52 protein-coding genes, 1 tRNA gene and 2 riboswitches (1 of these 55 running past the window's edge) are annotated in these 56324 nt (G+C 71.0%); of the genes, 25 read left to right on the top strand and 28 right to left on the bottom strand.

The genetic code is table 11. From position 1 onward, the window contains the following. Positions 1-77: 77 nt before the first annotated feature. Positions 78-2570, top strand: a complete 2493-nt coding sequence (locus AB0M43_RS15185; RefSeq protein ID WP_363724890.1) for a transglycosylase domain-containing protein — start codon at positions 78-80, stop codon at positions 2568-2570. Positions 2571-2822: 252 nt separating this feature from the next. Here AB0M43_RS15185 and AB0M43_RS15180 read toward each other — a convergent pair whose 3' ends face one another. Next, positions 2823-3275, bottom strand: a complete 453-nt coding sequence (locus AB0M43_RS15180; protein ID WP_363724888.1) for a GatB/YqeY domain-containing protein — start codon at positions 3273-3275, stop codon at positions 2823-2825. Positions 3276-3299: 24 nt separating this feature from the next. Between AB0M43_RS15180 and AB0M43_RS15175 the strand changes: the two genes are divergently transcribed. Beyond that, positions 3300-4199, top strand: a complete 900-nt coding sequence (locus AB0M43_RS15175; RefSeq protein ID WP_363724886.1) for a metallophosphoesterase — start codon at positions 3300-3302, stop codon at positions 4197-4199. A 167-nt stretch (positions 4200-4366) separates the two neighbouring features. Next, positions 4367-4440: transfer RNA gene (locus AB0M43_RS15170), tRNA-Pro, on the top strand. Positions 4441-4562: 122 nt separating this feature from the next. Here AB0M43_RS15170 and AB0M43_RS15165 read toward each other — a convergent pair. Continuing rightward, positions 4563-5534, bottom strand: a complete 972-nt coding sequence (locus AB0M43_RS15165) for an ankyrin repeat domain-containing protein (RefSeq protein WP_363724884.1) — start codon at positions 5532-5534, stop codon at positions 4563-4565. An 87-nt stretch (positions 5535-5621) separates the two neighbouring features. Further along, positions 5622-5813, bottom strand: a complete 192-nt coding sequence (locus AB0M43_RS15160) for a hypothetical protein (protein ID WP_363724883.1) — start codon at positions 5811-5813, stop codon at positions 5622-5624. A 135-nt stretch (positions 5814-5948) separates the two neighbouring features. On the opposite strand from AB0M43_RS15160, the gene AB0M43_RS15155 reads away from it, so the two are divergent. Further along, a complete protein-coding gene (locus AB0M43_RS15155; protein ID WP_363724881.1) occupies positions 5949-6692 on the top strand; it encodes a hypothetical protein in 744 nt (247 codons plus the stop codon). Between the two features lie 107 nt (positions 6693-6799). Here AB0M43_RS15155 and AB0M43_RS15150 read toward each other — a convergent pair whose 3' ends face one another. Next, on the bottom strand, positions 6800-6979 hold the full coding sequence (locus AB0M43_RS15150; RefSeq protein WP_363724879.1) for a CsbD family protein: 180 nt from the start codon (positions 6977-6979) through the stop codon (positions 6800-6802). Positions 6980-7101: 122 nt separating this feature from the next. Between AB0M43_RS15150 and AB0M43_RS15145 the strand changes: the two genes are divergently transcribed. Beyond that, positions 7102-8265, top strand: a complete 1164-nt coding sequence (locus AB0M43_RS15145; protein WP_363724877.1) for a multidrug effflux MFS transporter — start codon at positions 7102-7104, stop codon at positions 8263-8265. 153 nt (positions 8266-8418) lie between these two features. Here AB0M43_RS15145 and AB0M43_RS15140 read toward each other — a convergent pair whose 3' ends face one another. Next, positions 8419-9177 (bottom strand): hypothetical protein, encoded by a 759-nt coding sequence (locus tag AB0M43_RS15140; RefSeq protein WP_363724875.1) that lies wholly within the window; start codon positions 9175-9177, stop codon positions 8419-8421. A 104-nt stretch (positions 9178-9281) separates the two neighbouring features. Between AB0M43_RS15140 and AB0M43_RS15135 the strand changes: the two genes are divergently transcribed. From AB0M43_RS15135 to leuA, 3 genes are all read left to right on the top strand, one after another. Continuing rightward, positions 9282-10547: an aspartate kinase gene (locus tag AB0M43_RS15135; protein ID WP_363724873.1), complete on the top strand. Its 1266-nt coding sequence runs from the start codon at positions 9282-9284 to the stop codon at positions 10545-10547. A 2-nt stretch (positions 10548-10549) separates the two neighbouring features. After that, positions 10550-11605, top strand: coding sequence for an aspartate-semialdehyde dehydrogenase (locus AB0M43_RS15130; RefSeq protein WP_363724871.1), 1056 nt, complete (start codon positions 10550-10552; stop codon positions 11603-11605). A 357-nt stretch (positions 11606-11962) separates the two neighbouring features. Then, the gene (gene leuA, locus AB0M43_RS15125) at positions 11963-13621 is read left to right on the top strand and encodes a 2-isopropylmalate synthase (protein ID WP_363724869.1); all 1659 of its coding nucleotides are present in this window, start codon (positions 11963-11965) and stop codon (positions 13619-13621) included. Positions 13622-13852: 231 nt separating this feature from the next. On the opposite strand, the gene AB0M43_RS15120 is transcribed toward leuA, so the two are convergent. After that, complete coding sequence (locus tag AB0M43_RS15120) at positions 13853-14566, bottom strand: DUF4190 domain-containing protein (protein ID WP_363724867.1); 714 nt, start codon at positions 14564-14566, stop codon at positions 13853-13855. A 347-nt stretch (positions 14567-14913) separates the two neighbouring features. Beyond that, the gene (locus tag AB0M43_RS15115) at positions 14914-16287 is read right to left on the bottom strand and encodes an MFS transporter (protein ID WP_363724865.1); all 1374 of its coding nucleotides are present in this window, start codon (positions 16285-16287) and stop codon (positions 14914-14916) included. Between the two features lie 82 nt (positions 16288-16369). Between AB0M43_RS15115 and AB0M43_RS15110 the strand changes: the two genes are divergently transcribed. Both AB0M43_RS15110 and AB0M43_RS15105 read left to right on the top strand, forming a co-directional pair. After that, a complete protein-coding gene (locus AB0M43_RS15110; RefSeq protein ID WP_363724863.1) occupies positions 16370-17017 on the top strand; it encodes an HNH endonuclease family protein in 648 nt (215 codons plus the stop codon). Positions 17018-17283: 266 nt separating this feature from the next. Next, positions 17284-17487, top strand: a complete 204-nt coding sequence (locus tag AB0M43_RS15105) for a hypothetical protein (RefSeq protein ID WP_363724861.1) — start codon at positions 17284-17286, stop codon at positions 17485-17487. 104 nt (positions 17488-17591) lie between these two features. Here AB0M43_RS15105 and AB0M43_RS15100 read toward each other — a convergent pair whose 3' ends face one another. From AB0M43_RS15100 to AB0M43_RS15080, 5 genes are all read right to left on the bottom strand, one after another. Further along, positions 17592-18617, bottom strand: a complete 1026-nt coding sequence (locus AB0M43_RS15100) for an oligopeptide/dipeptide ABC transporter ATP-binding protein (RefSeq protein WP_363724859.1) — start codon at positions 18615-18617, stop codon at positions 17592-17594. After that, positions 18614-19597 (bottom strand): ABC transporter ATP-binding protein, encoded by a 984-nt coding sequence (locus AB0M43_RS15095; RefSeq protein WP_363725759.1) that lies wholly within the window; start codon positions 19595-19597, stop codon positions 18614-18616. The genes AB0M43_RS15100 and AB0M43_RS15095 overlap by 4 nt, the downstream gene beginning before the upstream one ends. Positions 19598-19599: 2 nt before the next feature. Further along, positions 19600-20550, bottom strand: a complete 951-nt coding sequence (locus AB0M43_RS15090) for an ABC transporter permease (RefSeq protein WP_363724857.1) — start codon at positions 20548-20550, stop codon at positions 19600-19602. Continuing rightward, a complete protein-coding gene (locus tag AB0M43_RS15085; RefSeq protein ID WP_363724855.1) occupies positions 20547-21551 on the bottom strand; it encodes an ABC transporter permease in 1005 nt (334 codons plus the stop codon). Before AB0M43_RS15085 ends, AB0M43_RS15090 begins: the two co-directional genes overlap by 4 nt. A 61-nt stretch (positions 21552-21612) precedes the next feature. After that, positions 21613-23268 (bottom strand): ABC transporter substrate-binding protein, encoded by a 1656-nt coding sequence (locus tag AB0M43_RS15080; RefSeq protein WP_363724853.1) that lies wholly within the window; start codon positions 23266-23268, stop codon positions 21613-21615. Between the two features lie 149 nt (positions 23269-23417). Here AB0M43_RS15080 and AB0M43_RS15075 point away from each other — a divergent pair, with 149 nt between their 5' ends. Beyond that, a complete protein-coding gene (locus tag AB0M43_RS15075; RefSeq protein ID WP_363724851.1) occupies positions 23418-24260 on the top strand; it encodes an alkaline phosphatase family protein in 843 nt (280 codons plus the stop codon). Between the two features lie 215 nt (positions 24261-24475). Here AB0M43_RS15075 and recR read toward each other — a convergent pair whose 3' ends face one another. The 4 genes from recR to AB0M43_RS15055 all read right to left on the bottom strand — a co-directional run bounded on the left by recR (position 24476) and on the right by AB0M43_RS15055 (position 28182). After that, positions 24476-25069, bottom strand: coding sequence for a recombination mediator RecR (gene recR / locus AB0M43_RS15070; RefSeq protein WP_363724849.1), 594 nt, complete (start codon positions 25067-25069; stop codon positions 24476-24478). 3 nt (positions 25070-25072) lie between these two features. Continuing rightward, positions 25073-25381, bottom strand: coding sequence for a YbaB/EbfC family nucleoid-associated protein (locus AB0M43_RS15065; RefSeq protein ID WP_363725757.1), 309 nt, complete (start codon positions 25379-25381; stop codon positions 25073-25075). Between the two features lie 81 nt (positions 25382-25462). After that, positions 25463-25885, bottom strand: a complete 423-nt coding sequence (locus AB0M43_RS15060) for an RDD family protein (protein WP_363724847.1) — start codon at positions 25883-25885, stop codon at positions 25463-25465. 44 nt (positions 25886-25929) lie between these two features. Continuing rightward, positions 25930-28182, bottom strand: a complete 2253-nt coding sequence (locus tag AB0M43_RS15055; RefSeq protein WP_363724845.1) for a DNA polymerase III subunit gamma and tau — start codon at positions 28180-28182, stop codon at positions 25930-25932. Positions 28183-28391: 209 nt separating this feature from the next. Here AB0M43_RS15055 and AB0M43_RS15050 point away from each other — a divergent pair, with 209 nt between their 5' ends. The 3 genes from AB0M43_RS15050 (at position 28392) to AB0M43_RS15040 (ending at position 31366) form a co-directional block, all read left to right on the top strand. Then, complete coding sequence (locus AB0M43_RS15050; protein ID WP_363724844.1) at positions 28392-28901, top strand: hypothetical protein; 510 nt, start codon at positions 28392-28394, stop codon at positions 28899-28901. Positions 28902-28945: 44 nt separating this feature from the next. Beyond that, positions 28946-29245: a DUF3817 domain-containing protein gene (locus tag AB0M43_RS15045; protein WP_363725755.1), complete on the top strand. Its 300-nt coding sequence runs from the start codon at positions 28946-28948 to the stop codon at positions 29243-29245. A gap of 246 nt (positions 29246-29491) precedes the next feature. Then, complete coding sequence (locus AB0M43_RS15040) at positions 29492-31366, top strand: ATP-dependent DNA helicase (RefSeq protein WP_363725753.1); 1875 nt, start codon at positions 29492-29494, stop codon at positions 31364-31366. 71 nt (positions 31367-31437) lie between these two features. On the opposite strand, the gene AB0M43_RS15035 is transcribed toward AB0M43_RS15040, so the two are convergent. Beyond that, positions 31438-31773 carry a co-chaperone GroES gene (locus tag AB0M43_RS15035; protein ID WP_363724843.1) on the bottom strand — a complete coding sequence of 112 codons (336 nt, stop codon included), beginning with the start codon at positions 31771-31773 and terminating at the stop codon, positions 31438-31440. Positions 31774-31900: 127 nt separating this feature from the next. Between AB0M43_RS15035 and AB0M43_RS15030 the strand changes: the two genes are divergently transcribed. Together AB0M43_RS15030 and AB0M43_RS15025 are read left to right on the top strand one after the other, a co-directional pair. Continuing rightward, positions 31901-33076 (top strand): AI-2E family transporter, encoded by a 1176-nt coding sequence (locus AB0M43_RS15030; RefSeq protein ID WP_363724841.1) that lies wholly within the window; start codon positions 31901-31903, stop codon positions 33074-33076. Between the two features lie 62 nt (positions 33077-33138). After that, positions 33139-33882 (top strand): alpha/beta hydrolase, encoded by a 744-nt coding sequence (locus AB0M43_RS15025; protein WP_363724839.1) that lies wholly within the window; start codon positions 33139-33141, stop codon positions 33880-33882. Between the two features lie 72 nt (positions 33883-33954). Here the strand turns inward: AB0M43_RS15025 and AB0M43_RS15020 are convergent, their stop codons facing one another. Together AB0M43_RS15020 and AB0M43_RS15015 are read right to left on the bottom strand one after the other, a co-directional pair. Then, complete coding sequence (locus tag AB0M43_RS15020; RefSeq protein WP_363724837.1) at positions 33955-34896, bottom strand: YafY family protein; 942 nt, start codon at positions 34894-34896, stop codon at positions 33955-33957. Beyond that, positions 34896-36257, bottom strand: a complete 1362-nt coding sequence (locus AB0M43_RS15015) for a PrsW family intramembrane metalloprotease (RefSeq protein ID WP_363724835.1) — start codon at positions 36255-36257, stop codon at positions 34896-34898. Before AB0M43_RS15015 ends, AB0M43_RS15020 begins: the two co-directional genes overlap by 1 nt. 30 nt (positions 36258-36287) lie before the next feature. After that, positions 36288-36402, top strand: a riboswitch (SAM riboswitch). Between the two features lie 43 nt (positions 36403-36445). Here AB0M43_RS15015 and AB0M43_RS15010 point away from each other — a divergent pair. From AB0M43_RS15010 to AB0M43_RS15000, 3 genes are all read left to right on the top strand, one after another. Continuing rightward, positions 36446-37738, top strand: coding sequence for an aminotransferase class V-fold PLP-dependent enzyme (locus tag AB0M43_RS15010; RefSeq protein WP_363724833.1), 1293 nt, complete (start codon positions 36446-36448; stop codon positions 37736-37738). 5 nt (positions 37739-37743) lie between these two features. Continuing rightward, positions 37744-38682 (top strand): aldo/keto reductase, encoded by a 939-nt coding sequence (locus tag AB0M43_RS15005; protein ID WP_363725751.1) that lies wholly within the window; start codon positions 37744-37746, stop codon positions 38680-38682. A 63-nt stretch (positions 38683-38745) separates the two neighbouring features. Then, complete coding sequence (locus AB0M43_RS15000; protein ID WP_363724831.1) at positions 38746-39069, top strand: STAS domain-containing protein; 324 nt, start codon at positions 38746-38748, stop codon at positions 39067-39069. A 40-nt stretch (positions 39070-39109) separates the two neighbouring features. Here the strand turns inward: AB0M43_RS15000 and AB0M43_RS14995 are convergent, their stop codons facing one another. Both AB0M43_RS14995 and AB0M43_RS14990 read right to left on the bottom strand, forming a co-directional pair. After that, the gene (locus tag AB0M43_RS14995; protein ID WP_363724829.1) at positions 39110-39637 is read right to left on the bottom strand and encodes a response regulator; all 528 of its coding nucleotides are present in this window, start codon (positions 39635-39637) and stop codon (positions 39110-39112) included. After that, complete coding sequence (locus AB0M43_RS14990) at positions 39634-42585, bottom strand: ATP-binding protein (protein WP_363724827.1); 2952 nt, start codon at positions 42583-42585, stop codon at positions 39634-39636. The genes AB0M43_RS14995 and AB0M43_RS14990 overlap by 4 nt, the downstream gene beginning before the upstream one ends. 107 nt (positions 42586-42692) lie before the next feature. On the opposite strand from AB0M43_RS14990, the gene AB0M43_RS14985 reads away from it, so the two are divergent. Continuing rightward, on the top strand, positions 42693-44303 hold the full coding sequence (locus tag AB0M43_RS14985) for a SpoIIE family protein phosphatase (protein WP_363724825.1): 1611 nt from the start codon (positions 42693-42695) through the stop codon (positions 44301-44303). A gap of 21 nt (positions 44304-44324) precedes the next feature. Next, on the top strand, positions 44325-46397 hold the full coding sequence (locus AB0M43_RS14980; protein WP_363724823.1) for a S9 family peptidase: 2073 nt from the start codon (positions 44325-44327) through the stop codon (positions 46395-46397). A gap of 144 nt (positions 46398-46541) precedes the next feature. On the opposite strand, the gene AB0M43_RS14975 is transcribed toward AB0M43_RS14980, so the two are convergent. Further along, entirely contained in the window at positions 46542-47477 is a 936-nt protein-coding gene (locus tag AB0M43_RS14975) for a threonine/serine dehydratase (RefSeq protein ID WP_363724821.1), read from the bottom strand. A 152-nt stretch (positions 47478-47629) separates the two neighbouring features. Then, positions 47630-47774, top strand: a riboswitch (cyclic di-AMP (ydaO/yuaA leader). Positions 47775-47788: 14 nt separating this feature from the next. Here AB0M43_RS14975 and AB0M43_RS14970 point away from each other — a divergent pair. Beyond that, complete coding sequence (locus AB0M43_RS14970) at positions 47789-48763, top strand: NlpC/P60 family protein (RefSeq protein ID WP_363724819.1); 975 nt, start codon at positions 47789-47791, stop codon at positions 48761-48763. Between the two features lie 127 nt (positions 48764-48890). Here AB0M43_RS14970 and AB0M43_RS14965 read toward each other — a convergent pair whose 3' ends face one another. Continuing rightward, complete coding sequence (locus tag AB0M43_RS14965; protein WP_363724817.1) at positions 48891-49844, bottom strand: aldo/keto reductase; 954 nt, start codon at positions 49842-49844, stop codon at positions 48891-48893. A gap of 74 nt (positions 49845-49918) precedes the next feature. On the opposite strand from AB0M43_RS14965, the gene AB0M43_RS14960 reads away from it, so the two are divergent. Then, a complete protein-coding gene (locus AB0M43_RS14960; protein WP_363724815.1) occupies positions 49919-50356 on the top strand; it encodes a MarR family transcriptional regulator in 438 nt (145 codons plus the stop codon). Between the two features lie 40 nt (positions 50357-50396). Here AB0M43_RS14960 and AB0M43_RS14955 read toward each other — a convergent pair whose 3' ends face one another. From AB0M43_RS14955 to AB0M43_RS14935, 5 genes are all read right to left on the bottom strand, one after another. Continuing rightward, a complete protein-coding gene (locus tag AB0M43_RS14955) occupies positions 50397-50918 on the bottom strand; it encodes a DUF4352 domain-containing protein (protein WP_363724813.1) in 522 nt (173 codons plus the stop codon). 255 nt (positions 50919-51173) lie between these two features. Next, entirely contained in the window at positions 51174-51560 is a 387-nt protein-coding gene (locus AB0M43_RS14950; RefSeq protein WP_363724811.1) for an NUDIX domain-containing protein, read from the bottom strand. 221 nt (positions 51561-51781) lie between these two features. Beyond that, positions 51782-52660, bottom strand: coding sequence for a GEVED domain-containing protein (locus AB0M43_RS14945; RefSeq protein ID WP_363724809.1), 879 nt, complete (start codon positions 52658-52660; stop codon positions 51782-51784). A 68-nt stretch (positions 52661-52728) separates the two neighbouring features. Beyond that, a complete protein-coding gene (locus AB0M43_RS14940; protein ID WP_363724807.1) occupies positions 52729-53595 on the bottom strand; it encodes an N-acetylmuramoyl-L-alanine amidase in 867 nt (288 codons plus the stop codon). A gap of 106 nt (positions 53596-53701) precedes the next feature. Then, a complete protein-coding gene (locus AB0M43_RS14935; RefSeq protein WP_363724805.1) occupies positions 53702-55585 on the bottom strand; it encodes a Xaa-Pro dipeptidyl-peptidase in 1884 nt (627 codons plus the stop codon). Positions 55586-55785: 200 nt separating this feature from the next. On the opposite strand from AB0M43_RS14935, the gene AB0M43_RS14930 reads away from it, so the two are divergent. Continuing rightward, positions 55786-56163 carry a hypothetical protein gene (locus tag AB0M43_RS14930; RefSeq protein WP_363724803.1) on the top strand — a complete coding sequence of 126 codons (378 nt, stop codon included), beginning with the start codon at positions 55786-55788 and terminating at the stop codon, positions 56161-56163. Next, on the top strand, positions 56164-56324 hold the start of the coding sequence (locus tag AB0M43_RS14925) for an ADAM 12 protein (RefSeq protein ID WP_363724801.1). It continues 649 nt past the right edge of the window; only the first 161 of its 810 coding nucleotides appear in the window; its start codon is at positions 56164-56166; its stop codon lies beyond the right edge, outside the window.

The raw sequence follows: 56324 nt of genomic DNA, 5'->3' as shown, positions 1-56324 counted from the left end.
TCTCTTGACATGTCAGGTCGGGCCCGCACGGGTGCCGGCCATATCGGCGCGTCACGTACTCTGAGGCGGTGCACTGGATGCGAGACCGTGACCGGACCCTGCTCTCCAACGCCGCTTCGCTGCTGGTCTGCGGCATCCTTGCCGGCGTAGTCGTCGCCGCCGCGGCCTTCCCGGCGGTAGCGGTCTCGGGCCTTGCGGCGAAGTCGGGCGCGGAGGCCTTCGAGAACCTGCCGAGCGAGCTGAAGACCCCGCCCGCCCCGCAGATCACCTACGTCAACGCCAGCGACAGCAAGACCCTGCTGGCGATGCTCTACGACGAGAACCGGCGGGACGTCCCGCTGACCGGCGTCGCCGAGATCATGCAGAAGGCCATGATCGCGGCCGAGGACACCCGGTTCTACGAGCACAAGGGCGTCGACCCCAAGGGCGTCGTCCGGGCGTTCGTCGCGAACAACGGCAGCGACGGGGGCGACACCCAGCAGGGCGCGTCCACGCTGACGATGCAGTACGTGCGGCAGTCGTTGCAGTACAACGCGACCACGCCGCAGGAGGTGCTCGCGGCGACCGCGCAGACCCCGGCCCGCAAGCTCAAGGAGATGCGGTACGCCCTCGCCCTGGAGAAGAAGCTCACCAAGGACCAGATCCTCGAGCGGTACCTGAACATCTCCTACTTCGGCCACCAGGCGTACGGGATCCACGCCGCCGCCCAGGTCTACTTCAACAAGACGCCCGACAAGCTGACCCTCGCCGAGGCGTCGCTGATCGCGGGCCTGGTGAAGTCCCCCAGCGAGTACGACCCGACGCTCAAGGACGGCAAGCAGCTCGCCCTCGACCGGCGCACCTACGTGCTGGAGCAGATGGTCAAGCTCAAGATGGTCACCAAGGCCGAGGCCGACGAGGCCGCGAAGGCCCCGATGAACATCACCGCCCACGACCTGCCCAACGGCTGCGTCAACGTCCAGCCGAACAACGCCGGGTTCTTCTGCGACTTCCTGATCGCCTGGTGGAAGGAGCAGCCGGCGTTCGGCGGCAGCGCCGGAGAGCGCGAGGACCGGCTCAAGCGCGGCGGCTACACCATCACCAGCACCCTCGACCTGGCCGTGCAGAACGCCACCGTCGGCCACCTCAACAGCCAGATCTCCAACAACAACTCGGTCGCGATCACCACGGCCGCCGTCGAACCCGGCACCGGCCGGGTGCAGGCGATGGCCGCGAACCGCAACTACAGCCTCGACCAGTCCGGCAACGGGGCGAGTACGGACCCGTTGAAGCAGGGCAAGAAGGGCACCTGGCCGAACACCACGAACCCGCTGGTCAGCGGGGGCGGGGACATCACCGGGTACCAGGCCGGCTCGACGTTCAAGATCTTCACCCTGATCGCGGCGCTGGACGCGGGCTACCCGCTGGCGTACACGATCAACGCGAAGAGCCCGTACACCTCGACGAAGTACTTCAACGGCTCGACCCGGGAACCCGGCGGCGCACAGTGCGACTTCGACACCAACTCCGGGCAGTGGCGCTACTGCCCGAAGAACGACGCCCCCGGCTGGATGAACGGTAATCGTTCGATGTGGACCGGTTTCGGCCGTTCCGTCAACACGTTCTTCATCCCGCTCGAGGAGCGCGTCGGCGCCTCCAAGGTGGTCAAGGCCGCCCAGGACGCCGGGATCAAGTTCCGGGCCAAGACCGAGGCCGCCAAGGCCGCCGACCCGAAGGACGCCGACACCTGGGGCGCCTTCACCCTCGGCGTCACCGCGACCACCCCGCTCGACCTGGCCAACGCCTACGCCACCCTGGCCGCAGGTGGCAACCGGTGCGAGCCCATCCCTGTGATGGAGATCAAGGACCTGGCCGGCAACAAGGTCGACGGCGCCACCCCGAAGTGCAGCCAGACCATCCGGGCCGAGGTCGCCAACGCGGCCATCGACGCCGCGCGCTGCCCGCTCGACGACCAGTCCGCGGCCCGCAAGTGCGACGGGGCCACGGCCAACGGCTTCAAGAACACCGTGGGCCGGCCGGTGGCGGGCAAGACCGGTACCTCGGACGAGACCTCCTCCACGGTCGTCGCCACCACCCCCCAGCTGAGCATGGCCGCCATCGCCGCCGACCCGGACAACCCGCAGCGCGGCGCGACGAACAAGCACAGCGAGGTCAACAACCTGGTCTCCCGGGCCCTGCGCGACGGCCTGAAGGGCAAAGAGGTCAAGAACTTCACCCCACCGACCCAGCTGATGGCGTACGGGGACCAGAAGCCCGTCCCGTCCGTGAAGTGCCAGACCGTCGGCGCCGCCCAGTCCGCCATCAAGCGGGCCGGGTTCGAGGTCGAGGTCAGCAGCGGCAAGATCGCGTCCACCTGCCCCGAGGGCACGGTCGCCGAGTCCAGCCCCGAGGGCCAGGCACCGAAGGGCTCCACGATCACCCTGACGCTGAGCAGCGGCAAGGGCGCGGCGAGCACCACCCCGATCGCGAACGGCGGGGGCGGTAACCGTGGCGGCGGAGGAGGGGGTGGCGGCGGAGGTGGCGGCAACCCGTTCCCGCCGCTGCCGAACTGGCCGCCACCGAGGCGATAAGTGAAATGGGGCACCCCGTGATCGGGGTGCCCCATTTTCATGCGTGAAGCCGGGCTTGGCTGGGCCAGGCGGCGCCGAGCGAGCATCGGGCTGCGTGGCACCTGGGCCACGGTGCGAACTGGCCGCCGGTCGCGTGGATTGTGACGCCCCAGGCCCGCCGGTCGAGTGGACTATGTCATCCCCTAGCCCGGGCATGGGCCCGGCGGCCTGCCGGTCTGGCGCGGGCCAGGCGGCCCGCCGGCAGGGCGTGGGTCAGGCGAGCTGCTTGCGGACCTCCGCCGCGACCCGACCACCCTCGGCGCGCCCCGCGACCGCGGCCTGAGCCGCCTTCATCGCCTGGCCGAGCGCCTTCGGCCCCTCGAAACCACCCGCCGCCAGCGCCCCGGCCACCAGCTCGGTGAGCTCGGCGTCGGAGAGCTGCTTCGGCAGGTACGCCCCGAGGATCTCCTCCTCTGCCCGCTCCTTGGCCGCCAGCTCGGTCCGCCCCGCGTCGGCGAAGGCCACCGCGGACTCCCGCCGCTTCTTGGCCTCCTTCGTCACGACGGCGAGCACCTCGTCATCGCTCAGCTCACGGGCCTCCTTGCCCGCCACCTCGGCACTCTTGACGGCGGTCAGCACCATCTTGAGCGTGGAGGTCGTGAGCTCGTTGCGGGCCTTCATCGCGGTACGCATATCGGTTTCGAGCCGGTCCTTGAGAGTCGCCATACCGGGAAAACTACGCTAGGGGGCATGCGGACACGCAATGTAATACGGTTGGCCGGCGCGGTGGGTGTGCTCGGGGCGGCTTGCGTCGCGTACGGCACGTTCGTGGAGAGGACCCGGTACACGCTCAGACGCGTCGACGTCCCCGTCCTCGCGGCCGACGCCGAACCCCTCCGGGTGCTGCACGTCACCGACCTGCACATGACCCCGAACCAGCGCGGCAAGCAGGAGTGGGTGGCGGCCCTCGCGGCCCTCGACCCCGACCTCGTGCTGCTCACCGGCGACAACATGGCGCACCCCGAGTCGCTGCCGGGCGTCCTGCGCGCCGTCGAGCCCCTCCTGGCGTTCCCCGGCGCGTTCGTGTTCGGCTCGAACGACTATCTGGGCCCGGTACCCAAAAATCCTTTCATGTATTTCAATCCCAATCGGGTGTACACCCAGGGCGTGCCCCTGCCCAGCGAGGAACTGCGCGCCGCGCTCACCTCGGCGGGCTGGGCCGACCTGAACAACGCCAAGGCGACCGTGAAGGCCGGCGGCCAGCGGATCGACTTCGCGGGCGTCGACGACCCGCACGTCGACCGCGACGACTACGACTCCGTCGCCGGGCCCGTCGACCCCGGCGCGGACATCCGGATCGGGGTGACCCATTCCCCCGCCTCGCGGGTGCTGAACCGGATGGTCGCCGATGGGTACGACCTGATGGTGGCGGGGCACACGCACGGTGGGCAGGTGTGCATCCCCGGGATCGGGGCGCTCGTGACGAACTGTGACCTGCCTCGGTCGATGGCGAAGGGGTTGCACTGGTACTCGCGGGGGGATCATGCCGCCTGGCTGCATGTTTCGGCCGGGTTGGGGACCAATCCGTATACGCCGTTCCGGTTCGCTTGTCCGCCTGAGGCTACGGTTCTGACGTTGATTCCTCGGTAGGGAGGACTTCGGGGGCGCCCCGGTCCACGGTCGTTCGGGTCGGCGCTGGGCGGCCCGGCCCGAGGGCCGGGTGGGGCTCCGCTGAGGGGTCTTCGGGGGTGTCGGCGGGTCGGTGATACCCAGTTGGCTTGGGGGGTAGGGGCTGCGCTACTATTTGGCGGCACGATCGGGGTATGGCGCAGTTTGGTAGCGCGCTACGTTCGGGACGTAGAGGCCGTCGGTTCAAATCCGGCTACCCCGACAGACAGAAGAGCCAGGTCAGAGATATCTGACCTGGCTTTCTCGTTGTCCGGGCTCCATCGAAGCCTCGTCGCCAGGGCTCCGCCCAAACCCCGTTGCCCGGGCTCCGCCGAAACGGACCGATTACTCGGCCGGCCAGGTCCAGTAGTCGCGGGCCGGGAGGCGGAGCCACAGGTCGGGTGGGCCGGCGAAGGGACGCGCGTCGGTCGGGCGGATCCCCACGTGGGCGGCGCAGTGGGCAACGGGGTTGTTCGCGTAGAGGTAGGAGGCGAGGATCTCCTCCGCCGGGTACCCGGCTGTCGGGAGGCCGCCCGGGGACAGATCCCACCCGACACTCCTCCCGTCGCGGGTGATGCTGCCCTGGTTCCCGCTCTTCGGGTTGGCGTACATCCCGTAGCAGACGGTGCCGGCGGACAGGCGGCTGAGAATGCCCGGACTGTCCACCAGGTAGCCCTGTTGCTGGAGGACGACACACCCGCCGGGTACGTCGGTGATGCCGACGTACCTGATGACCTCGTCCTCGATGTCGTTCCAGTCGGCCACCGACCAGGCCTCCCAGAGCGTGTCCATCTCCGCCGGTTCGACAGGTGTGCCCCCGAGCCTTCGGGCCGCCTCCGCCGCGTCCACGCCCGCGACGCAGGCCAGGCTGTCGCCCTCGGAGTGCAGGTCGCCGATCGCCGTGGTCAGCCGGTGGCCCTCCTCGGCGGCGGCGGTCTCGGCCGGGGTCAGGCCGGGGTGCCGGGCCGGGGCGGCGAGCGGGGTCGGGCCGGCCAGGCTGAGCCGGCCCGGGGACCAGCCTGACATCATCGGGCGCCACGGGTCGGCCCCGGCGGCGACCAGGGCGCGGACGTTGTCGGGGCGGCGCGCGTAGACGGCGTCCCAGAGCGCGGTACGGCCGTCGGACTCGGCGTCCACATCGTCGACCCGGCTGGCGAGCAGGGAAACGACGTCCGGTGGGCAGTACGCGGCGGCGGTGTGCAGTGGACGGGCGCGGTGCGCCAGGTGCGGGTCGGCGCCCGCGTCGAGTCGGGCGCGGACCTCCTCGACATCGATGTGGCCGTGCCACCGGAGACCGGACCAGTTGCCCTCGACCATGCGCGAACTCCCCGTGACGTGGTTCGCGTCCAGCCTGTCAGAGAAACGGCGTCCCCGCTGACCCGACCGTGGGCCCACGAAGCGTGGCTACGGTCGGACGGGCTGCCTGGCCGGGCGGTCCGCCGTCGGGGACGAACCGCGGTCGAAGCCAATCACGGCCGCGTAGGCGTCGGCCAGGTGGTGGATGGTCGAGGGGTCGCGCGTCCCGGCCGCCATGTCCGCGATCTTGTTCAGGAGTGCGATCTTCGCCGCGTCCGAGGCTTCATCCAAATTCGCCATGCACACAGCGTAACCGGAATGGAACTCGCTCGTGGTGGCCATTGTGCACCCCGCGCGGGGTCCGGCCCTCGCATTGACGTGGTTCAGCGGGATCCGTAGTGTTCGCTCGCTGAAGCGGGGGTGCGAATGCGTCGGGTGACGATCGTCGTGGGTGCGGCGCTGGTGTGGGTGTTGGCCGGTTGTGGTGGGCCGGCGACCCGCGTTCCACCCTCAGTGGTCAGTCCCTCGGCGGCCCCGGGTGCGACCCAGAGCGCGACCCCGACGCCGAGCCCGTCGCCGCAGCTGGGGTCGACGGAGAAGTTCGCGGTCGCCCAGCGGGTGGCACTCGCGACGGACGCGCTCGGTGTCCTGGATCTGCGGCCGGCGCACCGGGACACGCAGTCGACCCAGCGCCTGTCGAGCGAGTTGTGCCCCGGGCCTGGCGGCTACAACGCGTTGATCCTGACGGGGCGGTACCGCATGTGGCACAACGGCGACGGCCATGACGGGTACGCCTGGGCGGCGAACCACGCGGCGGTCTACGACGGTACGTCCGCGGCGCAGGTCATCGACGAGCTGCGCCGGGAGCTGCCCGGCCGGTGCGAACGGTACAAGGCCGATCCGGCGTCGGACGACACGTTCGTCGTCCACACGGTCCGCGAGCTGGCGTTGCCGGCGGCGCCCGGAGTCACCTCGCAGTACGCGTACTGTGCCGCGATGTCCTACGACAGTGGGTACCAGGGGCACTATTGCACCCTGTACCTGGGGCGGGAGTACTCCGGGGTGGGCGTCGTCTCGACGTTCACGTACTCGGCCGACGGGCGCGGGACGTGTGAGGCCGCCGGTCGCCGGGTCGCGGCGATGATCGCCGGGCAGCTCGCGGCGCTGGGGCCGGCGTAGGACAAACCCCACGACCAGAGGGGTACGGATGACACGCGGAAGCCGCCGGGGCACGCGAAGGCCGTCGTACCCCCCGTCTTCGCGGAAGGCACGACGGCCCGTGACGGCTACTTGAACTTGTTCTTGAGGTCCTCGACCTTGTCCTTGATCGCGTCCCCCGCCTGCTCGAGCTTGCCCTTGCCCTGGTCAGCGAGACCCTCGGCCTCGAGCTCCTTGTTGCCGGTGGCCTCACCGAGCTTCTCCTTGGCCTTGCCGACCAGCTCGTCCTTCTTGCCCTCGAAACCCATGACTTGCTCCCTTCGCAGCGTGACCATGAGTTACCCGAGGTGCCCGGCCGCCAAACCCGGTGTGGTCCAGCCAACACTGTCTGACGGGTCAGATTCCTAGTCTTGAGAGATAGCTTGACCAGGTGCCCCGCCGTTATTTCGTGCTGCTCGGATGGCTGTCCGCCTTCGCGCCGCTGTCCATGGACATGTACCTCCCGGCCCTGCCCGCGCTCGGCCGGGAGTTCGGCGCGTCCGCCGCGGACGTGCAACTGACCCTCACCGCGTGTCTGATCGGACTCGCCGTCGGGCAGCTCGTCGCCGGGCCGCTCAGCGACCGGCTCGGGCGGAAGATCCCGCTGCTGACGGGCCTCACCGTCTACGCGCTGGCGTCGCTCGCGTGCGCCTTCACGAACAGCGTCGAGGTACTGATCGGCATGCGGCTCCTCCAGGGGCTCGCCGGGGCGGCCGGGATCGTGATCGCGCGCGCCATCGTCCGGGACCTGTACGAGGGCGTCACCGCCGTCCGGGTGCTCACCACGCTCATGATGATCAACGGGCTGGCTCCGATCCTCGCCCCGCTGATCGGCGGCGAACTGCTGCGGTTCGGTACCTGGCGGCTCGCGTTCTTCGTACTCTCCGCGATCGGGATCGGGCTGCTCGCCGCCACCTGGAAGTTCCCGGAGAGCCTGCCCGTGGAGCGCCGCCGGGCCAGCGCGTTCGCCAACTTCGGCCTCGTCCTCCGCGACCGGGTCTTCCTCGGTTACACCCTGGCGTGCGCGCTCGCGTTCGCCGCGCTGTTCGGGTACATCTCCGCGTCTCCGTTCGTGCTCCAGAACGTGTACGGCCTCAGTGCCCAGCAGTTCAGCTACGCCTTCGCGGGCAACGCGCTGACGCTCGTCGTGTTCGGGCAGCTCAACAGCATGCTGGTCAAGCGGGTCCGGCCCGTGGTCCTGCTGCGCGCCGGGCTCGGCCTCACCCTGCTCGGCGGCCTGCTGCTGCTCGGCGCGGTCCTCGGCGGGCTCGGGCTGGTGGCCGTCCTGCCCGCGCTGGCCCTCGTCGTGGGCAGCATGGGCATCATCTTCCCGAACCTGACGGCCCTCGCGATGGCCGACCACGGCGAGACGGCGGGTACGGCCTCGGCGGTGCTCGGCACGGTGCAGTACATCGTCGGGTCGGCCGTGGTGCCGCTGGTCGGGCTGGCCGGGGATCACACGGCGGTGCCGATGGCGATCGTGGTTGCTTCGCTGGCGGCGCTGGCGATCGGCGCGTACACCCTGACGCTGCGCCCCAGGGTGTCCCCCGCCTGATCCGGCGGCACCTGCCGCGAGCGGGCACCACCACGGCGGCCCGTGTGACGGCCCCGCGCCGACGCGACCCGCGTGACGCAGCGCGGGGCCCGGATGACGCAGCGCGGGCCCCCGGATGGACGCAGCGCGGCGCCCGCGCGGCGCCGAAGCGAGCTAGGGCTTCTTCGTCGGTGTCGGCGAAGGCGCGGGCGGCAGGGCCGCGAGTTGCAACGGCGGCCCGCCCGACACCGGCCCCGGCAACGCCACCGACACCGGCGGCGAGGCCACCGCCCCCGTCTGCACCAGCGTCCCCGCCCCGATCCGGGCCCCGGTCAGCACCCCGTCGGCCTGGAAACAGTAGGTCCCCGGATCGACCGGTGCCGCGATCGACGCCGACGTCGACTCCACCGAGAAGCAGGACCCGGGCGCCTCGAACTTCGCCGCCGCCACGGACAGGGCCGCCGACCGGCTGGTCAGGGGCGGCAGCCAGTCGGTGAACAGGTGCTGGATCCGGATGTCGTACTTCGCCGGTACCGGGGAGGCCAGCTTCACGCAGGTCGCCGGGCCGGGGGTCGCGGGCGCGGTGACGAGGGCGACCCCGCACTGGAACGTGCCGTCCTTGGTGCCCACCACCGAGATGTTGGCCGTGTTGCCGAGCGCCCCGTTCGGGATGTCGATCTTCCACGTGCCGTCCACGCCGAGCGTCACGTCGATCTTCCGCGCCGGCCCGCCCTTCGGCGTGTACGTGTACGAGGTCACGTACCGCCGGTCCAGCGCCGCCGCGACCAGCCCCGCGAGCTGCGCCCGGGGCTCCTGGGGCGCCACCGACCTCGTGGGCGCGGGGTCGCCCTGCTTCGGGGGCGGACCGTCCGAACAGCCGGACAGGGGCACGGTGAGGACGCTCAGGGCCAGTAGGGCACGGACGGGACGCATTCGATGATTGTGCCCGATCCCACAGCCACACTCTGGGACGCTCTCGGGCGCACGTCCCATCCACCGGTAAGGTGCAGGAAGTTACCGCCAGCGTTAGGAGCATCGTGGCACTCGTCGTGCAGAAATATGGTGGCTCCTCGGTCGGTGACGCCGAGCGCATCAAGCGTGTGGCCGAGCGGATCGTCGCCACGCGCAAGGCCGGCAACGACGTCGTCGTTGTGGTCTCCGCGATGGGCGACACGACCGACGAGCTTCTCGACCTCGCCAACCAGGTGAGTCCGCTGCCGCCCGGCCGCGAGCTGGACATGCTGCTCACCTCGGGGGAGCGGATCTCGATGGCCCTGCTGGCCATGGCGATCCACAACCTGGGGTACGAGGCGCGGTCCTACACCGGTTCCCAGGCCGGCGTGATCACCACGTCCGTGCACGGCAAGGCGCGGATCATCGACGTCACGCCGGGCCGACTGAAGACGGCCCTGGACGAGGGCGCGGTCGCGATCGTCGCCGGGTTCCAGGGCGTGTCCCAGGACACCAAGGACATCACGACGTTGGGCCGGGGCGGCTCGGACACCACGGCCGTGGCCCTGGCCGCCGCGCTGCACGCCGACGTGTGCGAGATCTACACCGACGTGGACGGCGTGTTCAGCGCGGACCCGCGGATCGTGCCGGACGCGAAGAAGCTCGACACGATCACGTACGAGGAAATGCTCGAGATGGCGGCTACGGGCGCGAAGGTGCTCATGCTGCGGTGCGTGGAGTACGCGCGGCGGTTCAACATGCCGATCCACGTCCGTTCGTCTTACACCAACAAGCCCGGGACCATGGTCTCCGGTTCGATGGAGGATCTTCCCGTGGAGCAGGCACTCATCACCGGCGTCGCGCACGACCGGAGCGAAGCGAAGATCACGATCGTCGGCGCCCCCGACGAGCCGGGCACGTCCGCTGCCATCTTCCGCGCCGTCGCCGACGCCGAGATGAACATCGACATGATCGTGCAGAACAACTCCACGGAGGGTACGGGCCGCACGGACATCTCCTTCACCCTGCCGAAGGAGGACGGCGCCGCCGCGATGACCGCCCTCCAGCGGATCCAGGAGAAGGTCGGCTTCAAGGGCCTGCTGTTCGACGACCACGTCGGCAAGGTGTCGCTGGTCGGGGCCGGGATGCGCTCGCACCCGGGCGTGACCGCGATCTTCTGCGAGGCGCTGGCCAGCGCGGGCGTCAACATCGAGATCATCTCCACCTCGGAGATCCGGATCTCGGTCGTCTGTCGCGACACCGACCTCGACGCTGCGGTCCGCGCGATCCACGACGCCTTCGAGCTCGGTGGCGACGAAGAGGCCGTGGTCTACGCCGGCACCGGCCGATAGCCGTGACCCGTCTCCCCACGCTGGCCGTGGTCGGCGCGACCGGCGCGGTCGGCACCGTCATGCTCGAACTGCTCAGCAGCCGCAAGAACGTCTGGGGCGAGATCCGGCTGATCGCCTCGGCCCGCTCGGCCGGCCGCAAGCTGTCGGTCCGGGGCGAGCAGGTCGAGGTGCTCGCGCTCACCCCGGAGGCGTTCGACGGGGTGGACGTGGCGATGTTCGACGTCCCCGACGAGGTGTCGGCCGAGTGGGCGCCGATCGCGGTGTCCAAGGGCGCGATCGCCGTGGACAACTCCGGCGCGTTCCGGATGGACAAGGACGTGCCGCTGGTCGTGCCCGAGGTCAACCCGGAGCATGTCCGCACCCGGCCGCGCGGCATCATCGCCAACGCGAACTGCACGACGCTGGCCATGATCCTGTCGCTCGCCCCGCTGCACCGCGAGTACGGGCTGCGCGAGCTGATGGTGTCCTCGTACCAGGCGGCTTCGGGCGCGGGGCAGATCGGTGTGGACACGCTGCACGACCAGCTCTCGAAGCTGTCCGGCGACCGGTCCGCCGGCACCCGGACCGGTGACGTGCGCCGGGTCGTGGGCGACGACCTGGGCCCGTTCCCGGCCCCGTTGGCGCTGAACGTGGTGCCGTGGGCGGGTTCCGTCAAGGACGGCGGCTGGTCCAGCGAGGAACTGAAGATCCGCAACGAGTCCCGCAAGATCCTCGGGCTTCCGGATCTCAAGGTGTCGGCGACGTGCGTCCGGGTGCCGGTCGTGACCGGGCACTCGGCTTCGCTGCACGCCATCTTCGGCTCCGAGGTGGACGCGGACCGGGCCCGCGAGGTGCTGGAGGCCGCGCCGGGCGTGGTCGTGGCGGACAACCCGGCCGAGGCGGAGTTCCCGACCCCGGCCGACGCGGTGGGGACCGATCCGACGTGGGTGGGGCGGATCCGGCGGTCGCTGGACGATCCCCGGGCGCTGGACTTCTTCGTCGTGGGCGACAACCTGCGCAAGGGCGCCGCGCTGAACACGGCGCAGATCGCGGAGCTGATCGCGGCGGAGTGGCACTAGGCACCCGCTCGAACGGACGACGGCACCTTCCCTCCGGGGTGGGTGCCGTTTTCGTTGACCCCAGCAAGCATGCAACTTTGCAGAGCGGCGGCGGGTGAAAGCGGTCACGGTTCTCCAGGTGTCCGTTGAGCTGGGGAAACGGGGAGGCACATCTCACGTAGCGGGACGAATTGTCTGAGGGTTGGTTGATCACGTAACGTGGTCGTGTCATGTGGCGCGCGCATCTTCTCCTTCGCTGCCGCGGCGAGGCCTCTCAGGCCGGCACCTCGCCGCGGGTTCCGACGCGCCTCTAGGGCTCGTCCGCCCGGTCGCTCTCGAGAAGCAACTCCCCAGAGATGACCTCCCGGAAGGCGTGACATGTCGCCCTTTGACACCCAGAAGCCCAGTAACATGCCGTTCGGCCGCTATCAGGCGTACCCCTTCAGTGTGGATCTGCCCGATCGACAGTGGCCGGGCCGGCGGATCGAGCAGGCCCCGCAGTGGTGTGCCGTGGATCTGCGCGACGGCAACCAGGCGCTGATCGACCCGATGTCCCCCGAGCGGAAGCGCAGGATGTTCCTGCTGCTGGTGAGCATGGGGTACAAGCAGATCGAGGTCGGCTTCCCGTCGGCCAGCCAGACCGACTTCGACTTCGTCCGGATGCTGATCGAGGACGGGCTGATCCCCGACGACGTGATCATCCAGGTGCTGACCCAGTGCCGGGAGCCGCTGATCGAGCGGACCTTCGAGTCGCTGCGGGGCGCCAAGCAGGCGATCGTGCACTTCTACAACTCGACGTCCGCGCTGCAACGCCGGGTCGTGTTCGGCCTGGACCGCGACGGGATCAAGGACATCGCGACGTCCGGCGCGCGGATGTGCCAGAAGTACGCGGAGATGCTGACCCCGGACACCGAGATCTACTACGAGTACTCGCCGGAGTCCTACACGGGCACCGAGCTGGAGTACGCGCTGGAGGTGTGCTCGGCGGTCATCGAGGTCGTCGCGCCCACCCCGGACCGCCCGCTGATCATCAACCTGCCGGCGACGGTGGAGATGGCCACCCCGAACGTGTACGCCGACTCGATCGAGTGGATGCACCGCAACCTGCCCCGGCGCGAGTCGCTGATCCTGAGCCTGCACCCGCACAACGACCGGGGCACCGGCGTGGCGGCCGCCGAGCTGGGGATCGCCGCCGGGGCCGACCGGGTCGAGGGCTGCCTGTTCGGCAACGGCGAGCGCACCGGCAACGTGGACCTGGTGACGCTGGGGCTGAACCTGTTCGCCCTGGGCATCGACCCGATGATCAATTTCGACCAGATCGACGAGATCAAACGCACCGTCGAGTACTGCAACCAGCTGCCCGTCCACGAGCGCCACCCGTACGCGGGCGACCTCGTCTACACGGCCTTCTCCGGCTCGCACCAGGACGCCATCAAGAAGGGGCTCGCGGCAGTGGACCCCCGGCTGTGGGAGGTCCCGTACCTGCCGATCGACCCCGCCGACGTCGGGCGCTCGTACGAGGCGGTCATCCGGGTCAACTCGCAGTCCGGCAAGGGCGGCGTCGCGTACATCATGGAGTCCGAGCATCATCTCGTCCTGCCCCGCAGGCTGCAGATCGAGTTCTCGGGCGTCGTCCAGCGGCACACGGACGGCGAGGGCGGCGAGGTGTCCCCGGCCGCGATGTGGCAGATCTTCGAGACGGAGTACCTGACCCCGGGCCGGCTGCGGATCGACACCTACTCGACCTCGACGGCCGCCGGCAAGGCCGAGGTCACCGCGCAGACCACGCTCGGCGAGCTGACCGGCGTCGGCAACGGCCCGATCGCCGCCCTGGTCTCGGCGCTGTCCGCCGTGGACATCGACGTGACCGTCCTGGACTACGCGGAGCACGCGCTCGCCTCGGGCGGGGACGCGAAGGCCGCCGCGTACGTGGAGTGCGCGATCGGCGGCGAGACGTACTGGGGCGTCGGCGTGTCCGACAACATCGTCACGGCGTCGCTGCGGGCGGTCACGTCGGCGGTGAACCGGGCGGTGTGACAGCGCTGCGGGCCGGCCTTCCGGGGCCGGCCCACACCTGTCACGTCAGTGGCTCCGGGTCGGCCGGGCACGTGGGCCTGTCGGCTGTCGCGACTCGGCCGAACCGGAGTGACACACCGTGGCCGGGTCGTCGCGACTCGGTCGAGCCAGGCGCCGCAACGTAGCCAGGCCGGGTGCCGCAACGTAGCTGAGCCCGCGGCGCCGCAATGTAGCCGAGCCGGCCGGAGCCGCCTACCGTCCGGCCAGCAGGGGCAGCACCACCCGGAACAGCACGATCAGCAGGAGAATCCAGGCGCCGGACAGGCAGATGCCCGTGATGGCCATCCACCGCCCCTCCTGCCCCGTCCGGCGGATCGTGACCAGCGCCCCGATGCCGAACAGGACCCCGAGCAGCGGGATGCCGAAGAAGCCGAACACGAACGACGCGATGGCGTGGCCGCTGAAGCCGACCGGCGGCGCGGTCCAGTGCGGGGTGTCGTCCTCGACGACCGGGGGCCGGAGCGTGCCGTTGCGGTACCCGTCGGCGGCCGGGTCCCAGGAGTCGGTGCCCCAGTTGGCGTCGGTGGGTTTGGCGGGTTCGCGGGCCCAGTCCCAGGCCTTGTCGAGGTCGCGGCCGTCCATCTGATCGACGGCCGGCGCGACGTCCTGACCCGCGCGGGCCCAGTCCCAGGCCTGGTCGAGTTTGTGGTCGTTGGTCCAGCTGCGTCCCAGGACCCGGTCGGGCTGCGTACGCCCCAGGACCCGATCGGGCTGCGCCGGGACGGGGCTGTGGGTCTGTGTCCGCTGGCTGTCCGGGTCGCCGGCCGATCGGGCGTCGCCCGCCGAGCCGGGGCCGTCTTCCAGCCCCGGGTCCCTGATTTCCGGTGCGAGGAGCGGGCCGGGCTGGCCGGCCGTTCCCGTGTTCGTTCCGCTGGCGGCTGCCGCCTTCTGGTCGTGTTCCGACATCTGTGCCTCCCCGTAGCAACGGCGGACACGTTAGCGGAACCGGGCCGCGCCCGCCGCCCCGCCTCAGGCGCCGTGGACGGGCGTCACAGCCCGCCCCGACAGCCGTGGACCGGCCTCGGAAGCTGCTGGCGCGGTTCTGACCGGTGGCGTCGCGCCTTCGCGGACCGGTGGCCCGCCGCTTGTGGTGTCCGGGGGCGCTCGGGCCGTGGCCTGTGCCGCCGGTTGCGCCCGTGCTGCGGTCGAGGGTGGGGACGCCGGCTCGCGCCCAGGTCGCGGTCGGGGTGGGTGCGCCGCTGGGACTTTCTGGGCTCCAGCCTTCAGGGGCCGGGTCGGCTCCCGACTCGCAACTAGATGAAGTTCTTCGGGGTTGGTTCGCAGTCGCCGGGTCGGAGGAGCACCGCCGCAGTCAGGGCGCCGCACGCCATCAGGCCCGCGCAGAACAGCATCGCGATCCGGTAGCCGTCGGCGAACGCGACCGGGCTGGTGTAGGACCCGGCGGACAGCCCGGCGAGCGCCGGCAGCGCGGCCACCGCGAGGAGCCCGGCGGCCCTGGCCACGGCGTTGTTCACCCCGCTGGCGACGCCCGCGTACCGGTCGGCGGCCGCCGCGAGCACCGCCGAGGTCAGCGGCGCGACGACGATCGTCAGCCCGACGCTGAGGACGAGCACGCCGGGCAGGACCGTGGTGAAGTAGCCGGCGCCGGCCCGGAGCAGCAGCAGGATGCCGACCGCGCCGGTCAGCGGCCCCATGATCAGCGGGATGCGCGGGCCGATCCGCTGGCCGAGCGCGCCGGCCCGGGGCGAGAACAGAAGCATGACCAGGGTCAACGGGACCAGGGTCAGGCCCGCGCCGAGCGCCGAGTAGCCGTGCGACACCTGGAGGAAGATGACGAGAAAGAAGAGGCAGCCGGACAGGGCCGCGTACACGAAGAACGTCACCAGGTTGATCACGCTGAACGCGCGCACCGCGAACATGGCCGGCGGCACCATCGGCGCGTGGCTGCGCCGCTCGACCCACACGAACGCCACCCCGGCGGCGAGCCCGGCGATCCCCGCGACAGGATCCCCGTTGATCAGGGCGAACGTGATCCCCGCGAGGCTCAGCGCGCCGAGGACCGCGCCGGGGAAGTCGAACCGGGCCCGCTTCTCCGGCGACCGGCTCTCCGGCACGAACTTCCAGGTCAGCACCACGACGAGTACCGCCAGCGGGACGTTCAGGAAGAACACCCACCGCCAGCTGAACGCGTCGACCAGCCAGCCGCCGACCAGCGGCCCCGCAGCCGCCGCGATCCCGCCGAACCCCGACCACGCGCCGATCGCCCGGGCCCGGTCGCGCGGGTCGAACGCCGACTGGATGATCGCCAGCGAGCCGGGCGTGAGCAGCGCCGCCCCGACCCCCTGGAGCACCCGGGCCGCGATCAGCCAGCCGATGCTCTGCGACGCCCCGCACAGGATCGACGCGCCGGTGAACCAGAAGACCCCGATCAGAAACACGAGCCTTCTGCCGTACCGGTCCCCCAGCGCCCCGCCGAGCAGCACGAACGCGGCGAGCGTCAGCGTGTACCCGTTGACCGTCCACTGGAGCCCGTCCAGCCCCGCGCCGAGATCGCGGCCCAGGTGGGGAAGGGCGACGTTCACGACGGTCGAGTCGAGCAGTGCCATGCCGGACGCGAGCACGGTCGCGGCGAGTGTCCCGCGCCCGGCCGGATCCTTCAGCAACATGGCCGAATTGTCCCCCAAACTGGCACGGATCGCAGGTATTCAGTTCCTTGCTTCGTTCCCGACCCACGAGCACGCTTGAGGGGTGTCTCCCCTCACGCGTGGTATCGCACTCCTCGTCACCGCCGCTCTGCTCGGCGCATGCGTCCAGCCGGCCACCGGCACATCCTCCGACAAACCCAGCGGCAACACGCCCGAGAAGGCCGCCACGGCGAAGACCCAGCTGGCGGCCCTGAAGACGGCGGCGTCCCGCTCCATGGCCGGGTACAGCCGGGAGAAGTTCCCGCACTGGCGCGCCCAGGGCGGCGGCTGCGACACCCGCGAGTTCGTCCTGAAGCGCGAGGGCAAGTCCGTGAAGACCGACAGCGCCTGCAAGGTGACCGGCGGCTCCTGGACCAGCCCGTACGACGACGCGAAGCACACCGTCGCCATCGAGATGGACATCGACCACATGGTCCCGCTCGCCAACGCGTGGCGCTCCGGGGCCAACGACTGGACGAACGAGAAGCGCGGCGACTTCGCCAACGATCTGGACCGCCCGCAACTCTTCGCAGTCACCGCCTCGGTGAACCGCGCCAAGGGCGACCAGGATCCTTCCACGTGGAAGCCCCCGAGCCGGTCATACTGGTGCAGTTACGCGGAGAGCTGGATCAACGTCAAGTCACATTGGCAGCTCACCGTTACCGAAGCGGAGCGCACCGCGCTCACCGACATGCTGGGGACGTGCACATGACCTCACCCAAGCCTGGCCCCCCTCCGGGGCGGACCGCCGCACCGCCCGCCGCTCCCGCTCCGGCGGCTCCGGGGACCGCTCCCGCCGCGCCTGCCGCGCCGGTTCCCGCCGCACCCGTGCCCGGGGCTGGCGCTCCGGTGCCCGCGCCGCCCGCCGGGGGCTCCGTGCCGGCCGCGCCCGCCGCCGCGCCGGTGCCGGCTCCCGCGCCTGCTCCCGCGCCCGCCAAGCCGTTGCGGACCGACATCGTGGCTGGTCCGGGTGGGGTGATGACCGACGAGGCCGGGGTCGTGACCGGGGATCTGACCCTGTCGACCGCGACCGAACACGGCAGCGCGACGGTGAAGGTGCAGTACAAGGACGCGGACGAGTGGTACACGGTCACCGGCTCGAAGGTGTCCCTGCGCGACGCGGCCGACGCGGAGGCGATCCACGCCCTCGCGGTGGGCCTGCTCAACCGCCCCTCGGGCTGACCGGCACACGAGTACGGGGAACGTGGCCGCCGCCCTCGGGCAGCGGGCGCGTTCCCCGCACTTGTTGTCGCCTGCGGGTCCCAGTACCCGTCAGATTGTCGTTCTCAGCGCACGACGGCGCCGTCCTTCGGCCTGATCACGCCCGCGTCGATCTCCGCCGTGTAGTGGCACGCGACCTTGTGCCCCGGCCGCACCTCGATCAGCGGCGGCCGGTCCGTCGCGCACAGCGTGTCCTGCTTCCACGGGCACCGGGTGTTGAACCGGCAGCCGGTCGGCGGGTTCGCCGGGGAGGGCAGGTCACCGCGGAGCAGGATCCGCTCGCGGCGGTCCTCCACCTCGGGGTCGGGCACGGGCACGGCCGACATCAGCGCCCGGGTATACGGGTGCAGCGGCGTCGCGTACAACTCCCGGGACGACGCCTCCTCGACCAGGCCGCCGAGGTACATCACGCCGACGATGTCGGAGATGTGCTTCACGACGGCCAGGTCGTGCGCGATCACGAGGTAGGTCAGGCCGAGTTCGCCCTGGAGTTCCTCCAGCAGGTTGATGACCTGGGCCTGGATGGACACGTCGAGGGCGGACACGGGCTCGTCGGCGACGATCAGGTCCGGGCCGAGGACGAGGGCGCGGGCGATGCCGATCCGCTGGCGCTGCCCGCCGGAGAACTCGTGCGGGTAGCGCGACATCGCCCACCGGGGCAGGCCCACCGCGTCGAGGGTCTCCATGACCTTGGCCCGGCGTTCGGCGGAGTTCGCGCCGATCCCGTGCGCGACGAGGCCCTCGGTGAGGATGGACTCGACGTTCTGGCGCGGGTCCAGGCTGGACATCGGGTCCTGGAAGATCATCTGCATCCGGCGGCGGCTCTTGCGCAGCGCCTCGCCGTTCAGGGCTGCGACGTCCACGCCGTCGAACACGACCCGGCCGGCGGTGACCGGGCTGAGCCGCAGCAGCGCCCGGCCGAGGGTCGACTTGCCGCAGCCGGACTCGCCGACCAGGCCGTACGTGCCACCCCGGGGGACTTCGAGGTCGACGCCGTCTACGGCGTACACGTGGCCGACGGTGCGGTCGAAGAGGACGCCCCGCCGGATCGGGAAGTGCACCTTGAGCCCCTGGACGGACAACAGTGTCATACCCGCTCCTCGTGGGTCACCGGGTTCACGCACCGGCACAGGTGCCCCGTGAACGTGTCCTCCAATTCGGGCGGCCCGCCCACACAGGCGTCCACCGCCCGGTCGCACCGGGGCTGGAACGCGCACCCCTCGGCCCACGGCAGGGCGTCGCGGACCGAGCCCCGGATCGGCCGGAGCGCCTCGTCGACGTCCGCGTCGAGCCGGGGAATCGACCCGAGCAGCCCGTGGGTGTACGGGTGCCGGGGCGCCGCGAACAGCGGCCTGCGCCCGGCGGCCTCGATGACGCGCCCCGAGTAGAGGACGTTCACCGTGTCGCACAGCCCGGCGACCACCCCGAGATCGTGGGTGATCATGATCATGGAGGTGCCGAACTCGCGCACCAGGTCCTTGAGCAGTTCGAGGATCTGGGCCTGGATCGTCACGTCCAACGCGGTGGTCGGCTCGTCGGCGATCAGCAGCCGGGGCCGGCACGCGACGGCCATCGCGATCAGCGCGCGCTGCCGCATGCCGCCCGACAGCTGGTGCGGGTACTCGCGCAGCCGCCGGGTCGGGTCGGGGATGCCGACCCGGTCGAGCAGGTCGGCGGCCTCCTTCTTCGCGGCGTCGCCCTTGAGGCCCCGGTGCCGGCGGAGCACCTCGGTGACCTGGAGGCCGATCGAGATCACCGGGTTCAACGAGGACAGCGGGTCCTGGAAGATCATGGCCACGTCGCGGCCCCGGACGTCGCGCATGGCGCCGGGGTCGAGCTGGAGCAGGTCCGTACCCTCGAACAGGGCCTTGCCGCCCAGCCGGACGCCGCGCTTGGGCAGTAGCCCCATCAGGGCCAGGGACGTCACGCTCTTGCCGCAGCCGGACTCGCCCACCAGCCCGACGATCTTGCCTTCGTCGACGGTGAAGCTCACCCCGTCGACGGCGCGCACGTCGGGTTCGCCGCGTCGGGTGAACGCCACCGTCAGGTCCTGCACATCGAGCAGGCTCATGGTCACCGCCGGAGCTTCGGGTCGAGGGCCTCGCGCATCGACTCACCCAGCAGGGTGAAGCCGAGCGCCGTGATGATGATCGCGACCGCCGGGAAGATCGACATCCGGGGCGCGACGGACAGGTAGCGTTGCGCGTCGGCCAGCATGACCCCCCATTCCGGGTACGAGGAGTTGGCGTTGCCCAACCCCAGGAACGACAGCCCGGCCGCCTCGATGATCGCCACCGCCAGGGTCAGGGTGGCCTGCACGATCACGGGTGCGATGGAGTTGGGCACGATGTGGCCGAACACGATCTTCGGTTTGCGCACGCCCAACGCCGTGGAGGCGAGTACGTAGTCCGAGTGTGCCTGGGCCAGCATGGAGCCGCGCAGCAGCCGGGCGAAGATCGGTACGTTGATGGTGCCGACCGCGATCATGACCGTGGGCAGCCCGTTGCCGATCATCGCCGCGAGGCTGATCGCGAGCAGCAGTCCCGGTACGGACAACAGGATGTCGATGAACCGCATGATCACGGAGTCGATCCAGCTGCCGACCCGGCCGCCCAGCCCGGCGGCGGTGCCCGAGGCGATGCCCAGCGCCGAGCCGATGACCAGGCCGAACAGGGTGGCCAGTACGCCGACGAGCAGCGAGATCCGCGCGCCGATCAGCAGCCGGCTGAACTCGTCGCGGCCCAGGTTGTCCACGCCGAGCAGGTTGCCCGAACGCGGCCCGGGGAAGATGCCGTTCGCCTCGCTGATGTCACCCCGCCAGGTCTGGGCCACGGGGTCGTACGGCGCGAACAGCGGCCCGAGCAGCGCGATCAGCAGGAACACCACGATGATCACGGCGCCGACGACGGCCGGGGGGCTCCGGCGGACCCGCTTGAACGCGACCCGCCACAGGCTCTCACCGGTCTCCGCCCGGCTGGCCGCCAGTACGGCGAGCCGGTCGATCCGGTCCTTCTTCCGGCTCATCGCACCCTCACCCGTGGGTCGATCAATCCATAGGACACGTCCACGGCGAGATTCACCAGGACGTAGAGCAGCGCGATCAGCATGATGAAGCCCATCAGCACCGGGTAGTCCCGGAACTCGATGGCGTCCCGCAGGAACGAGCCGATCCCGCCGAACGCGAACACCGTCTCGGTCAGCACCGCGCCGGACAGCAGCCCGCCGACCGCCAGGCCGATGACCGTGGCCACCGGGAGCAGCGCGTTGCGCAGGATGTGCCGGCCGCGCACGGTCCGCTCGGTCAGGCCCTTGGCCTCGGCGGTCCGGACGTAGTCCTCGCTGATCACCTCCAGGACGCTCGCCCTGGTCATCCGCACGATGATCGCGAACGGAATGCTGGCCAGCGCGATCCCGGGCAGGATCAGGTGCAGCAGGGCGTCGCCCGCCGCGTCCCACTCGCGGGTGATCAGCCCGTCGAGGACGAACATCCCGGTCACGTGGGTGGCCTCGAGCAGGTCGCTCTGCCGGCCCGAGGACGGGAAGATGTGCAGGTACTCGGAGAAGATCGCCTTGAGGACGTAGGCGAGGAAGAACACCGGGACGCACACGCCGAGCAGCGAGCCCATCACGGTGCCGCTGTCGAGCCAGGTGCCCCGGCGGCGCGCGGCCATGTACCCGAGCGGGATGCCGATCCCGATCGCGATGACCAGGGCCGTGATCGTCAACTCCAGGGTCGCCGGGAATCGCTGACCGAACTCGGTCATCACCGGCCGGCCGGTCTGGATGGAACTGCCGAAGTCGAACGACAGCAGTCGGCGCATGAACCGGCCGTACTGCACCACCAGCGGCTCGTCGAGCCCGAGGGACTGGCGGATCTGCGCCCGGCGCTCCTCGGTGGCCCGCTCGCCCAGGATCGACGTCTCGGGGCCGCCGGGCAGCCGGTGCAGCCAGATGAACAGGAGCAGGGACAGCCCGAACATGGTCGGTACCAGTTGCAGCAGCCGCCGGACGATGAAGCGAATCAAGAAGGACCTCCAGGACGGGCGCGGCACCCCTGATCGCTCAGGGGTGCCGCAACCGTGGCCGTTATGACGTGAACTCGGCCGTGTAGAACTTCTCGTCGGTCAACGGGCTCGGCTTGACCCCGGTGACGTTCTTCGCGAAGGCGATCGAGGGCGGCGAGGACGACAGCGGCAGGCCCGGGAGGAACTCCATGATCTGCTTGTTGATGTCCTTGTACATCTCGATCCGCTTCTCGCGGCTGGGCTCCAGGTCGACCTTCGCCAGGGCGGCGCGCAGCGCCGGGTTGTCGAAGGCCCACTCGGGCTTCTGCCGGCCGAAGAACGTGCCAGCGAAGTTGTAGCCCTCGTTGTAGTCACCGGTCCAGCCGACGATCCACAGGTCCGGCTTGCCGGCGCGGACGTCGTCCAGGTAGGTCGGCGACCACTTCTCGGGCACCGGGGTGACCTTGATCCCGGCCTCTTCCAGCCCGGACTTGACGATCTCGAAGATGTCCTTCGGGTTCGGCATGTACGGCCGGGTGACCTCGGTCGGGTAGTAGAACTTGAGCTCGACCCCGGTCGCGCCGGCCTCGGCCAGCAGGGCCTTGGCCTTGTTGACGTCCCGCGTGTACTTCTTGACGTCCGTCGCGTAGCCCTCGACCGAGTCCGGCATGAACTGGTCGGCGACCTTCGCGCCGTTCGGGAGCTTCGACTTGACCAGCGCCTCGCGGTCCACCGCGTACGCGATGGCCTGCCGGACCCGGATGTCGGCGAGCTTCGGGTTGTCCTGACCCATGCCCAGGTAGAGCACGTTGAACGGCGGGCGGGCCGGGACGTTGAAGCCCTTGCCGGTCAGCGAGGCCACGTCGGCCGGGGCGACCAGGTCGTAGCCCTGGATCTCACCGGCTTCGAGGGCCTGGCGACGGGCGTTCTCGTCCGGGATGGCGCGGAAGATCAACTTGGCGATCTTCGCCTTGTCGCCCCAGTACCCGTCGAACCGGTCCATCGTGACCTTCTTGTTCGCCCGGTCCCAGCTCGTGAACTTGAACGGGCCCGTGCCGACCATCTTCTCCAGCGCGTACTTCGGGTACGTCAGGTTCTGCGCGTCCCCGCTCATCGACTCGCTCGCGTACTCCGCGAGGGCCTTCGGGCTCTGGATCGACATGGCGGGCAGCGTGAACGCCCCCGGCAGCCGGCTCGTCGGCTTGTTCAGCGTGATCACCGCGGTGTTGGCGTCACTGGCCGCGCAGCTCTTGAAGTTCGACGGCGGCGCGGTCGGGCTCTCGCTCTTGGCGAACCCGCCGAACGTGTCCAGCCAGTACTCCGCGACGTTCTGGTACAGGCCGGTGAAGTTGTACCACCGGTTGAAGTTCGCGCACACGGCCTCGGCGTTGAAGTCCGTACCGTCGTGGAACTTCACACCCTTGCGCAGGTTGAACGTCCACGCGGTGCCGTCCGCCGACACGTCCCACTTCTCGGCGAGGCGGGGCACGAGCTTCGCGGAACCGAGTTCGTTGCCGATCAAGGTCTCGAGGACCTGACGCGGCGGCCGGTACGTCTCGCCGTCCGTGGCGAGCGCGGGGTCGAGCACCTTGGGCTCCCCCGCGGTACCGAACACGAGCGTCTTGTCCTTGCTGTTCGAACTGCTTTCGCGCTTGCTCTCGGCGCAACCGGCGACGCCGACGGTCAGCGCCGCTATCGCTGCGACCGCGCAAACGGTCCTGAACCTGCTTCGTTGCATGATTCCACCTCGGCTGTGACTGGGGTCACTCTCTGGAAGGCACCTTAGTGGCCAGGGGGGCGCAGGAGGAATAGATGGAGATAGGTCGTGGTCAAATTGTGCCCTGTGTCACTCTCGGTAGTGGACCGAGGGGCGTGCGAGGGTGGGTCATGGCCTTCTCAACCCGCCGCAGAATCGTCGTGTTCGGAGTCGACGGCGTCCGGACCGACACCCTCGCCGCCGCGCGCACCCCGCGGATCGACGCGATCGCCGCCGAGGGCTTCCTCGCGGCCTTCGAACTCAACGACCTGGCGCCCACCGTGTCCGGCCCGGGCTGGTCGAACATCGCCACCGGCGTGTGGGCCGACAAGCACAACATCGACGGCAACGTCTTCGCCGACCACCGGCTCGCCGACTACCCGGACTTCCTCACCCGGCTGCGCACCGCCTGGCCCGAGATCAGGACCTACGCCGCCGCCGACTGGCCGCCGTTGGTCGGCCCCGACTCCGAGGGCCCCGTGTTCGCCACCCCCCATCGGGTACTGCGCCTCGAAGCCCCCGACGACGACTACGACATGACCGGGGCCGACATCGCCCTCGACGCGGCCCGCACGCTCGGCGCGGGCGACTACCACGCCGCGTTCGTCTACTTCGGCGAGCCGGACGAGATCGCCCACCACGAGGGGGTCACGCCGAACTACCTGGCGGCGGTGGAGCGGGCCGACGCGCGGATCGGGCAGGTGCTGGACGCGATCCGGGCCCGTCCCGCGTTCCCCGACGAGGAGTGGACCTTCGTGGTCGTCACCGACCACGGGCACATCGACACCGGCGGGCACGGCGGGCGGGATCCGTGGGAGGCGCGGGCCTGGATCGCGGCCTGTGGGCCTCTGGTGCCCCGGGGTGGGGTGACGACGGAGCACGCCGATGTCGCGCCGAGCGTGTTCGCGGCACTCGGCCTGAAGGTGGACCCGGCCTGGGGCCTGGAGGGCGTCCCCTTCGGCCACCGCCCCTGAGGTCGGCCGACCTCGCCGGCGCCACCCGTCGCCTCAGTGGTCTTGGGCGCTCTCGACCGTGCCACCCCGGCCGGGGCAATAGGACGGAAGCCTAGGCGAGCAGGCCCCATTCGGCAGCCCCGATTGCCGTGGGCGCCAAACGCATGGCCCAGTCGCCAGGGCAGCGGCCCCTGCGACTGGACCATGGGCGGAGTCCAGCGTCGTTCGCGGCGGGTCTAGACGGTCCGGCGGCCCTCGAAGGCCCGGCCGAGGGTGATCTCGTCCGCGTACTCCAGGTCGCCGCCCACCGGCAGCCCGCTCGCCAGCCGGGTCACGTTCAGCCCCATCGGCTTGACCAGCAGCGCCAGGTACGTCGCCGTCGCCTCGCCCTCGGTGTTCGGGTCGGTGGCCAGGATCAGCTCCTTCACCTCACCGCCCCGCAACCGGGTGAGCAGCTCGCGGATGCGCAACTGGTCGGGGCCGATGCCCTCCAGCGGGTTGATGGCGCCGCCGAGCACGTGGTACTTGCCCCGGAACTCGCCGGTCCGCTCGATCGCGACGACGTCCTTGGGCTCCTCGACCACACAGATCACCTCGGTGCCCCGGCGGGGGTCGCGGCAGATCCGGCAGCTGTCGTTCTCCGACACGTTGAAGCACACGTCGCAGAACCGGACGAGCTCCTTCACCCTGGTCAGGGCGGCGGACAGCCGGGCCACGTCGGCGTTGTCGGCGGCGAGGACGTGGAACGCAAGCCGCTGGGCGCTCTTCGGGCCGATGCCCGGCAGCTGTCCCAACTCGTCGATCAGGTCCTGGATCGCGCCCTCGTACACGGTCTAGAACCCCGGGAGGCCGAGGCCCCCGAGCGCGCCGGTGATCGGCCCCATGATCTTCTCGGTGAGCTTCTGCGCCTCGCCGTTGGCCGAGTGCACGGCCGCCACGACGAGGTCCTCGAGGGTCTCGACGTCGTCGACGTCCACGACCTTCGGGTCGATCTTGATGCTGCGGAGTTCGCCGGAGCCGGACACGACGGCCGTCACGAGGCCCCCGCCGGAACTGCCGCTGACCTCGGTCTCGGCGAGCTGCTGCTGGGCCGCCGCCACCTGCTGCTGCATCTGGGCAGCCTGCTGCATGATCTTCTGCATGTTCGCCACGGCGGCTCCCCCTCTGTCGGTTTCGCCACCCAGCCTATCGCCCTGTCCCCGGCCGTCCGACCGCGCGGGCGGCTAGCGGACCAGGGTCACGTGGGTGCGGAGGAGCTTGTCGGCGAAGGTCTGGCGCTGGGCGTCCCAGATCGGGAAGAACCAGCCCGCGAGCAGCGAGACCGTGTCGAAGAGGTGCGCGACGTCGCGGAGCAGCGCCCGCCACGGGCCGATCGGCTCGCCCGAGTCGACGGACGCCAGCCGGATCCGCAGCAGCCTGCGCCCCACGGTCTGCCCGGTGCGCCCGCCGAGATACCACCGGTTCGCGGCGACCAGCACGAGCCCCACGATCCCGCCGATCAGCGCCCGGTCCAGGGCGACGGCGCCGAGGAGCACCAGAGCCACGATCCCGACATCGATGAGGTACGCCGCCGCGCGGAGCACCCAGTGCGCGTACTTCGGCCGCTTGTGGGCGGGGATCCGGCTACCCCGGGCATTCTTCGCCATGGATCCGAAGTCTGGACCGGACCCCGATGGCCGTCAATAGGTCGTCAGGAGATCTTCTCCGCGCCGAGTACCTCGGACAGCAGCTTCATGGCCTGCTCCTCGGAACTGCCGGGGGCGTCCTTGTCGAGCACCTCGTCGCCGGGTTCGTCGCCGGGCTCGAAGCCCTCGTAGACGACGGTCGAGGCGGACAGCGGCGGCGGTTCCGGGGTCACCGGGGCCTGGACCATCGGCGCGGGCGGCGGCTCCTCCTCGTCGAAGGAGGGCGGCAGATCCGGCCAGGGTTCCTCGTCGTCGACGGGCGGCGGGGCGGCCGGGGACCCCGGCTGCGGACCGGACTGGGGCGAACCGGGCCGGGCGGGCGGCGCGGTGGCCTGCGGGCGGGCCGCCGGGGCCGAAGGCGCGGTCCGGGGCTGCGGCGCGGGGGCCGGCGCCGGTGCCGGGGTGGGCGCGGCCGGCCGGGGCGGCGGGGTGCCTCCGCCCCCGATGTCGCACCGCACCCGGAGCACGGTGCCGAGCACCTGCAGCAGCGCCTCCTCCACGATCCCGGAGGCCTTGGTCACCTCGTCGGCCTGGAACTTGTTCTGGCAGACGAGGACAACCGTGTTGCCGTCGAGCTCGCGGACCGTCACCTGCCGGACCAGCGCGGACGCCCGCAGGCTGCGGTTGCGGACCTGGCCGAGCACCTCGTCCCAGGACCGCTGCACGGCGGCGACGTCGAGGACGCCGGGCTGCGCGGGCGGCGTGGGGGTGGCGTGCGGGGTGGGCTGGGGCGCGGCCGGCGTCTGCCAGTCGCCCTGCGGCGCCGACGGCGCGGATCCAGCGGGCGGAGCGGCCGGCGCGGCAGACCCGGCGGGCGGAGCGGCCGGCGCAGCGGACCCGGCGGGCTGGACGGCCGGAGCGGCGGACCCGGCCGGCGGGGTGACCGGCACGACAGGACCGGTCTGCGGGGCCGCCGAGGCGGGTGCACCGGCCGTGCCGCCCTGCGGACCGGAAGCCCGCACGGCCGACGGAGAGCCTGCCGGGGCGGCGGTCGGCGCCTGGGAACTCGGCGACCCGCCGCCCGAGGTGACCGGAGCCGGCTGAGCAGCGGGGGCCGGGGCCCGGTGTGGGGCCGCCGGAGCCGGGGCACCCGGTACCCAGCTGAGGGCTTTGCTCTCCAGTCTTTCGAGGCGTTGCAGGAGCGCAGCCGTCGTCTGCTCGGCCCCGGGCAGCAGCATCCGGGCGCAGATCAGCTCCAGGGTCAGCCGGGGGGCGGTCGTGCCGCGCATCGTGGCCAGCCCGTCGTGCACGAGCTCGGCGAGCCGGGACAGTTCGGCGGTGCCGAGGCGCAGCGCCTGGGCGGTCATCCGCTCGACCTCGTCGGCCGGCACGTCCAGGATGCCTTTGCCGATCGCGTCGGGGACCTGCTGCAACACGATCAGGTCCCGGAACCGCTCCAGGAGATCCGTGGCGAACCGGCGCGGGTCGTGCCCGGCCTCCACCACCCGGTCGATCGTGGCGAACAGGGCCGCCCCGTCGGCGTCGGCGAGCGCGTCGACCGTCTCGTCGATCAGGGCGGCGTCGGTGACCCCGAGCAGGGCGACGGCGCGCTGGTAGGTGACGCCCTCCTCGCCCGCGCCCGCGATGAGCTGGTCGAGGATCGACAGGGTGTCCCGGGCCGACCCGGTGCCGGCCTTGACGACCAACGGAAAAACAGCGGGCTCGATGGGTACGCCCTCGGCGGCGGCCAGCTGCTCGCAGTAGGGCCGCAGGATGCTCGGCGGGATCAGCCGGAACGGGTAGTGGTGCGTCCGGGACTTGATCGTGCCGAGGACCTTCTCCGGCTCGGTGGTCGCGAACACGAACCGGACGTAGTCCGGCGGCTCCTCGACCAGCTTGAGCAGCGCGTTGAAGCCGGCGGAGGACACCATGTGCGCCTCGTCGATCACGTACACCTTGAAGCGGGACGAGACCGGCGCGAAGAACGCCTTCTCCCGCAGCTCGCGCGCGTCGTCCACGCCGCCGTGGCTGGCGGCGTCGATCTCGATGACGTCGATGGAGCCCGCCCCGTCGGGGGCCAGGTCGCGGCACGACCGGCACTCGCCGCACGGGTTGGGCGTGGGGCCCTGCTCACAGTTCAGCGAACGGGCCAGGATCCGCGCGCTCGACGTCTTCCCGCAGCCCCGGGGGCCCGAGAAGAGGTACGCGTGGTTCAGCCGACCGTTCTTCAGCGCCTGGATCAGGGGCTGGGTGACGTGGTCCTGCCCGATGATCTCGTCGAACGTCCTCGGCCGGTACTTGCGGTACAGGGCTGTCACGGGATCACATTACTTCACCCGGACGTACCCGCCCTCGACCAGCGGCCCTTCGGGTCGGCTCGCTCACCCCGCACCTGGTCCGGGCCGGCGCGCGCACGGTCGACGTGGTCGCCGGCCAGGTGGGGCCGCGGGCACGGGGCCGGCGGGAAGCTCACAATAGTTCCGCCTCGGGGCGGGGCCCGGGCGCGGCGCGGGTAGCCTGCTGAGCTATGCGCCGGCTCCTCACCCCCCGGTGGCTGCTCGTCCACCTGCTCGCGGTGGCCGCCGTCGCCGCGATGCTCGCGCTGGGCTGGTGGCAGCTCGGCCGGGCCCGGGACGGCAACGCGCTCAGCATCGGGTACTCCCTCGAATGGCCCGTGTTCGCCGCTTTCGTGGTGTTCGTCTGGGTCAAGTCGGTGCGCCGGGAGCTGCGGGAGGGGGCCGTGTCCGGCGCCGCCTCCGGCCCAGGCTCAGCCGACCCGGCGTCAGGCTCCGGCCTCGCGGGCCAGACGACCGGCCTCGACCCGGCCTCCAGCCCCGCCGGCGACCCGAGCGCCCCGGCAGCGCCCCCCGAACCCACCGGCGCCGACCTGATCCGCCGCCTCGCCGAGCAGCGGGCCGCCGCCCGGGCCTCGGCGCGCGCGGACGACCCCGAGACCGCCGCGTACAACCACTACCTCGGGTGGCTCAAGTCCCACCCGCACCGGCCGCCCAGTGACTACCCGGGAGTACCCACATGACCGAGCGCACCGAACTCGCCACGCCCCCCGTCGCGGACACCGGAGTGGCCGGGGCGCTCGCCCGCTACCGGATCTCCTCCTACGTCGTCGGCGTGGCCCTGCTCGCGTTGACCCTGGTCGCGATGCCGCTGAAGTACCTGGCGGACGAGCCGGCGGGCGTCGCGATCGTCAGCCCGATCCACGGCTTCCTCTACATGGTGTACGTCGTGCTCACGTTCGACCTGGGCCGGCGCGCGGGCTGGAAGCTCGGCCGGATCGTGCTGATGATGCTCGCCGGCACGGTCCCGTTCGTCTCGTTCTACGCGGAGCGCCGCGCCGTGGCCTGGGTCCGCGACGCGGCCTGATCCAACCCGAGACCCTTTCCGGGTACCCGCCGGGCGTGGTCCGCACGGCACCTTCCGCGCGCCGCCCGGTGCGCGCGCCCGACGGGTCCGCCCTGACCAGCGCCCGCGTCCCCGGGGCAGCCCGCGCGGGGAACCTGTCGCACCCCCCGAGTACGGTTATCGACCGTGACCGTCGACGTCGAAAAGCTGCTGGCCGCCGCCGTCGGAGCGGTCCCCGGTGGGGCCGAGCGCCCCGGGCAGTTGGAGATGGCCAAGGCCGTCGACAAGGCCATCCGCACAGGTGAGCACCTGCTGGTCCAGGCCGGCACCGGCACCGGCAAGTCCCTCGCGTACCTCGTCCCGGCCCTCCTCGTGGACGGCCCGGTCGTGGTGTCCACCGCGACCCTGGCGCTGCAGTCCCAGCTGGTGACGGGCGACCTGCCCCGCCTCGCGGACGCCGTGGAGCCGGTCCTCGGTCGACGGCCGACGTTCGCGCTGGTCAAGGGTCGGGCGCACTATCTGTGCAAGGCGAAGCTGGAGTCGTCCAACGCCGACGAGCCGGACCTGTTCCAGCAGGACGACGCGCCGAAGTGGCTGGGTCAGGCCGGCAAGCTGGGTCAGCAGGTGACCCGGATCCGGGAGTGGGCGGAGACCACCGTCGAGGGCGACCGCGACGAGCTGGACCCGGGCGTGGACGACACGGCCTGGCGCAGCGTGAGCATGCCGGCGCGGGAGTGCATCGGCGCGCAGAAGTGCCAGTTCGGGCACGAGTGCTTCGCGGAGGCGTCCCGGGAGCGGGCCCGGGCGTCCGACATCGTGGTGACGAACCACAGCCTGCTGGCGTTCGACTCGTTCGCGGGGCGGCACATCCTGCCCGAGCACTCCGTCCTGATCATCGACGAGGCGCACGAGCTGGCCGACCGGGTGACGTCGGCGACCCAGGCGGAGCTGACCACGGCCGGCATGGACATCGCCAACCGCCGGGCCCGCCAGCACATCGACGCGGGGGCGTACGAGCGGCTGGTCGAGGCCTCCGACGCGCTGGCCGTGGCCCTCGCGGATGCCCGCCCGGGCCGGTTGGAGTCGCTGCACGGCCAGCTCCGCGAGGCGCTGACCATCGTCGACGCGGCGTGCCGGCACGCGATCGAGGGCATCGGCGACATCAAGAACGACGACCCGTCGGCGGTGGACAAGCAGCCGGCGAAGGTCAACCTGGCGGCGATCACCGAGGTGGCCCAGCGGCTCCTGGAGGAGGCCGCGCACGACGTGGCGTGGGTGGAGAAGGACGACCGGGGCAACCGGCGCGCGCTGGTGGTGGCCCCGTTGTCGGTGGCCGGGACGCTGACGGAGACGCTGTACCCGGAGCGGGTCGTCATCGCGTCCTCGGCGACGCTGGCCCTGGGCGGGGAGTTCAAGGCGGTGGCCCGCTCGCTGGGTCTGCCCCCGGCGGACGCGAAGCCGGAGAAGGGCCTGAAGTGGACGTCCCTGGACGTGGGCTCGCCGTTCGACTACCCGAAGCAGGGCATCCTGTACGTGGCGGCGCACGTGCCCCGGCCGACCATGTCGGGCCTGTCGGACGCGGCGGCCGACGAGCTGGTGGAGCTGGTGACCGCGATCGGCGGCCGGACCCTGGGGCTGTTCTCGTCCCGCAAGGCGGCCGAGCGGGCGGCCGAGGTGGTCCGGGCGCGCACCGACCTGCCGGTCCTGGTCCAGGGCGAGGAGTCGCTGCCGCTGCTGGTGAAGCGGTTCAAGGCCGAGCCGGAGACGTGCCTGTTCGGGGTCATGTCCCTGTGGCAGGGCGTGGACGTGCCCGGCGACGCCTGCCAGCTGGTGGTCATCGACCGGCTGCCGTTCCCCCGCCCCGACGAGCCGCTGTCGGCGGCCCGGTCCGCGGCGATCGACGCGGAGGGCGGTTCCGGGTTCTCGGCGGTCAGCGTCCCGCACGCGGCGGTCCGACTGGCCCAGGGCGCGGGTCGGCTGATCCGGACGCTCGGGGACAAGGGCGTGGTGGCGGTGCTGGACCAGCGGCTGCACACCCAGCGCTCGTACGGGCCGTTCCTGCGGAAGTCGCTGCCGCCGTTCTGGTACACGACGGACCCGGCCGTGGTGCTCCAGGCGCTCAAGCGGCTGGGGACGAGCTAGCGCCGCCCGGGGCGTCGCGGACCGCCGGGCGCCCCGGTACCCCGAGGATGGGCTCGATCTTGAGGGTCGGGCTAGAGGTAGAGGCCGGTCGGGTCGTCCTCGATCCGCTTGGCGGCCACGGCGTGCACGTCGCGTTCCCGCAGCATGATGTACTCCCGGCCGTGCAACTCCACCTCCGACCGCTCGTCGGGGTCGAACAGCACCCGGTCGCCGGTCGCGACGGCCCGGACGTTGGGCCCGACGGCCACGGCGGTGGCCCAGGACAGCCGTTGGGCGATCGACGCGGTCGCGGGGATCACGATGCCGGCGGCGGAACGGCGTTCGCCCTCGTTGCCCTCCAGCTGGACGAGCACCCGGTCGTGCAGCAGGCGGATGGGTAGACCATCGCTGGTCTGGGTATCGGTCACATGTGTTGACGCTACCGGCACGCTCGAACGCGCGACTATGGTGGTGTTCAAGCTTGAACCAACGGGGAGGTACACGCTGGCCAGGTTGAGGGGCTGGGGCTCACGGGCTCTACGGGCCTGGGATTCGATGCGCGCGCCGGTGCGCGCGGCCGCCGAGCGGCGGGACCAGGAGTTCACTCCGCCGCCCCTACCGACGGTGGTGGAGGTCGTGCCCGAGGTCGAGACTTCGCCCGATCAGGACGTGCCCCGGGGGATCCGGGTGGCCGCGGCCTGGAGCTGGCGGCTGCTCCTGATCGGCGCGGCGGCCTATTTCGTGCTGATCCTGGTGGGCCGGTTGTCGGCGATCATCATCCCGATCATCGTGGCCATGCTGCTGTCCGCCCTGCTCACGCCGCTGGTCGGCTGGTTGCGGAAGGCCCGGCTGCCCGGGTCGCTGGCGACGGCCATCGCGCTGATCGCCGGGATCGCCGGGATCGCCGGGGTCCTGACGGCCGTGATCCGGCAGTTCGTGAACGGCTTCCCGCTGCTGTCGAAGAAGGCCGCCGAGGGCATCGAGCAGATCCAGGAGTACCTGAAGACCGGCCCGCTGCACATGACCGACCACCAGCTCAACCAGATGCTGGACACGGTCAAGACGTGGCTGGTCGGCAACAAGGACACCCTGACGGAGAACGCGGTCTCCACGTTCGTCACGACGGCGCACGTCCTGACCGGGATGCTGCTGGTGCTCTTCGTCACGTTCTTCTTCCTGCGCGACGGCCAGCGGATCTGGACGTTCCTGGTGAGCCTGTTCCCGGTCCGGGCGCGGGAGTCGCTGGGCGGCGCGGGCCAGGCGGCCTGGCGCACCCTGGTGGCGTACGTGCGGGCGACCGTGCTGGTGGCGTTCATCGACGGGCTGGGCATCGGCATGGCGGTGTGGCTGCTGGGCGTGCCCCAGTTCGCGCTGCCGCTCGGGGCGCTGGTGTTCCTGGGCGCGTTCATCCCGATCATCGGGGCGACGCTGACCGGCGCGGTGGCGGTACTCGTCGCGTTCGTGATCAAGGGCCCGTTCACCGCGCTGCTGGTGTTCATCGCGGTGATCGCGGTGCAGCAGCTGGAGGGCCACATCCTGCAACCGTTGATCATGGGTCGGGCGGTGGCGATCCACCCGCTGGCCGTGATCGTGGCGATCGGCGCGGGTCTGGTGCTCGCCGGGATCGTGGGCGCGCTGGTGGCGGTGCCGCTGGTGGCGACCCTGAACACGGGCATCAGATACATAGTGGGGCGAAACGTCGTGCTCACCGAGGCGGAGGAAGACACATAGGGCTCGCAGACGCAGCTTAATCCGGGCGGAATCTGTCCGGATTCAGTTCTACGCTGATCCACATGACAAACTTCGTACTGGTCCCCGGTTACTGGCTCGGCGCGGCGGCCTGGCAGGACGTCACGGACGCACTGTGCGCCGAGGGGCACGACGTGCACCCGGTGACGCTCACCGGCATGGCGGAGCGGGCGTCCGAGGCGGGCCCCGACACGGGTCTCGACACCCACATCGCGGACATCGTCCGGGTGATCGTGGACAACGACCTGACCGACGTCGTGCTCGTCGCGCACAGCTACGGCGGCTCGCCCGCCACCGGCGTGGCCGACCGGATCCCCGACCGGCTGGCCCGGGTGGTCTTCGTGGACAGCGGCCCGCTGCCCGACGGCGTGGCCCAGGGCGACATGGGCGGCCCCGAGGGCCGGGCCTACCTGGAGGGCCTGGCCGGGGACGGCTGGCGGATGCCGCTGCCGAGCTGGGACGACGTGGCGAACACGATGCAGGCCAGCCTGGAGGGCCTGGACGACACCGCGCTGGCCCGGTTCCGGGCGATGGCGGCCGACCAGCCGCTGCGCACGGCCACCCAGGCGATCCGGCTCACCGGGCCGGGGATCGGCGACCTGCCGTGCGACCTGGTGGCGTGCTCGTTCCCGCTGCCGGTGGTCCGGGAGATGATCGCGGCGGGGCACCCGTTCTTCGCGGCGCTGGGCGGGCCGCAGTGGCGGCTGTTCGAGCTGCCCACGGGGCACTGGCCGATGTTCAGCCGCCCGAAGGACCTGGCGGCACTGCTCATCGAGATCACAAACTAGTTCGACGGTTACGCCACGTTTCTGTGCCGTCCGCATCGGCACTTCCGTGGAAAGGCCCCGGCGGGGCGGGCGCTACCGGCGCGCGTCCCCGCCGAGCCGGGCCGCCAGCTCGATCACGGCCGTCCGCAGCTCGTCCGGGGTCCGGATCACGAACCCCCACCCGAGCCCGGCGAGCATGACGGCCATCCCGTCCAACCGCTCGGCCCGGGTCGTGAAGAGCACCCCGTCGGGCGTCTCCTCCAGCGTGCCGAGCGCCGGCCCGATCCGGCGCCGGGCGCTGTCCAGGTCCGTCTCCAGCACCACCTCGACCTCGTGCCGGTACGGGACGCCGGCCAGGGAGGCGGTCACGTGCGCGACCGGGTCGAAGTCGTCCGGAGCGGCGAAGGACTGGGCGGCCAGGCGCGCCGAGACCACCCGGTCGATCCGGAACGTGCGCACCTCGGAGCGGCGGTGGTCGAACCCGGCGACGTACCAGCGGCCGGAGTGGAAGACCATGCCGTACGGGTCCAGCTCGCGGTCGGTCTCCTCGCCGCGCCAGGACACGTACCTCAACAGGACCCGGCGGTGCTCCCTGGCCCCCGACGCCACGGTCAGCAGCACCGTGGCGTCCGGCGGGGCGCCCGCCGACGCCGGCAGGGTGAACGCGAGCGTGTCGGCCACCGCCCGGGTCCGGTCCCGCAGCGCCACGGGCAGCACCCGCTGCACCTTGCCCAGCGCGGACTCCACGTCGCCCACGGCGAGCCCGAGCTGCCGGCTGGCGATCAGCCCGACGACCACGGCGGTGGCCTCCGCGTCGGTGAACATCAGCGGCGGCAGCTTGTAGCCGGGGCGCAGCCGGTAGCCGCCGTACCGGCCACGGGCCGCCTCGACGGGGATGCCGAGGTCACGCAGCTGGTCGGCGTACCGGCGGATGGTTCTGGGGTCGACCTCCAGCCGGGCCGCGAGCGCCGTTCCGCCCAGCCCCGGCTGGCCCTGGAGGAGTTCGAGGAACGCCAGGACCTGGGAGGCGGACATCAGCCCCGGTAGCCGTAGGGGTAGGGCTGGTAGCCGTACATCGGCGGCGGCGGGGGTGGCGGGGGTGCGACCGGGATCGGCACCACCGGGCTGGACGACGGGAGCACCTTGCGGACGGACCGGTCCGGGAACACCAGGTGGTACGCGGTGCCGTCCCAGTGCCCGCGCGGGGTGACCGGGTCGCGGTTGGTGAACACGTTGCGGTACGCGGCGAGGTCGTGCAGCAGCCGCAGCTCCTCGCCCGCGAAGTCCGGGCCGGCCAGCCCGCGCTCGGCCCCGTCGCGGAGCAGCGCCAGCTTGGTGGCCGTGTCCTGGTAGCCGCGCATGGCGCGCGCGCCGTCGGGGCCGGCGACCCGGCGGGCCCAGTACCGCGCGGTCAGCCGGCGGCCGACCGTGATCAGCGACGCCACCTCCGGCGGGGTCATCCACGCGGCCCGCACGTACGCGGGCAGCACCCGGCCGGCGATCCGGCCGTCCTGCGCGCGGGTCCACAGCGCGAACCCGACGACGCCGAAGAAGATCGGGACCATCAGGCCGAAGTACCCGTAGAGGAAGATCAGTTGGTTGTGGGAACTGAGCGTGGCCATCAGGTTCCACGTGCCGTGCAGCATCATGGCGAGCATCAGGCCGCAGGCCGGCAGGAGCACCCGGGTGACCCTGCTGGAGCTGCGCGCGGCGTAGCCCACCGCGATGCCCGTCATCGACGTGAACAGCGGGTGCGCGAAGCCGGACATGACCACCCGGACCACGAACAACAGCACGACGCTCATCACGCCGGTGGACGCGAGGCCGGTCTCGGCGGAGGTCCGCACGTAGATGCCGCCCATGTAGAGGATGTTCTCCATCATGGCGAAGCCGACCGCCGACAGGCCGAAGTAGACGATGCCGTCGGTGGGGCCGGAGAAGGACCGCTTCACGAAGACGTACAGGATCAGCGGGCCGACCGCCTTCGTCAGCTCCTCGATGAACGGCGCGACGAGGGTCGCCACGTGGCTCTGCGACACCCCGAGGGCCGGCAGCACGAGGTCCGCCATCGTCGAGTTGACGATCAGCGAGAGCGTGGTGGCCACACAGGCGCCCCACGCGAAGCAGAAGGCGAGGCGCTTCCACGGCTCCGGCTCGTACCGGTCCAGCCAGAGGAACGCCGAGACCAGCAGCGGAACGGGCAGGATGGCCCCGGCCAGCCCGACGAGCGTGGGGCCGACCCCGTAGGCGAAGCCCACGAAGAGCAGCATCGCGATGCCACCGATCGCGATCACCACCACCGCGATGATCATGACGATCAGCCGCTTCCAGTCGAAGCGCTTCGGCGGCGCGGGCGGGGGACCGTAGTCCACGTCACTCCATGCGGGCTCTGCCATGCCGCCAGCTTATGCGGTAACCTCCTGACAGGTCATGAGCGCCAGCGTCAAGCCCCGGCTCGCTGGCCGGCAACCCTCCACCGCGGTGGGGTGCCCCGGGTGAGGACCAGGTCCAGCATTCGATTGTGCTGGTCAAGCGCGGACCCCGGCACAGACCCCGAGGTCCCTGAGACCTCGGAGGCACCTCCATGCCCACCCTCACCGCCACCCGCGCCGATCTGTCCGTTCTCGGCGCCGATGTCGAGGTCAAGCTCGCCGACGGCACGCACGTGCCCTACGCCAACTTCGACTACGCCGCCACCGCGCCCTGCTCCTCGGCGGCCGCCCGGGCGGTCAACGAGATCCTCCCGCACTACGCGAGCGTGCACCGGGGCGCCGGCCAGCTCTCCCAGCTGTGTACGAAGCGGTACGAGGAGGCGCGGGAGACGCTCCGCGAGTTCGTCGGCTGCCGGGCCGACGACAACCTGATCTTCACCCGGAACACGACCGACGCGCTGAACCTGCTCGCGCACGCCGTCCCGGCCGACACCACCGTCCTGGCGTTCGCCGCCGAGCACCACGCGAACCTGCTGCCCTGGAAGCGCACCGTCCGGCTGCCCGCGCCGTCCTCGCCCGCCGGGGCCGTGACCGCCGTGCACGCGGCGCTGCGCGAACTGCGCCGGACCGACAAGGACAGCCCGCTGCTGCTGACCGTGACCGGCGCGTCGAACGTGACCGGGGAGCTGTGGCCGATCCGGGAACTCGCCGCCGCCGCGCACCTGTACGGGGCCCGGATCTGCGTCGACGCCGCCCAGCTCGCCCCGCACCGGTCCGTGGACATCTCCGAACTGGGCGTCGACTACCTGGTGCTCAGCGGCCACAAGCTCTACGCGCCGTTCGGTGCCGGGGTGCTCGCCGGCCGGGCCGACTGGCTGGACGCGGCGGAGCCGTACCTGGCCGGCGGCGGCGCGTCCGCGCACGTCGGGGACGCCACCCACGACATCCGGTGGGCGGCCGGCGCGGCCCGGCACGAGGCCGGCACCCCCAACCTGCTGGGCGCGGTGTCCCTGGCGGCGGTGTGCACGGAGCTCGCCCGGGCCGACCGGGCCGAGGTCGAGGCCGAGGAGGAGGCGCTGACCCTGCGGCTGCGGACCGGCCTGGCCGCGATCGAGGGCGTGCACGACCTGAGCCTGTTCGGCCCGGACCACCCCCGGATCGGGGTGGTCGCGTTCGTGGTCGACGGCGTGCCGTCTTCGCAGGTGGCGACCCGGCTGGCCACCGAGTTCGGAATCGGCGTGCGCGACGGACTGTTCTGCGCGCACCCACTGACCCGCCGACTGCTGGGCGCCCGGGCGGGGCGCTCAGCAGTCGGCGCCTGTTCCAGCCAGCGGGTTGTCGACGGCAACGTCCCCGACGTCACCGCCGTGCGGGCCAGCCTGGGCCTGGGTAGCACCATCGAGCAGGTGGACAGGTTGATCAGCGCGGTACGGTCGATCGCGTGACTGACATGACCTACCGCCCACTGGGCAACTCCGGCCTGATGGTCTCCGTCGTGGGCCTCGGCTGCAACAACTTCGGGCGTCCCGGTTCCGTGACCGAGGGCGTCGAGGGCACCCGCGCGGTGATCGACACCGCGATCGACGCGGGCATCACCCTCTTCGACACCGCCGACATCTACGGCACCCCCGGCCGCTCCGAGTCCCTGATGGGCGAGGTGCTCGGCAACCGGCGGGACCGGATCGTGCTGGCCACCAAGTTCGGCATGGACATGCAGGGCCTCAACGGGCCGGACTGGGGCGCGCGCGGCTCCCGGCGGTACGTGCGGCTCGCGGTCGAGGCCTCGCTGCGCCGGCTGCGCACGGACTGGATCGACCTGTACCAGTACCACGAGCCGGACGGGGTGACCCCGGTCGAGGAGACCCTGGCCGCGCTGGACGAACTCGTGGTCGAGGGCAAGGTCCGCTACATCGGCAACTCGAACTTCTCGGGCTGGCAGGTGGCCCAGGCGGAGTACGTGGCGCGGGGCTCGAAGGGTGCGCGGTTCATCAGCGCCCAGAACGAGTACTCGCTGCTGCACCGGGCGCCCGAGGCCGAGCTCGTACCCGCGTGTGTGGAGTTCGGGGTCGGCATCCTGCCCTACTTCCCGCTCAAGTCGGGCCTGCTCACGGGCAAGTACTCCCGGGACGAGACCCCGACCGCCGGCCGGCTGGCCAACCGCCCGCACGTGCACGCCGGCGCGAACTGGGACCTGATCGACAAGATCGCGACCTTCGCGGCCGAGCGCGGGGTTGGGCTGCTGGACGTCGCGATCGGCGGGCTCGCCGCCCAGCCGGCCGTCTCCTCGGTGATCGCCGGGGCCACCAGCCCCGCCCAGGTCGTCGCGAACGTGGCCGCCGGCGCCTGGACGCCGGCCCCGGAGGAGCTCGCCGCCCTCAACGCCCTGTAAATCCGCTGCTGGTCCGCTCTTTTCCCAGGAGTGGACCAGCACCGGATGGGGTAGGTTCTAGTTGTGCTGCCGCCGGAGCTAGACATCTCCGTTCGTCACGACACCAGCGAGACCGTCGTGGCGCTCATTGGTGAGATCGATATCAGCACCGTGTCCCAGCTCAGCGCCGCCGTGGAGGCCGCGCTGGTGGAGACACCCGCCTCCCGCGTGATCCTGGACATGGAGAAGGTCACCTTCTGCGATTCCCAGGGGTTGGGCACGCTGGTGGTGCTCAACCGGGCCGCCGCCCGGGCGCAGCGGGCAATGATCCTGGTCAACGTGGGCGATTTCCTGCACCGGTTGCTGGACGTGACGGGGCTGAAGCAGGCGTTCTACATCCGGGACTGACCGGGAACCGGCCAGCCCCGCGTCAGCGGAAGCCAGGGCCTCAGCCCGACGGCCGCGCCTGCCCCAACACCTTCGCCGCCTCGTCGGCCTCCCCGCGCTCCAGCAACACCACGGCCTCGTCCACGGCCGCCGCCAACGACGCGTACTTCGCCGCCGTCGAAGCCTGCTCCATCAGCAGCTTGTTCTTCGACCACAGGTCCACGAACACCGAGACCTTCGCCCGCAGCGCCCACGGGTCGAACGGCTTCGTCAGGTAGTCGACGGCGCCGGCCGCGTACCCCCGGAAGGCCAGGTGTGAGTCCCGGTCCACGGCCGTGAGGAAGATGATCGGCACATAGCGGGTCCGCTCGCGCTGTTTGATGTGGCTCGCCGTCTCGAATCCATCCATACCGGGCATCTGCGCGTCGAGCAGGATGACCGCGAAGTCGTCGGTGAGCAGGCGTTTGAGCGCCTCCTCCCCGCTGGACGCGGTCACCGGCTCGACGGCCAGCCCCTGGAGGATCGCGGCGAGCGCGACGAGGTTCTCCCGGCGGTCGTCGACCATGAGGACCTTGGGAGAAGCGGTCACTGGACCCACCCGCCCATGAGCTCCAGCAGGTCGTCGAGGTCGACGGGCTTGGTGATGTAGTCGCTGGCCCCGGCGGCGAGCGCCTTCTCCCGGTCGCCGGGCATGGCCTTGGCGGTGAGGAACACGATGGGCAGGTCCACGAACTCGGGGATCCGCCGGATCGCCTGGGTCGTCTCGTTGCCGTCCATGTCGGGCATCATCGCGTCCATCAGAACGATGTCGACCTCCGGGTGTTCCGTGATCAGGCGGACGCCCTCGGCGCCGTTGTCGGCGTACAGGACGGTCATGCCGTGCAGCTCCAACGCGCTGGTCAGGGCGAACACGTTGCGGACGTCGTCGTCGACGATCAGCACGCACGCGCCGTCGAGCCGCTGGGTGGTGCTGGTGACCCGCTGCTCGGGGCCGGCCGGCTGGCGGAGGATCGCCGGGGCGTTGGCGGCCCGCATGGTCGGCTGGCTGCTGGGCGCGGGGCGGGACGGCAGCTGGATCGGCCGGATCGGGGCCAGGCCGGGCAGCACGTCCGGCAGGAACAGGGTGAACGTGGACCCCGTGCCGGGCGCGGACTCGACCGTGATCGTGCCGCCGAGCAGCTGGGCGAGCTTGCGGCTGATGGACAGGCCGAGGCCCGTACCCCCGTATTTGCGGCTCGTCGTGCCGTCGGCCTGCTGGAACTCGTCGAAGATCAAGGACAGCTTCTCTTCGGGTACGCCGATGCCGGTGTCCTGCACCGCGAACGACACCACGTGCTCGGCCCCGTCCAGGGTCGGCACCCCGAACCGGGTGCCCCGGGGCGCGACCCCGATGGTGAGCACCACGGAACCCGCGTCGGTGAACTTGACCGCGTTGGACAGCAGGTTGCGCAGGATCTGCTGGAGCCGCTGCGCGTCGGTGAGCACGGTGGCGGGCAGGTCCGCGGTGCTGTCGACCCGGAGCTTGAGCCCCTTCTCCTCGGCCTGGGGGCGGAACGCCCGCTCCACGTACTCGGAGATCTCGCTCAGTTCGACGTTGCTGGCCTCGACGTCCATCCGGCCGGCCTCGATCTTCGACAGGTCGAGGATGTCGTCGATGAGGGACAGCAGGTCCGAGCCCGCGTTGTGGATGGTGCGCGCGAACTCGATCTGCTTCTCGGACAGATTGCGCTCGGTGTTGTCGGCGAGCAGCCGGGCGAGGAGGAGCAGGGAGTTCAGCGGGGTACGCAGCTCGTGGCTCATGTTCGCCAGGAACTCCGACTTGTACTGGGAAGCCAGCGCCAACTGCTGCGCCTTCTCCTCCAGCCCCAGCCGGGCCATCTCGATCTCCTGGTTCTTGATCTCGATGTTGCGGTTCTGCTCGGACAGCAGCGCGGCCTTCTCCTCCAGTTCGAGGTTGGTCCGCGACATCTCCCCGGACTGGTCCTGCAACTCCAGGGCCAGGCGCTGCGACTGGGCGAGCAGCTCCTCGGTGCGCTGGTTGGCCCGGATCGTGTTCAGCGCGACGCCGATCGTGGCCACCAGCCGGTCGAGGAACGTCAGGTGCAGCTCGGAGAACGTGGACAGCGAACCGAACTCGATGACGCCGAGCGGCTGGCCCTCGAACAGCACCGGGAGCACGACGACGTCGGCGGGCGGCGCGCTGCCCAGCCCGCTGCGCACCGTCAGGTAGCCGGGCGGGGTGGACGTGACCCGGATCGTGCGCCGGGCCGCGACCGCCTGGCCGACGAGCCCCTCGCCGGGGGCGAACACGACGGCGTGGCCCTCGGGCACGTACCCGTAGGAGCCGGTGAGCCGGAGCCGGGTCGTGCCGTCCTGGCCCTCCTGCTGGAGGAAGAACGCGCCGACCTGCGCCTCGATCAGCGGGGTCACCTCGTCCATGATCATGCGGCAGACCTCGCCGAGGTCGCGCTGGCCCTGCAACAGGCCGGACACCCGGGCCATGTTGGAGTTCAGCCAGTCCTGCTCGGCGTTCTTCTTCGTCGTCTCGCGGAGCGTGACGATCATCTGGTTGATGTTGTCCTTCAGCTCCGCGACCTCGCCCTGGGCGGCGACCGTGATCCGCTGGGTCAGGTCGCCCCGGGTCACGGCCGTGGACACCCGCGCGATGGCCCGCAGCTGGGTGGTCAGGGTGGACGCGAGCTGGTTGACGTTCTCGGTGAGGTCCTTCCAGGTACCGGACACGCCGCGCACCTGCGCCTGGCCGCCGAGCTTGCCCTCGGAACCCACCTCGCGGGCGACCCGCGTGACCTCGTCACCGAAGGAGGACAGCTGGTCCACCATCGTGTTCATCGTGCTCTTGAGTTCGAGGATCTCGCCCTGCGCGTCGATCGTGATCTTCTGCGACAGGTCGCCCTTGGCCACGGCGGTGGCGACGGAGGCGATGTTACGGACCTGGGCGGTCAGGTTCGACGCCATGAAGTTCACGTTGTACGTGAGGTCCCGCCAGGTGCCCGACACGCCGGTGACCTTCGCCTGGCCGCCGAGCTTGCCCTCGGTACCGACCTCGCGGGCGACCCGGGTCACCTCGTCGGCGAAGGAGGACAGCTGGTCGACCATGGTGTTCACCGTGCGGCCGATCCGGGCGAACTCGCCCCGCATCGGCTGGCCGTCGATCTGCAGGGCCATCTTCTGCGACAGGTCGCCGTCCGCGACGGCGACGATCACGCGGGCGATCTCCGTGGTCGGTCGGCCGAGGTCGTCGATGAGCGCGTTGACGGCGCGCACCCCGCCGCCCCACTCGCCGGGGTGATCTGTCACGTCGAGGCGTTCGGTGAGTTCACCCTCCCGGCCGACGATCTGCGCGATCCTGATCAGGTCCTGATTTCGGCGCTCGAGCTGTTCGACAACCTTGTTGAACCGGTCAGCGACCTCGTCGGCACCCTCGGAGGAGGAGTTTTGGGGCAGACGTACCTGAAAGTCACCCTGCTGGACACGCCCCAACGCGTCAACGAGCTGAGTGAGCAGCGCGGAGTCCATCGCCCCATCCTCCCCTGCGATGGCGCAAATGGCGAGAACCCGGCACCCTGATCACTATCTCGGCCATGAACTAGCGGAAAAGTACCCGGTCAGGAGAGACTTCACCCGTGCCCACGCACGCCCGGCGACGGCTTCGACTGCCAGCCGACCACCAGTCACCGGCGCACGCCCGTGCCGCCGTCCGCGAGGTTCTCGCGGAGGCGGGCCTGGCGGAGCTGCTGGACGAGGCTCTGCTGTTGACCACGGAGCTCTCGACCAACGGTGTCGTGCACGCCGGTACTGACATCGATGTCGACGTCCAGGTGGACGACGCGGGGGTCACGGTCACGGTCACCGACTTCGTGGGCGGCGACATCGGACCGGCCACCCGGCCGGACCACTTCAGCGAGGGCGGGCGAGGGCTGTTGCTGGTCGACCAGTTCGCGAGCGCGTGGGGTACCACGCACGGCGAGGACCGCAAGGGGGTGTGGTTCCGGTTGGACCGTACGCCGCCGTCGCACACCGAGCCCCCGGCGTCCCCGCAGCGCCGGGACTGGCTGTCGTTCCTGTCCGAGACGAGCGAGCTGCTCGCCCAGTCCCTCGACCCCGAACTGACCCTGGCCCTGATCCCGCAGCTCGTCGTGCCCCGGCTCGGCGACTGGTGCGCGGTGCACAGCGCCGACGAGTGGGGCAACCTGACCCTGGCGACCTGGCTGCACCGGGACGAGAACGCGCTGCCCGTCCTCCGCCAGGAGCTCGACGAGGTCGCCCCCCGGCTCCGCGACGTGGTCACCTCCCGGGCCCCGGTCACCCTGCCCCGGCCGTTCGAGGGCGTGGCCGTGCCGCTGATCGCCCGGGACCAGCTGCTCGGCACGCTGTCGGTGGGCCGGCACCTCGACCGGCTGCACAGCGTGGACGAGGTCGCCGTGGTCGCCGACCTGGCCCGGCGGGTCGCGCTCGCCCTGGACAACGCGCGGATCCACGCCGAGCGGGAGAACATCGCCCAGGCGTTCCAGCGGGCCCTGCTGCCGGCCGCGCTGCCGTTGTCCACGGGGCTGGAGTTCGGCGCGGAGTACGTGCCCGCGAGCACCGGCACCGATGTCGGCGGCGACTTCTACGACGTGCTGCCGCTGGGCGACCCGGCCGGGGACGGCGGCGAGGCGTACACCTGGCTGGTCTCCATCGGGGACGTGTGCGGCAAGGGCGCGCAGGCCGCGGCGCTCACCGGCCTGGTCCGCGACGTGGTCAGGGTGCTGGTCCGCGACGGCCGTTCGCTGCCCCGGACGATGGAGCTGCTCAACACCACGATGCTCGAACGCGGCGACGGCAAGCACTGCACCCTGGCGGCGGCGATCGTGACCCGGTCGACGAACGGGGTGGTGGAGCTGGAGCTGTGCCTGGCCGGGCACGACAAGCCGGTGCTGCTGCACGAGGACGGCGGCACGACGCTGGTCGGCGAGGGCGGCACGGCGGTCGGCCTGCTGGACACGGTGCGCACCCCGCTGGCCACGGTCCGGCTCGCGCCGGGCGACGCGCTGGTCTTCTACACCGACGGGGTGACGGAGCGCCGGCGCGGCGACGAGCTGTACGGCCAGGACCGCCTCCGCCAGGAGCTGGCCGGCCTGACCGGGTTGCCGGCGCAGGCGGTGGCGAGCCGGTTGCGCGCCGCGGCCCTGGCGTTCTCGCCGGAGCAGCCCAGGGACGACATCGCGTTGTTGGTGCTGCGCAACCCGGGCTGACCTCGGGTAGCGTTGCCCGCTATGAACGCAGTTCCCCCGCTCGCCAAGCAGGTTCCCACGACCCGTGTGCAGCACGGCGACTCCACGGTCGACGAGTACGCGTGGCTCCAGGACAAGACCGACCCGGACACCATCGGCTACCTGGAGGCGGAGAACGCCTTCGCCGAGCAGGCGACCGCGCACCTCGCCGGGCTCCGCGAGACGCTGTTCACCGAGCTGAAGACGCGCACCCAGGAGACGGACCTGTCGGTCCCGACCCGGCAGGGCGATTTCTGGTACTACAGCCGCACCGTCGAGGGCAAGCAGTACGGCATCCACTGCCGGGTGCCCGTCTCCGGCGACGCGGTCCCGCAGGTGTCCCCGGACGGCGCGCCGCTCCCGGGCGAGCAGGTCGTGCTCGACGAGAACGAGCTGGCCGGCGACAAGGACTTCTTCTCCCTGGGGACGTACGACCCGAGCCCCGACGGCACCCTGCTCGCGTTCTCGACGGACTACTCGGGCGACGAGCGGTACACGATGCGGGTGAAGAACCTGGTCACCGGCGAGGTGCTCCCCGACGAGATCCCGAACACCTTCCACGGTTCCGCCTGGTCGCGGGCCGGCGACGTGTTGTTCTACCTGACCGTCGACGAGGCCTGGCGCCCGCACCAGGTGTGGCGGCACACCCTGGGCTCCACCGAGCCGGACGTGCTGGTCCACCACGAGACCGACGAGAAGTTCTGGGTGAGCGTGGGCCTGACCCGGTCCGCCGACTACCTGGTCATCGACATCGGCAGCAAGATCACCAGCGAGCTGCGGTTCGTGTCCTCGGACGACCCGACGGGCGGGTTCGCGGTGTTCGGCGCGGGCCGGGTCGAGGGCGTCGAGGTGCAGATCGACCACCAGGGCGACCGCTTCTGGGTACTGCACAACCACGACGCGGAGAACTTCGTCCTCGGCTGGACCCCGGTCGACGACACGAACCAGTTCCACGAGGTGATCGGGCACCGCGAGGACACCCGGCTGCTGGACGTGCAGGCGTTCGCCGACCACGCGGTCGTGCACTTCCGCCGCGACGGCCTGACCGGTCTGCGGGTGCTGCCCAACGACGGCGAGCCGCGCGAACTGACGTTCCCCGAGCCGGTGTACGACGTGTCCCCCACCGGCAACGCGCACTACCCGGCGTCGACGTTCCGGCTGGCCTACACCTCCCTGGCCACCCCCGACTCGGTGTACGACTACACCATCGCCACCGGCGAGCTGACCCTGCTCAAGCGCCGCCCGGTGCTGGGCGACTTCGACCCGGAGCGCTACGAGCAGTTCCGCGAGTGGGCGACGGCCCCCGACGGCACCCGGGTACCCATCTCGATCATGACCTTGAAGGGTACGCCCCGGGACGGCTCGGCCCCCCTGTCGCTGTACGGCTACGGCAGCTACGAGACCAGCATCGACCCGTGGTTCTCCATCGCCCGGCTGTCCCTGGTGGACCGGGGCGTCACGTTCGCCATCGCGCACGTCCGCGGCGGCGGCGAGATGGGCCGGCACTGGTACGACGACGGCAAGCTGCTGCACAAGAAGAACACCTTCACCGACTTCGTGGCGTGCGCGCGGCACCTGGCGGCGGCCGGCTGGACGAGCCCGGAGCGCACCGTCGCCCGGGGCGCGTCGGCCGGCGGCCTGCTGATGGGCGCGATCGCGAACATCGCGCCGGAGGCGTTCGGCGGGATCGTCGCGCAGGTGCCGTTCGTGGACGCGCTGAACACGATCCTCGACCCGTCGATGCCACTGACCGTCGTGGAGTGGGACGAGTGGGGCAACCCGCTGGCCGACCCCGAGGTGTACGCGTACATGAAGTCCTACTCCCCGTACGAGAACGTCACGGCCCAGGAGTACCCGGCGCTGCTCGTGATGGCCGGGCTGAACGACCCCCGGGTCGGCGTGCACGAGGCCGCGAAGTGGGTCGCCCGGTTGCGGGTCGTCGGGCGGGGCGGTCCGGTGCTGCTCAAGACGGAGATGGGCGCGGGGCACATGGGCCCGTCGGGTCGGTACGACGTGTGGAAAGAGGAGTCGTACGTGAACGCGTGGCTGTTGGACGTGGTGGGCCTGGCGGGCTGACCGGCGACGGCCCGGCATCCTGTGCCGGGCCGGCACCTCGGGTCGGGCCAGGTCAGGCCTCGCCCAGACCACTCCCGGGGTCGGGCCGGGTGCCGGCCAGCTCCGCGGTCGGGCCGGGGCTGGGGCCGGTGCCCGTCGCGTGCGTCAGACCAGGGCCGCCAGCAGCGCCGGGTTGATGTTCCCGCCGGAGATGATCGCGACGGTCCGCCCGAGCGGCAGCTCCTCCCGGTGGTAGAGGTACGCCGCCGTGGACACCGCCCCGCTCGGCTCCGCCACCAGCCGCGCGGACCGGGCGAGCACGCCCACGGCCGCGCCGATCTCCTCCTCGGTCACGGTGACGATCGCGTCGGCCACCTCGCGGATGTGCGCGAACGTCAGCTCGGACAGCCGCGGGCTGCGCAGACCGTCGGCGATGGTCTTCTCGGTCTCCTCCAGCGGCCAGGACACGACCCGGCCGGCGGCGAGGCTCTCCCGGGCGTCGGCGGCCAGCGCGGGTTCGACGCCGATCACCTTCGCGTTCGGGGCGAGCGCGCGGATCGCGGTGCCGACCCCGGAGAGCAGACCACCTCCGCTGACGGGTACGAGCACGACCTCCACGTCCGGCAGGTCCTCGGCGATCTCCAGCCCGACGGTGCCCTGCCCGGCGATGATGTCGAAGTGGTCGAACGGCGGGATGAGCGGGTAGCCGTGCCGGGCGACGAGTTCGAGGGCCCGCGCCTCCCGTTCGCCGGGTGAGACGACGATCACATCCGCGCCGAGGTTCTGCATGCCCGCGATCTTCACCTCGGGGGTGGTGTCGGGGACGACGATGATGGCCGGCATGCCCAGTTGCCGGGCCACGTACGCGACCGCCTGGCCGTGGTTGCCCGACGAGTACGCGATGACCCCGGGCATGTCCGGGCGGATCGCGTTGCGCGCGCCACGGATCTTGAAAGCACCGATGGGCTGCAGGTTCTCCGGCTTCAGCCAGAGTGGCCGGTCGGCGTCGGCCCACGCGCACGGCACGAGTTGGGTCCGCAGCACGGTACCCGCAATGGTTGTGGCGGCTTTCTGGATGTCACCCAAGGTCACGAGCCTCATAGTCGTCAAGGTAACCACACGGCGAATTCATCGTTAGGTAGTTGGGTAGCTACCGCACGAAGTGGCATCAGCAGATAACTTGTTACCCCCCAGTCCAGCGTCTAGCCTTGGGACCGTTCGTCCGGGTACAGCGACCCGACGGGGGGAGCACCGGTCGAATGCCGCCGAGTCGCCCTGTGGCGAATCGGGGACCCACAGAGCTAGTTGGGGTGAATCCGTCACTGTTCGTAGTGGCGGTAGGGCGATCTTCCCGCCCGAACCCGTCAGCTAACCCGGTAGGCGGCTGAGGGAAGAAGGAGTCAGCAGCCCAGGTGAAATCCGTCCGCGGAGCCTATTTAGCCGTCGTCGCCGTCACCGCCTCCGTCGTGATGTCCTTCGCGGGCAGCGCGCACGCCGACGATGTCGACGAGATCGAGCGCCAGCTGGATTCCAAGTGGAGTTCGTTGGAGGGCACGATCGAGCAGTACAACAAGACTGCCGCGACGCTGAAGACCACCAAGGCCGAGGTCGAGGCCGCCTCCCTCAAGGTCAAGCCCCTCCAGGACAAGGTCGACGTCGCGTACGCGCAGATCGGCCTGATGTCCGCCGCCGCGTACAAGGGCGGCAAGGCCAGCACCGCCAACGCCCTCCTCGGCGGCGGCTCGGCGGACTCGATGCTCGAACAGCTGACCCTCCTCGACGCGATCAGCGCGTCGGAGCAGAAGCAGATCGACGAGCTGAACCGGCTCAAGGCTCCCCTCGACGCCGAGAAGAAGAAGATCCAGGCCCTGCTGGACTCGCAGCAGAAGATGGAGTCCGAGCTCTCCGCCAAGAAGGTCTCGATCACCGGCGAGATGGACGCCCTCCAGGCCCAGCGGACCGCCGCGTACAAGGACCGGGCGAGCCGCAACGGCACCCGGATCGACTACGTGCCGCCGTTCATCCCGGGCCCGCCCGGCAAGGCGGTCACCTTCGCGATGGCCCAGATCGGCAAGCCGTACGTGTGGGCCGCCGGCGGTCCGGACGCCTACGACTGCTCCGGCCTGACGATGGCCGCGTGGGCCGCGGGTGGCGTGTCCATGGGGCACTACACCGGCTGGCAGCGCGACGCGTCGACCCCGATCACCCGGTCGCAGCTCCAGCCCGGTGACCTGATCTTCTACGGCGGCGACCGGCACGTGGCCCTGTACATCGGCAACAACCTGGTCGTGCACGCCCCGCAGCCCGGCCAGAACGTCAAGGTCGAGGGCGTGGACATGGGTGGGGACACCCCGACCGCCTACGCCCGGCCCAAGTACGCGCGCTGACACCCCCCTGCGAACGGCCCGCCCTCCGAGTGGAGGACGGGCCGTTCGTGTGTCCGGGGACCGGCTCCGGCCCGGTCGCCGCGCTGGTTCCGCTGATCGGGGCGGGCCGACCGCCGGCCTCCGCGGATCAGTAGCGGGTGCCCTCGGGGGTCGGCAGGGTGTCGAGGTCCGCGAGGTCCTCGGCGGTGAGGACGAGATCCGCCGCCGCCGCGTTCTCCTCCAGGTAGGAGATCCGCTTGGTGCCCGGGATCGGCACCACCTGCTCGCCCTGCGCGAGGGTCCACGCGAGCGCCACCTGACCGGGCTTCGCGCCGTGCCGGTCGGCGATCACCCGGACCGCGTCGACCAGCTTCTGGTTGGCGGCCATCAGCTCGGCCGAGAACCGGGGCATCAGCCGGCGGCGGTCGCCCTCCTCCAGGTCGTCGAGGCTGGCGAGCGCGCCGGTCAGGTAGCCCCGGCCGAGCGGGGAGAACGGGATGAACGCGGCCCCGTTGGCCTTCGTCCAGGGCAGGACCTCGTCGAGGTAGTCCCGGGTCCACAGCGACAGTTCGGACTGGATGCTGGCGACCGGGTGCACGGCGTGCGCGCGGGCGGCCTCCTCGGCGGTCACCTCGGACAGCCCCAGGTACCGGACCTTGCCGGCCTCGACCTGCTCGGCGAACGCGCCCCAGGACTCCTCGATCGGCACGGCCGGGTCGACGCGGTGCATCTGGTACAGGTCGATGTGGTCGACGCCGAGCCGCTTCAGGGACGCGTCGACCGCCGCCCGGATGTGCTCGGGGCGGCCGTCGGGCTTCATCGCGGCGGGGAACGGGGCGGGGACCAGCCCGGCCTTGGTGGCGAGGACGACCTCGTCGCGGCGGCCGGCCAGCGCGCGGCCGACGAGCTCCTCGTTGTCGTACGGCCCGTAGATGTCGGCCGTGTCGATCAGGGTCACGCCGAGGTCGATGGCCCGGTGGATGACCTTGATGTGCTCGTCGGGCGACTGGGTCCCCGTCGAGTACGCCCAGGTCATGCCCATGCAGCCGAGGCCGACCGCGCCCACGGTCAGGTCGGTGGTGCCCAGGGTGCGCTGCTGCATCAGTACTCTCCCAGCTATCAGTGTTCTGATTGTTCTGGGGCCGAGACTATCAGAGCACTGATAGTGTGCCAACCATGCAACTCGGGATGTTCGTACGCAGGCTGGAGCAGACGCTGACCGCCGCCAAGGCCGACGCGTTCCGGGAGACCGGGCTGACCGTGCCGCAGCACCTCGCGTTACTGGTGCTCGCGGCCTCGCCCAACAACTTCTCGGCCGCCCAGCTCGCCCGGGTGTGCCTGGTGACCCCGCAGACCATGTCCACGATCACCGCGAACCTGCTGGCCAAGGGCCTGATCGAGAAGCACCGGTCGGACGTGCACTCCCAGGTGCTGGTGCTGAAGGCCACGCCGGCCGGACTGGAGCTGCTGGAGCGGGCCGAGCCGGGGAACCTGGCCGTGGAGGCGCGGTTGATCTCGGGGTTCACGACGGAGGAGCAGGAGAAGTTCCGGGAGTTCCTGATCCGGGCGCTCAGCGCGCTGACCGACCCGCCCGGGTCCCAGACCGAGGCCTGAAGACGACGGGTACGGCCGGGAGCGGGCCCGGGACCTCGGACTAGCTGACCGGAAGCACCGTGCCCGAACCGGTGACGCCGCCGTGCAGCTCCAACCGGGTCAGCTTCGCGCCCTTGGGGATGTCGAACACGACGATGCCGGTGGCCGTCGTACCCGCCGGGATCTCCTTGACGAGTGCCTGGTTCGCGCCGTTGGCGTAGACCCCGGCCACCGGGTCGCTGCGGACCTCGGCCCCGGCGTCGGTGAACGCGCGCTGCAGGGAGTCGGTGAACAGCTGGCCCCCGGCGGCGGTGTTCTTCACCCCGAGCGTGACCAGGCAGAACTGCCCCTGGGGGGTCTTGGTCAGCGCGTCGGCCCCGACCTTCTCGACCCCGCACTCGACCTTGTCCGCGGTGAACTCGAAGCCGGCGTCCCGGACCGGGCCCGTGGCCGACGGGGTCGGCTGGGCGACCTTCTTGTCCTCGTCCTTGCCGCCTGTGGACAACACCAGGACACCGACGCCGATCACGAGGAGTAGCGCGGCGATGCCCAGCGCGAGCGGCAGCTTGCTCTTGTTCGCCATGCGCCCGAGCCTACGTTCGACCTGCGGTTATCCACAGGTTATCCACAAGGAAGAGAGGTTACCCACAGGGTTGTCCACAACTTATCCACAGGTTGTGCACAGGGTTATCCACAGGCTCTGTGCACAACCCGGCTACGCCCTGTGGACAACCACGGGCCTGTGGACAACGCGCGGCGGAGCTCCCCGACCTGTGGACAACGGGCCACGGCGGCCTGTGGACTACGGCCCGGTCGGGTCCTCGTCCGGGGCGAACGTCTAGGGGAAGATCACCCGGGCGATGCCGGTCAGCTCCTTGGCCGCGATCTCCTCCCGGGTGAGGAACAGCATCGCCTGCCCCTCCCCGACCACCACCTCGTCCTGGGTCGCCTCGGTGGTGCCGGAGAAGATGTGGAACCGCACCCCGACCCCGTCGGTCGCGCCGAGTTCGACGACCCGGACGGCCTTGAGGTACGCGACGAGGCCGGTCTCCTCGTACAGCTCGCGCTGGGCGGCGAGCAGCGGGGTCTCGCCCGGCTCCAGCCGGCCGCCGGGGGGCGTCCACTGGCCCGGAGACACCGGCGCGTCCTCGGTGCGGTGCTGCATGAGCACCCGACCGGCGGGATCGGTGAGGACGATGACGGCCACCTCGCGAGTGATCTCCATGCCGTGAGGCTAGAGCCTCGGGTCCGTGGTGTCCGGTTGGGGGCCGACGCGCACAGCATGCCGGCACGGTTGGCGGGGCGGACCGGCCCGGGACGACGGGACCGCGACCGGCCAACGCCACGGAACCCGGGCCGGGCGTCGGCGACCGGCCCCGGAAACGGAGGCGTCCCGGTGGCCGCCCGTCACGGGCCTGCCACCGGGACGCCCCGGGAAGACGAACGCTAGGCGCGGACGATCAGCCGCCGCCGGTACGCCCAGCCGACCAGGACCCCGCCCAGCAGGAGGAGCCCGGCGCCCACCGGGATCAGCGTCGACCAGACGTTGCCGTTGCTCTGGCCGGTGACCGGGAGCTGCCCCTTGACGGACGGGGTCGCCGAAGGCTTCGGGGTCGTGCCCCACACCACCGGGTGGTCCTCGACCTCGCCGCCGGGGGTGGCGCCGAAGACGGTCGGGGCGGAGTTCGCGCCCGGGTACATCCGGACCCGGATGAACGGGGAGTCGTTGACGTAGCCGTAGGTGTCGCCCTCGGTCGCGGCGGGCACCGTGAACGTCAGGACGACCGAGGTGGCGTTCCCGGCGAACGGGGACACGGCCCGCTCGCTCGCCTCGAACTTGCCGTTGTTGTTGAAGTCGAGCCAGCCGGCCAGGGTGCCGGCGATGTGCCCGGTGTTGGTGACGGGCACCGGCAGGTCGATCGTGGCGCCGCTGCGGTCCAGGACCAGCGGGTTCGGGAAGGCGTCCTCGTCGTCCGTGCCGAGCTTGTCGTCGCCCTGGGCCTTGATGCTCGGGTGGCCGTCGTTCTCGAAGTCGACCGTCTTGCCGAGGGCGAAGGTCTGACCCTTCGTGACCTCGGAGTACGTGTGCCGGGGCCCGTTGACGGCGAGGCTGGTCAGGTAGCTGTCCGGGGCGTCGGCCCAGTCAGTGCCTTTGCCGTCCTCGGCGACCGCGGCAGGAGCGGCCGGGGCGGCGGCGGGAGCGGCGGGAGCGGCCGGGGCCGCAGGTGCGACGGGCGTGGCCTGGGCCGCACCGGGAAGGGACAGGGAACCAATGATTATCCAGCCGGCGGCAACCGCCGCAGCAAGCCGGGAATGTACTCGCACAGCACCATCCTTGGGAGAGAACCACCAGCCTTTAGGCATGATTAGCGGATCTTACCCCATATGTCCAATTAGCTGAGATACCGGCTTAGGGCGGTGACCAGCGATTGTGCTGCTTTCTGGCGAAAGTCCGGACTTTTCATCAGGCCCGCATCCGTGGCGTTCCGCATGTTGCCGGCCTCCAACATCACCTTCGGAACAGTGCTCAGATTCAACCCACCCATGTCGGTACGCGGGTTGAGGCCGTCCTGTCCGATGTAGCTGGCGGTCCGCAGGCCGGTCCCCGCGCGGTACGCGTCGCGGACGGCGATCGCCAGCCGGTGCGAGTCGGCCTTCGTCGGGCTCGCCAACCCGGGCTCCATCACGTGGAACCCGGAGCCGCCGGCCGGCCCGCCGTCCGCGTGCACGGAGATCACCACGTCCGCGCCCGCCTGGTTGCCGATCCTGGCCCGGTCGGTGATGCACGGGCCCCACGGCGTGTCCGCGTCCACCGTCATGACGACCTTCGCGCCGGCCGCCCGGAGCAGGGTCGCCAGCCGGGTCGAGACGTCCCAGGTGAACGCCGCCTCCGAGTACCCGTCGTTGGTCTGGGTGCCCGTGGTGTCGCAGGCCTTCATGCCGTTGCCCGCGTCGACCTGCTTGTTGATCTCGGAGACGTGCTGGTAGTTGTTCCGGTTGTGCCCGGGGTCGATGACGATCGTCCTGCCGGCGAGGCCCGTGGTCACCATGCCCGGGGCCTTCGGGCCGGACGGCGACGGCGTCGCGGACGGCGAGGGCGCGGCCGGGGTGGGCGCGGCGGACGGACTCGGCGCGGCCTCCGACGGGCTCACCCGCGCGGCGACCGGGGTCGCCTCCGGCGTCGACGTGCCGCAACCGGCGAGCACCGCGAGGGCTCCGGCCGCCACGAACACGGCCGCGTTGTGCACTCGGGTCCGCACGTGCGAGTTCCCTTCATCGACGCCAGGACCCGGTCATCCTAGCCCGCGGGCGCTTCCCGGCTCCCAACTCGTGGGACCGGGAAGCGCTGCTCCGCAGGTCAGAGGGCTATCGGAAGTCCACCGCCGAGGGCGCGTCCGGGGCCTCGACCGTGATCGTGGACTCTCCGGCGGTCAGCCCGGCCACGGCGTCCGGGGCGGTGGGCAGGCGCAGCAGGCTCCGGCCCAGGTCGATGTCGACGGTCGCGCCGGTGGACTTCGGGGACACGAACTCCTGGTCGCTGAGGCTGAGTACGAGGCCGAGCCGGTGGCCGGTGGCCAGTACCTGGTCGAGGGGGCGGAGCTTCCAGGTCACCGTGTACCAGGTGCCGGCCGCCATGTTCGTCGGGCTGCTCAGCGAGTCCCGGTGCGCGCCGTCGATCCAGCCCCGGCTGAGTACGGCCAGGTCCGCGGTCGCCACCGTCTTGGCCGTGTTCTTGTAGCAGGCGTCGTCGGCGGGCGTGGCAGGTCCCCAGCAGGACTCCCCCGCGAGCGTGGTGATCCCCTCGCCGGCGCTGCGGTAGTTGACCCGGGTCGCGGTGCCGTAGTCGACGAGCCGCGCGGACAGGATCGTCGTCGGCTTGCTCGACTTCACCCGCAACGTGATCGTGGGGGTGCCGGCCAGGTGCAGGGGCGCGGTGAGCGGCGCGGTCCAGTACACCTTGCGGCCGTTCTTGTTCTGGGTCGGGTTGGTGATGGTCGTGGTCTCGCTGGCGTTCGGCGAGTCGGAGATGCTGGTGGTGCCGGCCACGGGGGCGGCGAGGCTCAGGTCGCCCGGGGTGCCGGCCTTCAGGGAGTAGACGCCGTCGACCGTGCCGGCGGGCGGCCAGTTGGTGGAGTCGGCCCAGACGTCCGCGCCGCGCTCGACGGAGGCCATCGGCTCGGACATGATCCCGCTGTCCAGGCCAAGCAGCCAGTAGTCGAACCAGCGGTGCAGGGTGTCCACCCACGCCTGCCGGCGGAAGTCGAACGGGTCGACGTGCCCCTCCTGGGACAGCCAGATCTTGCGCGGCACGTTGTTGGCGGCCAGCGCGTCCCACCACTGTCCATAGTTGACCCCGGCGACGTTCAGGTCGTTCATGCCGTGCACGACGAACACGCTGGCCTTCACCTGGCTGGCCTTGGCCTTGTAGTCGCGCGCGTTCCAGAAGGCGTTGTAGTTGCCGGTCGCCGGGTCCGAGCCGGTGCTCAGGGCGTTGGCGACGGCGGTGCAGGTGCCGGCCGGGCGGCCGTTGACCAGGCTGTGCAGGCTCGGCACCGAGCTGACCCGGGGGTTGACGGCCCCGTTGACCCGGTTGTAGTCGTACCAGCTGGAGATCGCGGCGACGGGCACGATCGTGGCCAGGCCCTTGACCCCGGTGGCGGCGACCCCGTTGGCGACGCTGCCGTCCCAGGACTTGCCGATCATGCCGACCTTGCCGGTGGCCCAGGTGGCGACGACCGGGGCGCCGGTCGCGGTGCGGGCGGTGGCCGTGCCGTTCAGCCAGTCGATCACCGCCTTCGCGCCGAGGACCTCCTCGGGGCCGCCGACGTCCATGCAGCCCGTCGAGCGGGAGGTGCCGGCGAGATCCACGGCGAGGAAGGCGTAGCCGCGCGGGACGAAGTAGTTGTCGTAGTACAGCGGGAACTTGGTGACCACGCCGTTGGCGTAGACCTTCTTCTCGCTCTCGTTGCCCCGGCCGCAGCACTGGTAGTACGGCGAGGCGTCCATGATCACGGGGACCCTGGCGCCGGCCTGGGCGGGCTCGCGGGGCCGGACGATGTCGACGGCCACCGTGTCCCGCACGCCGTTGCCGTCGTTGTCCAACGGTGTCTCGACGTACACCGCCTCGCGGATCGCGTCGGTGTAGGAGTAGATCGGCTCGCTCTGGGTGGCGCGCGGGGCGGCGTGCGCCGGCGGGGTCCCCGCGATGGCGGCGACCAGGGCCAGTCCGACGACGAACAGACGACGCATGGATCCTCCAGGGGCCGAAATTCCAGCCCACAGTGACATAAGCGGTTATCGATGTCCAGGTCTGGGCGTGCCAATGAGCTTTTTACCATAAGTCGCCCTTCTCACCTCCCGATAAAGCGCTTTCTATACGTCCTGGACGCATCGAATACCGGACAGTCACATCTCCAATTTGGAGAGTTTCCACGGGGTAGCTTGCTGGAGTGCGCGACATCGACGGCCTCCTCCGTCAGGCGATGACGATCAACGGAGCCCGCGGCGCGAGCCTCATCGACTACACCACGGGCCTGCCGGTCGACACGGTCGGCGCGGTCCCGGGGAACAGTCCGGAGGCCACCGCCGCCGGCACCGCCGAGCTGATGCACGCCATGCTCGACACCGCCGCGTTCGCCTCCGCCCCCGGCGGGGACGACCTGGAGGACATCGTCGTCACGGCCGCCTCCGGCTACCACGTGTTCCACTGCCTGCCGGTCCGGTTCGACAGCCGGCTCGTCCTGCACCTGTGGCTCGACCGGGAGACCGGCAACATCGCGCTCACCCGGCGGCGGCTGCGGCTGCTGATCGAGGAGCTGGTGGGCTGAGTGGGGCTCCTGGAGGAACTGGCCCAGCTGTGTACGTCGGGCGCGACCGGCGCGGCGCACCTGGCCGGCCGCCCCGGTGGCACGTTGTACCTGGTGGCGGGCCTGCTCGGCTACGCGACCTGCCCGGCCGTGCCCGGAGTGGGCCGGCTGCTCACCGCCTC

It is taken from the genome of Longispora sp. NPDC051575, from assembly GCF_040681875.1.
Classification (GTDB): domain Bacteria; phylum Actinomycetota; class Actinomycetes; order Mycobacteriales; family Micromonosporaceae; genus Longispora.
The sequence above is the reverse complement of the archived record's forward strand: the minus strand, read 5'-3'. Positions and strand labels throughout refer to the sequence as shown.

Bases quoted from the DNA above. Each gene is read 5' to 3' on its own strand.
- AB0M43_RS15185 (WP_363724890.1), top strand. From the start codon at position 78: ATGCGAGACCGTGACCGGACCCTGCTCTCCAACGCCGCTTCGCTGCTG.
- AB0M43_RS15180 (WP_363724888.1), bottom strand. From the start codon at position 3,275: ATGGCGACTCTCAAGGACCGGCTCGAAACCGATATGCGTACCGCGATG.
- AB0M43_RS15175 (WP_363724886.1), top strand. From the start codon at position 3,300: ATGCGGACACGCAATGTAATACGGTTGGCCGGCGCGGTGGGTGTGCTC.
- AB0M43_RS15165 (WP_363724884.1), bottom strand. From the start codon at position 5,534: ATGGTCGAGGGCAACTGGTCCGGTCTCCGGTGGCACGGCCACATCGAT.
- AB0M43_RS15160 (WP_363724883.1), bottom strand. From the start codon at position 5,813: ATGGCGAATTTGGATGAAGCCTCGGACGCGGCGAAGATCGCACTCCTG.
- AB0M43_RS15150 (WP_363724879.1), bottom strand. From the start codon at position 6,979: ATGGGTTTCGAGGGCAAGAAGGACGAGCTGGTCGGCAAGGCCAAGGAG.
- AB0M43_RS15140 (WP_363724875.1), bottom strand. From the start codon at position 9,177: ATGCGTCCCGTCCGTGCCCTACTGGCCCTGAGCGTCCTCACCGTGCCC.
- leuA (WP_363724869.1), top strand. From the start codon at position 11,963: ATGTCGCCCTTTGACACCCAGAAGCCCAGTAACATGCCGTTCGGCCGC.
- AB0M43_RS15120 (WP_363724867.1), bottom strand. From the start codon at position 14,566: ATGTCGGAACACGACCAGAAGGCGGCAGCCGCCAGCGGAACGAACACG.
- AB0M43_RS15115 (WP_363724865.1), bottom strand. From the start codon at position 16,287: ATGTTGCTGAAGGATCCGGCCGGGCGCGGGACACTCGCCGCGACCGTG.
- AB0M43_RS15105 (WP_363724861.1), top strand. From the start codon at position 17,284: ATGACCGACGAGGCCGGGGTCGTGACCGGGGATCTGACCCTGTCGACC.
- AB0M43_RS15100 (WP_363724859.1), bottom strand. From the start codon at position 18,617: ATGACACTGTTGTCCGTCCAGGGGCTCAAGGTGCACTTCCCGATCCGG.
- AB0M43_RS15095 (WP_363725759.1), bottom strand. From the start codon at position 19,597: ATGAGCCTGCTCGATGTGCAGGACCTGACGGTGGCGTTCACCCGACGC.
- AB0M43_RS15090 (WP_363724857.1), bottom strand. From the start codon at position 20,550: ATGAGCCGGAAGAAGGACCGGATCGACCGGCTCGCCGTACTGGCGGCC.
- AB0M43_RS15080 (WP_363724853.1), bottom strand. From the start codon at position 23,268: ATGCAACGAAGCAGGTTCAGGACCGTTTGCGCGGTCGCAGCGATAGCG.
- AB0M43_RS15075 (WP_363724851.1), top strand. From the start codon at position 23,418: ATGGCCTTCTCAACCCGCCGCAGAATCGTCGTGTTCGGAGTCGACGGC.
- AB0M43_RS15065 (WP_363725757.1), bottom strand. From the start codon at position 25,381: ATGCAGAAGATCATGCAGCAGGCTGCCCAGATGCAGCAGCAGGTGGCG.
- AB0M43_RS15060 (WP_363724847.1), bottom strand. From the start codon at position 25,885: ATGGCGAAGAATGCCCGGGGTAGCCGGATCCCCGCCCACAAGCGGCCG.
- AB0M43_RS15050 (WP_363724844.1), top strand. From the start codon at position 28,392: ATGCGCCGGCTCCTCACCCCCCGGTGGCTGCTCGTCCACCTGCTCGCG.
- AB0M43_RS15040 (WP_363725753.1), top strand. From the start codon at position 29,492: ATGGCCAAGGCCGTCGACAAGGCCATCCGCACAGGTGAGCACCTGCTG.
- AB0M43_RS15030 (WP_363724841.1), top strand. From the start codon at position 31,901: ATGCGCGCGCCGGTGCGCGCGGCCGCCGAGCGGCGGGACCAGGAGTTC.
- AB0M43_RS15025 (WP_363724839.1), top strand. From the start codon at position 33,139: ATGACAAACTTCGTACTGGTCCCCGGTTACTGGCTCGGCGCGGCGGCC.
- AB0M43_RS15020 (WP_363724837.1), bottom strand. From the start codon at position 34,896: ATGTCCGCCTCCCAGGTCCTGGCGTTCCTCGAACTCCTCCAGGGCCAG.
- AB0M43_RS15015 (WP_363724835.1), bottom strand. From the start codon at position 36,257: ATGGCAGAGCCCGCATGGAGTGACGTGGACTACGGTCCCCCGCCCGCG.
- AB0M43_RS15010 (WP_363724833.1), top strand. From the start codon at position 36,446: ATGCCCACCCTCACCGCCACCCGCGCCGATCTGTCCGTTCTCGGCGCC.
- AB0M43_RS15005 (WP_363725751.1), top strand. From the start codon at position 37,744: ATGACCTACCGCCCACTGGGCAACTCCGGCCTGATGGTCTCCGTCGTG.
- AB0M43_RS14990 (WP_363724827.1), bottom strand. From the start codon at position 42,585: ATGGACTCCGCGCTGCTCACTCAGCTCGTTGACGCGTTGGGGCGTGTC.
- AB0M43_RS14980 (WP_363724823.1), top strand. From the start codon at position 44,325: ATGAACGCAGTTCCCCCGCTCGCCAAGCAGGTTCCCACGACCCGTGTG.
- AB0M43_RS14975 (WP_363724821.1), bottom strand. From the start codon at position 47,477: ATGAGGCTCGTGACCTTGGGTGACATCCAGAAAGCCGCCACAACCATT.
- AB0M43_RS14965 (WP_363724817.1), bottom strand. From the start codon at position 49,844: ATGCAGCAGCGCACCCTGGGCACCACCGACCTGACCGTGGGCGCGGTC.
- AB0M43_RS14960 (WP_363724815.1), top strand. From the start codon at position 49,919: ATGCAACTCGGGATGTTCGTACGCAGGCTGGAGCAGACGCTGACCGCC.
- AB0M43_RS14955 (WP_363724813.1), bottom strand. From the start codon at position 50,918: ATGGCGAACAAGAGCAAGCTGCCGCTCGCGCTGGGCATCGCCGCGCTA.
- AB0M43_RS14950 (WP_363724811.1), bottom strand. From the start codon at position 51,560: ATGGAGATCACTCGCGAGGTGGCCGTCATCGTCCTCACCGATCCCGCC.
- AB0M43_RS14935 (WP_363724805.1), bottom strand. From the start codon at position 55,585: ATGCGTCGTCTGTTCGTCGTCGGACTGGCCCTGGTCGCCGCCATCGCG.